The 56499-nt window shown below is 70.1% G+C and carries 46 protein-coding genes and 6 pseudogenes (2 of these 52 cut by a window edge); 28 read left to right on the forward strand and 24 right to left on the reverse strand.

Going from position 1 to position 56499, the window contains the following annotated elements:
* Nucleotides 1-48, reverse strand: partial view of a roadblock/LC7 domain-containing protein gene (locus tag ACIPRD_RS13655; protein ID WP_356401292.1) — the beginning only. 366 nt of this gene lie to the left of the window's left edge; only the first 48 of its 414 coding nucleotides appear in the window; its start codon is at nucleotides 46-48; its stop codon lies off the left edge, out of view.
* 93 nt (nucleotides 49-141) lie between these two features.
* On the opposite strand from ACIPRD_RS13655, the gene ACIPRD_RS13660 reads away from it, so the two are divergent.
* Nucleotides 142-570, forward strand: coding sequence for a PPOX class F420-dependent oxidoreductase (locus tag ACIPRD_RS13660; RefSeq protein ID WP_356401290.1), 429 nt, complete (start codon nucleotides 142-144; stop codon nucleotides 568-570).
* A 9-nt stretch (nucleotides 571-579) separates the two neighbouring features.
* Here ACIPRD_RS13660 and ACIPRD_RS13665 read toward each other — a convergent pair whose 3' ends face one another.
* The 5 genes from ACIPRD_RS13665 to ACIPRD_RS13685 all read right to left on the reverse strand — a co-directional run bounded on the left by ACIPRD_RS13665 (nucleotide 580) and on the right by ACIPRD_RS13685 (nucleotide 5585).
* A complete protein-coding gene (locus tag ACIPRD_RS13665) occupies nucleotides 580-1182 on the reverse strand; it encodes an ATP/GTP-binding protein (protein WP_356401288.1) in 603 nt (200 codons plus the stop codon).
* A gap of 190 nt (nucleotides 1183-1372) precedes the next feature.
* On the reverse strand, nucleotides 1373-1786 hold the full coding sequence (locus tag ACIPRD_RS13670; RefSeq protein ID WP_401562822.1) for a DUF742 domain-containing protein: 414 nt from the start codon (nucleotides 1784-1786) through the stop codon (nucleotides 1373-1375).
* A gap of 20 nt (nucleotides 1787-1806) precedes the next feature.
* On the reverse strand, nucleotides 1807-2244 hold the full coding sequence (locus tag ACIPRD_RS13675) for a roadblock/LC7 domain-containing protein (RefSeq protein WP_356401284.1): 438 nt from the start codon (nucleotides 2242-2244) through the stop codon (nucleotides 1807-1809).
* Nucleotides 2241-4763, reverse strand: a complete 2523-nt coding sequence (locus ACIPRD_RS13680) for a nitrate- and nitrite sensing domain-containing protein (protein ID WP_401562824.1) — start codon at nucleotides 4761-4763, stop codon at nucleotides 2241-2243. Before ACIPRD_RS13680 ends, ACIPRD_RS13675 begins: the two co-directional genes overlap by 4 nt.
* Before the next feature lie 48 nt (nucleotides 4764-4811).
* Nucleotides 4812-5585 (reverse strand): MHYT domain-containing protein, encoded by a 774-nt coding sequence (locus ACIPRD_RS13685; RefSeq protein WP_356401279.1) that lies wholly within the window; start codon nucleotides 5583-5585, stop codon nucleotides 4812-4814.
* A gap of 152 nt (nucleotides 5586-5737) precedes the next feature.
* On the opposite strand from ACIPRD_RS13685, the gene ACIPRD_RS13690 reads away from it, so the two are divergent.
* Complete coding sequence (locus ACIPRD_RS13690) at nucleotides 5738-6337, forward strand: class I SAM-dependent methyltransferase (RefSeq protein ID WP_401562826.1); 600 nt, start codon at nucleotides 5738-5740, stop codon at nucleotides 6335-6337.
* A 105-nt stretch (nucleotides 6338-6442) separates the two neighbouring features.
* On the opposite strand, the gene ACIPRD_RS13695 is transcribed toward ACIPRD_RS13690, so the two are convergent.
* Nucleotides 6443-7198 (reverse strand): alpha/beta fold hydrolase, encoded by a 756-nt coding sequence (locus ACIPRD_RS13695; protein WP_401562828.1) that lies wholly within the window; start codon nucleotides 7196-7198, stop codon nucleotides 6443-6445.
* A gap of 130 nt (nucleotides 7199-7328) precedes the next feature.
* On the opposite strand from ACIPRD_RS13695, the gene ACIPRD_RS13700 reads away from it, so the two are divergent.
* A complete protein-coding gene (locus ACIPRD_RS13700) occupies nucleotides 7329-7862 on the forward strand; it encodes a PadR family transcriptional regulator (RefSeq protein ID WP_401562830.1) in 534 nt (177 codons plus the stop codon).
* Here ACIPRD_RS13700 and ACIPRD_RS13705 read toward each other — a convergent pair.
* A complete protein-coding gene (locus tag ACIPRD_RS13705) occupies nucleotides 7839-8744 on the reverse strand; it encodes an oxygenase MpaB family protein (RefSeq protein ID WP_401562832.1) in 906 nt (301 codons plus the stop codon). The genes ACIPRD_RS13700 and ACIPRD_RS13705 overlap by 24 nt on opposite strands.
* A gap of 98 nt (nucleotides 8745-8842) precedes the next feature.
* Here ACIPRD_RS13705 and ACIPRD_RS13710 point away from each other — a divergent pair, with 98 nt between their 5' ends.
* Together ACIPRD_RS13710 and ACIPRD_RS13715 are read left to right on the forward strand one after the other, a co-directional pair.
* Nucleotides 8843-9139 (forward strand): hypothetical protein, encoded by a 297-nt coding sequence (locus ACIPRD_RS13710; protein WP_401563184.1) that lies wholly within the window; start codon nucleotides 8843-8845, stop codon nucleotides 9137-9139.
* Between the two features lie 143 nt (nucleotides 9140-9282).
* On the forward strand, nucleotides 9283-10305 hold the full coding sequence (locus ACIPRD_RS13715; protein ID WP_401562834.1) for a hypothetical protein: 1023 nt from the start codon (nucleotides 9283-9285) through the stop codon (nucleotides 10303-10305).
* A gap of 157 nt (nucleotides 10306-10462) precedes the next feature.
* On the opposite strand, the gene ACIPRD_RS13720 is transcribed toward ACIPRD_RS13715, so the two are convergent.
* The 3 genes from ACIPRD_RS13720 to xylA all read right to left on the reverse strand — a co-directional run bounded on the left by ACIPRD_RS13720 (nucleotide 10463) and on the right by xylA (nucleotide 12632).
* On the reverse strand, nucleotides 10463-10645 hold the full coding sequence (locus ACIPRD_RS13720) for a hypothetical protein (RefSeq protein WP_356401269.1): 183 nt from the start codon (nucleotides 10643-10645) through the stop codon (nucleotides 10463-10465).
* A gap of 190 nt (nucleotides 10646-10835) precedes the next feature.
* Complete coding sequence (locus tag ACIPRD_RS13725) at nucleotides 10836-11216, reverse strand: hypothetical protein (RefSeq protein WP_401562836.1); 381 nt, start codon at nucleotides 11214-11216, stop codon at nucleotides 10836-10838.
* A gap of 249 nt (nucleotides 11217-11465) precedes the next feature.
* On the reverse strand, nucleotides 11466-12632 hold the full coding sequence (gene xylA / locus ACIPRD_RS13730) for a xylose isomerase (protein ID WP_356401265.1): 1167 nt from the start codon (nucleotides 12630-12632) through the stop codon (nucleotides 11466-11468).
* 249 nt (nucleotides 12633-12881) lie between these two features.
* On the opposite strand from xylA, the gene xylB reads away from it, so the two are divergent.
* The 7 genes from xylB (at nucleotide 12882) to adh (ending at nucleotide 22587) form a co-directional block, all read left to right on the forward strand.
* On the forward strand, nucleotides 12882-14327 hold the full coding sequence (gene xylB / locus ACIPRD_RS13735; RefSeq protein WP_401562838.1) for a xylulokinase: 1446 nt from the start codon (nucleotides 12882-12884) through the stop codon (nucleotides 14325-14327).
* Between the two features lie 276 nt (nucleotides 14328-14603).
* Complete coding sequence (locus ACIPRD_RS13740; protein WP_401562840.1) at nucleotides 14604-15815, forward strand: ROK family protein; 1212 nt, start codon at nucleotides 14604-14606, stop codon at nucleotides 15813-15815.
* Between the two features lie 424 nt (nucleotides 15816-16239).
* Nucleotides 16240-17724: an APC family permease gene (locus ACIPRD_RS13745; RefSeq protein ID WP_401562842.1), complete on the forward strand. Its 1485-nt coding sequence runs from the start codon at nucleotides 16240-16242 to the stop codon at nucleotides 17722-17724.
* A 185-nt stretch (nucleotides 17725-17909) separates the two neighbouring features.
* Entirely contained in the window at nucleotides 17910-18923 is a 1014-nt protein-coding gene (locus ACIPRD_RS13750; RefSeq protein ID WP_356401257.1) for an acetamidase/formamidase family protein, read from the forward strand.
* A 67-nt stretch (nucleotides 18924-18990) separates the two neighbouring features.
* Nucleotides 18991-19593: an N-acetylmuramoyl-L-alanine amidase gene (locus ACIPRD_RS13755; protein ID WP_401562844.1), complete on the forward strand. Its 603-nt coding sequence runs from the start codon at nucleotides 18991-18993 to the stop codon at nucleotides 19591-19593.
* 78 nt (nucleotides 19594-19671) lie between these two features.
* Entirely contained in the window at nucleotides 19672-21006 is a 1335-nt protein-coding gene (locus ACIPRD_RS13760; RefSeq protein WP_401562846.1) for a GAF domain-containing protein, read from the forward strand.
* Nucleotides 21007-21063: 57 nt separating this feature from the next.
* The gene (adh, locus tag ACIPRD_RS13765) at nucleotides 21064-22587 is read left to right on the forward strand and encodes an aldehyde dehydrogenase (protein ID WP_401562848.1); all 1524 of its coding nucleotides are present in this window, start codon (nucleotides 21064-21066) and stop codon (nucleotides 22585-22587) included.
* Nucleotides 22588-22748: 161 nt separating this feature from the next.
* On the opposite strand, the gene ACIPRD_RS13770 is transcribed toward adh, so the two are convergent.
* Complete coding sequence (locus ACIPRD_RS13770; protein WP_401562850.1) at nucleotides 22749-23051, reverse strand: hypothetical protein; 303 nt, start codon at nucleotides 23049-23051, stop codon at nucleotides 22749-22751.
* Nucleotides 23052-23513: 462 nt separating this feature from the next.
* On the opposite strand from ACIPRD_RS13770, the gene ACIPRD_RS13775 reads away from it, so the two are divergent.
* The 5 genes and pseudogenes from ACIPRD_RS13775 (at nucleotide 23514) to ACIPRD_RS13795 (ending at nucleotide 27625) form a co-directional block, all read left to right on the forward strand.
* The gene (locus ACIPRD_RS13775; RefSeq protein WP_401562852.1) at nucleotides 23514-23744 is read left to right on the forward strand and encodes a helix-turn-helix domain-containing protein; all 231 of its coding nucleotides are present in this window, start codon (nucleotides 23514-23516) and stop codon (nucleotides 23742-23744) included.
* A gap of 37 nt (nucleotides 23745-23781) precedes the next feature.
* Complete coding sequence (locus ACIPRD_RS13780; RefSeq protein WP_401562853.1) at nucleotides 23782-24534, forward strand: DUF2637 domain-containing protein; 753 nt, start codon at nucleotides 23782-23784, stop codon at nucleotides 24532-24534.
* A 151-nt stretch (nucleotides 24535-24685) separates the two neighbouring features.
* On the forward strand, nucleotides 24686-26116 hold the full coding sequence (locus ACIPRD_RS13785; RefSeq protein ID WP_401562855.1) for a replication initiator: 1431 nt from the start codon (nucleotides 24686-24688) through the stop codon (nucleotides 26114-26116).
* Nucleotides 26116-26326, forward strand: a pseudogene (locus tag ACIPRD_RS13790) (helix-turn-helix domain-containing protein). The gene ACIPRD_RS13785 and the pseudogene ACIPRD_RS13790 overlap by 1 nt, the downstream one beginning before the upstream one ends.
* Nucleotides 26326-27625, forward strand: a pseudogene (locus tag ACIPRD_RS13795) (tyrosine-type recombinase/integrase). Before ACIPRD_RS13790 ends, ACIPRD_RS13795 begins: the two co-directional pseudogenes overlap by 1 nt.
* An 87-nt stretch (nucleotides 27626-27712) precedes the next feature.
* Here the strand turns inward: ACIPRD_RS13795 and ACIPRD_RS13800 are convergent.
* The 3 genes from ACIPRD_RS13800 to ACIPRD_RS13810 all read right to left on the reverse strand — a co-directional run bounded on the left by ACIPRD_RS13800 (nucleotide 27713) and on the right by ACIPRD_RS13810 (nucleotide 39445).
* The gene (locus tag ACIPRD_RS13800; protein WP_401562857.1) at nucleotides 27713-27970 is read right to left on the reverse strand and encodes a hypothetical protein; all 258 of its coding nucleotides are present in this window, start codon (nucleotides 27968-27970) and stop codon (nucleotides 27713-27715) included.
* Nucleotides 27970-34797, reverse strand: a complete 6828-nt coding sequence (locus ACIPRD_RS13805) for an RHS repeat-associated core domain-containing protein (RefSeq protein WP_401562859.1) — start codon at nucleotides 34795-34797, stop codon at nucleotides 27970-27972. The genes ACIPRD_RS13800 and ACIPRD_RS13805 overlap by 1 nt, the downstream gene beginning before the upstream one ends.
* Nucleotides 34798-35143: 346 nt before the next feature.
* Complete coding sequence (locus ACIPRD_RS13810; RefSeq protein WP_401563185.1) at nucleotides 35144-39445, reverse strand: LamG-like jellyroll fold domain-containing protein; 4302 nt, start codon at nucleotides 39443-39445, stop codon at nucleotides 35144-35146.
* Between the two features lie 271 nt (nucleotides 39446-39716).
* Between ACIPRD_RS13810 and ACIPRD_RS13815 the strand changes: the two genes are divergently transcribed.
* On the forward strand, nucleotides 39717-40616 hold the full coding sequence (locus ACIPRD_RS13815) for an IS5 family transposase (RefSeq protein ID WP_401562861.1): 900 nt from the start codon (nucleotides 39717-39719) through the stop codon (nucleotides 40614-40616).
* Here the strand turns inward: ACIPRD_RS13815 and ACIPRD_RS13820 are convergent.
* On the reverse strand, nucleotides 40606-40986 hold the full coding sequence (locus tag ACIPRD_RS13820) for a hypothetical protein (protein WP_356411583.1): 381 nt from the start codon (nucleotides 40984-40986) through the stop codon (nucleotides 40606-40608). The genes ACIPRD_RS13815 and ACIPRD_RS13820 overlap by 11 nt on opposite strands.
* Before the next feature lie 628 nt (nucleotides 40987-41614).
* Nucleotides 41615-42422: pseudogene (locus ACIPRD_RS13825) on the reverse strand (IS5 family transposase).
* Nucleotides 42423-42521: 99 nt separating this feature from the next.
* On the opposite strand from ACIPRD_RS13825, the gene ACIPRD_RS13830 reads away from it, so the two are divergent.
* The 3 genes and pseudogenes from ACIPRD_RS13830 to ACIPRD_RS13840 form a co-directional block, all read left to right on the forward strand.
* Nucleotides 42522-42980, forward strand: a complete 459-nt coding sequence (locus ACIPRD_RS13830) for a hypothetical protein (protein ID WP_401562863.1) — start codon at nucleotides 42522-42524, stop codon at nucleotides 42978-42980.
* A gap of 153 nt (nucleotides 42981-43133) precedes the next feature.
* Nucleotides 43134-43616 (forward strand): DUF4265 domain-containing protein, encoded by a 483-nt coding sequence (locus tag ACIPRD_RS13835; RefSeq protein WP_401562865.1) that lies wholly within the window; start codon nucleotides 43134-43136, stop codon nucleotides 43614-43616.
* Nucleotides 43617-43768: 152 nt separating this feature from the next.
* Nucleotides 43769-44118, forward strand: a pseudogene (locus ACIPRD_RS13840) (transposase); the annotation flags it as partial.
* 3 nt (nucleotides 44119-44121) lie between these two features.
* On the opposite strand, the gene ACIPRD_RS13845 reads toward ACIPRD_RS13840, so the two are convergent.
* Nucleotides 44122-44718, reverse strand: coding sequence for a cadmium resistance transporter (locus tag ACIPRD_RS13845; RefSeq protein WP_401562867.1), 597 nt, complete (start codon nucleotides 44716-44718; stop codon nucleotides 44122-44124).
* 298 nt (nucleotides 44719-45016) lie between these two features.
* Between ACIPRD_RS13845 and ACIPRD_RS13850 the strand changes: the two genes are divergently transcribed.
* Both ACIPRD_RS13850 and ACIPRD_RS13855 read left to right on the forward strand, forming a co-directional pair.
* Nucleotides 45017-45478, forward strand: coding sequence for a hypothetical protein (locus tag ACIPRD_RS13850; RefSeq protein ID WP_401562869.1), 462 nt, complete (start codon nucleotides 45017-45019; stop codon nucleotides 45476-45478).
* A gap of 1108 nt (nucleotides 45479-46586) precedes the next feature.
* On the forward strand, nucleotides 46587-46949 hold the full coding sequence (locus tag ACIPRD_RS13855; RefSeq protein ID WP_401562871.1) for a hypothetical protein: 363 nt from the start codon (nucleotides 46587-46589) through the stop codon (nucleotides 46947-46949).
* Between the two features lie 75 nt (nucleotides 46950-47024).
* On the opposite strand, the gene ACIPRD_RS13860 is transcribed toward ACIPRD_RS13855, so the two are convergent.
* Together ACIPRD_RS13860 and ACIPRD_RS13865 are read right to left on the reverse strand one after the other, a co-directional pair.
* On the reverse strand, nucleotides 47025-47255 hold the full coding sequence (locus ACIPRD_RS13860; protein ID WP_401563205.1) for a hypothetical protein: 231 nt from the start codon (nucleotides 47253-47255) through the stop codon (nucleotides 47025-47027).
* A gap of 145 nt (nucleotides 47256-47400) precedes the next feature.
* A pseudogene (locus ACIPRD_RS13865) lies at nucleotides 47401-47712 on the reverse strand (LysR substrate-binding domain-containing protein); the annotation flags it as partial.
* A gap of 497 nt (nucleotides 47713-48209) precedes the next feature.
* Between ACIPRD_RS13865 and ACIPRD_RS13870 the strand changes: the two are divergent.
* A pseudogene (locus ACIPRD_RS13870) lies at nucleotides 48210-48311 on the forward strand (VOC family protein); the annotation flags it as partial.
* A complete protein-coding gene (locus ACIPRD_RS13875; protein ID WP_401562873.1) occupies nucleotides 48311-48559 on the forward strand; it encodes a hypothetical protein in 249 nt (82 codons plus the stop codon). The pseudogene ACIPRD_RS13870 and the gene ACIPRD_RS13875, both read left to right, overlap by 1 nt.
* Before the next feature lie 114 nt (nucleotides 48560-48673).
* On the opposite strand, the gene ACIPRD_RS13880 is transcribed toward ACIPRD_RS13875, so the two are convergent.
* Nucleotides 48674-49732: a DMT family transporter gene (locus tag ACIPRD_RS13880; protein ID WP_401562875.1), complete on the reverse strand. Its 1059-nt coding sequence runs from the start codon at nucleotides 49730-49732 to the stop codon at nucleotides 48674-48676.
* A 132-nt stretch (nucleotides 49733-49864) separates the two neighbouring features.
* Between ACIPRD_RS13880 and ACIPRD_RS13885 the strand changes: the two genes are divergently transcribed.
* On the forward strand, nucleotides 49865-50767 hold the full coding sequence (locus ACIPRD_RS13885) for a LysR family transcriptional regulator (protein ID WP_401562877.1): 903 nt from the start codon (nucleotides 49865-49867) through the stop codon (nucleotides 50765-50767).
* A gap of 159 nt (nucleotides 50768-50926) precedes the next feature.
* Here the strand turns inward: ACIPRD_RS13885 and ACIPRD_RS13890 are convergent, their stop codons facing one another.
* Both ACIPRD_RS13890 and ACIPRD_RS13895 read right to left on the reverse strand, forming a co-directional pair.
* Nucleotides 50927-51442 (reverse strand): hypothetical protein, encoded by a 516-nt coding sequence (locus ACIPRD_RS13890; protein ID WP_401562879.1) that lies wholly within the window; start codon nucleotides 51440-51442, stop codon nucleotides 50927-50929.
* Between the two features lie 265 nt (nucleotides 51443-51707).
* Nucleotides 51708-52718, reverse strand: a complete 1011-nt coding sequence (locus tag ACIPRD_RS13895) for a questin oxidase family protein (protein WP_401562881.1) — start codon at nucleotides 52716-52718, stop codon at nucleotides 51708-51710.
* Between the two features lie 265 nt (nucleotides 52719-52983).
* Here ACIPRD_RS13895 and ACIPRD_RS13900 point away from each other — a divergent pair, with 265 nt between their 5' ends.
* Together ACIPRD_RS13900 and ACIPRD_RS13905 are read left to right on the forward strand one after the other, a co-directional pair.
* Nucleotides 52984-53709 (forward strand): dienelactone hydrolase family protein, encoded by a 726-nt coding sequence (locus ACIPRD_RS13900; RefSeq protein ID WP_401562883.1) that lies wholly within the window; start codon nucleotides 52984-52986, stop codon nucleotides 53707-53709.
* A gap of 312 nt (nucleotides 53710-54021) precedes the next feature.
* Complete coding sequence (locus ACIPRD_RS13905; protein WP_401562885.1) at nucleotides 54022-54261, forward strand: hypothetical protein; 240 nt, start codon at nucleotides 54022-54024, stop codon at nucleotides 54259-54261.
* 224 nt (nucleotides 54262-54485) lie between these two features.
* Here the strand turns inward: ACIPRD_RS13905 and ligA are convergent, their stop codons facing one another.
* Nucleotides 54486-56499, reverse strand: partial view of an NAD-dependent DNA ligase LigA gene (gene ligA / locus ACIPRD_RS13910; RefSeq protein WP_401563187.1) — the 3' portion only. It continues 35 nt past the right edge of the window; 2014 of the gene's 2049 nt are visible here — the last part of the coding sequence; its start codon lies beyond the right edge, outside the window — the gene reads right to left on this strand; the stop codon is at nucleotides 54486-54488.

Below are 56499 nucleotides of genomic sequence, written 5' to 3' on the forward strand. Positions count from 1 at the left end.
CTCCGTCAGATCGTCCAGGAGCCAGCCGAGTCCTTGGTTCTGCGCCATCTTCGGTCTCCCCGTGTGACGTCTCCCCCCGTGGCGGAGGATCTCTCCGCCAGCCTTCCCCACCTCCGGCGTCCGGGCAAGCAGGATGGACGTATGGCACAGAAGATGACCGACGAGGAATGGCGGGCGTTCGTCTCGTACGGCACCCGAACCGGCAAGCTGGCGACCGTACGGGCCGATGGGAGCCCTCATGTCGCACCGATCTGGTTTCTGCTGGACGGCGACGACCTGGTCTTCAACACCGGCGCGGACACCGTGAAAGGGCGGAATATCGCCCGTGACGGACGGATCGCCCTGTGCGTGGACGACGACCGGCCCCCGTTCTCCTTCGTGACGCTGAACGGCCGCGCCCGATTGTCGGAGGACCTGGACGAGGTCCGCCACTGGGCCACCCGGATCGCCGCGCGGTACGTGGGCGAGGACCGCGCCGAGGAGTTCGGCGCCCGCAACGGCGTTCCGGGTGAACTGCTGGTCAGGGCCACCGTCGACCATGTGGTGGCCCTGAAGGACATGACGGGCTGAGGCCCGGGTTCAGCTGACCGAGTCCAGGAGCCGGGCGGTGTGCATCCGCCCGGCGTACTCGACGAGGCTGATGAGCACTTCCTTGCCGGAGGACCTGTCACGCGCGTCGCACAGGACCACGGGCGTGCCCTGGTCCAGGTCGAGGGCGCGGGAGACGTCGGGGGCGCCGTAGGAGCGCGCTCCGGGGAAGCAGTTGACGGCCACCACGAACGGGATGCGCCGGTGTTCGAAGTAGTCGACCGCCGGAAAGCAGTCCTCGAGCCGCCGGGTGTCCGCGAGGACCACGGCACCGAGGGCGCCCTGCGAGAGCTCGTCCCACAGGAACCAGAAGCGGTCCTGGCCCGGCGTCCCGAAGAGATAGAGCGAGAGGCCGGAGCGGATGGTGATGCGCCCGAAGTCCATGGCCACGGTCGTGGTGACCTTGTGGTCGACGCCGTCGGTGTCGTCCACCAGCTGGCCCGCCTCGCTGAGCAGTTCCTCGGTGCGCAGCGGCCGGATCTCGCTCACGGCCCCGACCAGGGTCGTCTTGCCGACGCCGAATCCGCCGGCGACCAGTATCTTCAGCGCCAGGGCGGACGGGTCGCCGGCGGCGTCGGAGTGCTCAGAGGCCATGATCACTTCTCTCGGGAGGGCCGGCTGCGGTCGATGGACCCGTGGACGAAGTCAGCATGATGACAACTCCGGCGCCACGGCGCGGGCTCGGACTGAAATGCACCTGATGTGACCGGCTCGCGCCCGGATGGTTGCCGAATGCGCGCGGTTCGGCGTGCGGGACGACGCCCGGTTGGGCGTGAATGTTCATCTACAGGGCCCGCAATCCGGCGATGACCTCGCGCAGAATCCGTTCGTCGGGCAGATGCGCCGGAGGCACGGGACGGCTGACGGTGACGCACCCCATTTCGAGGAGGTCGCCGAGGAGCACCCTGACCACGCCGACGGGGAGGTCGGCGTCCGCCGAGAGTTCGGCGACCGACTGGGTGTCCGTGCGGCACAGGTCGATCAGGGTCCGGTGTTCCGGGCCGAGCGCGGTGTCGTCGTCCACCGCGGGAGCCGCGGGGTCGAGGGCGACGAGCGCGATCAGGTCGAAGCGCACTCCGGTGGGGCCCGGCTGGGTACGCCCGCCGGTCATGGCGTAGGGACGGACCAGTGGCCCGGCCTCGCCGTCGTACCACTGGCTGCCCTGATCGGACAGGTCGTCGCCCGGGGTGCCGGTCATCCGCGCGGGCCCTTCCCGGTTCATCCGCCCGCGGGCGGGCGCGCACCGACACGGGGAGCCGTGTAGAGGTGCTCGCCCACCCGCTTGACCAGGCGTGCCATCTCGTAGGCGACCAGACCGATGTCGGCGGTGACCGCGGTGAGAACGGCGAGGCAGGAGCCGTCGCCGGCGGCCGCCACGAAGAGGAACGCGTCGTCCATCTCCACCATCGTCTGACGTACGCCACCCGCCCCGAAGTGCCGTCCGGCGCCCTTGGCGAGGCTGTTGAAACCGGAGGCCACCGCGGCGAGGTGCTCTGCGTCCTCCCGTGCGAGGCCGGTGGAGGCGCCGACGGCCAGGCCGTCGTTGGACAGCACGACGGCGTGCCGTACCTCGCTCACCCGCATCACCAGGTCGTCCAGCAGCCAGTCGAGTTCGCCTGACCGCTGGGCGCCTCTCGTGTTCGGGTCCTGGATCATGCGTGGTCTCCTTCGGTGCTGTCACGGCCCGTTTCGGGTTCCGGGGCGGCGACGCGGCCGGGCTGTCTGCCGCCGCCGCGTACCCAGCCGGCCCGGTAGGCCGCCATGCGGTCCCTCACGAGTTCGGGGGTGCGCCGGTCGTCGCCGGCCGGGGTGCTCTCGGGCTCCGGTTCCTCGGCGCGCTGCCGGCGGAGCTGGGGGGCGAGGTTCGCCTGGCGCACGCGGCGCGGGAGGTCCTCGGAGGACTCGGGGTCGTCCGGTGGCCGGTGCAGCCTCAGCGTGGTGACTCCCGGCGGCGGGGGCTCGTGCGCCGCGGCGGCCGGTGCGGCGGGAGCGGTGGCCGCCAGGGCGGGCCGGCCGGTGTGCGCGGTGACCGCGGCCGGCGGCTGGGGTGCCTCGGGGACGCGCGCGTACCCGCTGCCGGCCTCCGGTTGTTCCTGCGTCTCCTGCGCCGGGCGCTCCACGGCTCCGGTGTGCAGCAGGTCGGTGGGCAGCAGCACGACGGCGGTGGTGCCCCCGTAGGGGGAGGTGCGCAGATGCACCTTGATGCCGTGCCGGGCGGCGAGCCTGCTGACCACGAACAGTCCGAGGCGGTCGCTGTCGAACAGGTCGAGGGCCTCGGACTGTTCGATGCGCCGGTTCGCCTCGGCGAGGGTCTCGGCGCCCATACCGAGGCCTCGGTCCTCGACCTCGAGGACGTAACCGTTGCCCACGGGCTCGCCGGTGACCCGCACGCGCGTGTGGGGCGGGGAGAACTGGGCCGCGTTCTCGACGAGTTCGGCGAGCAGATGGGTGAGGTCGGCGACGGCGGTGCCGACGACGGCGGCCGCGGGGAACTGGCGCACCTCCACGCGCGCGTAGTCCTCGACCTCGGACACGGCGGCACGTACGACGTTGGTGAGGGACACCGGCATGCGCCAGGCGCGGCCGGGTGCCGCTCCGGAGAGGATGATCAGGCTCTCCGCGTGGCGCCGCATGCGGGTGGTGAGGTGGTCGAGCCGGAACAGGTCGCTCAGTTCGTTGGGGTCGTCGGAGCGCCGCTCCATGCTGTCCAGGAGGTTGAGCTGGCGGTGGACCAGGACCTGGCTGCGCCGGGCGAGGTTGACGAAGACCCCGGAGATACCGCTGGCGAGTTCGGCGCGCTCGACCGCGGCGAGCAGGGCCGCGCGGTGCACCGTCGTCAGGGCCTCGGCCACCTGTCCGGTCTCGTCCTCGGCGGGCGGCCCGGCCGGGGCCTCGGCCTGGATGTCGATCTCCTGGCCCGCGCGCAGTTTCCGCATGGCCGCGGGGAGTTTACGGCGGGCGATGCCCAGAGCGTCGTTGCGCAGGCTGATGAGCTCGACCACGAGGCCGCGACCGATCCGGACCGAGATGACGAGCGAGGCCACGACGGCGGCCAGACCGAAGAGCACCGCGGCGCCCGCCGGGCTGAGCAGGCCACGGGTGAAGGGGTCGGCGCGGCCCGCGACGGTGCGGCCCGCGTCCGCCGCGACGGTGTCCATGCCGTCGCGCACGCGCGTGTGGGCCGCGGTCCAGGCCGACGCGGGCGAGGTGTCCACCGCCTTGATGCCAGGTGCGGCGGCGAGAATCCTTTCTTCGGCCGCCGTGAGTGTGGCGTAGGCGTTGGTGTCGGTGAGCCGGTGCCAGGCGGAGCGCTGCGCGTCGGGGAGATCGGCGACGGCCGCGTCGGTGAGCGTGCGCCGCGCGGCCACGGCGGCGGTGAACAGCCGCAGCCGGTCGCCCTGGATCCGATCGGCGGGGCGGGCGCTGCCGAGGACGGCGTCCTCCTGGGCCAGTGACTCGCCGGCACGGGAGAATTCGAGCAGCACGCGCGCGTCGGAGCCGACGTCGTGCTGCTGGATGGCGGTGAGGGCGCCGTCCACCGCGAAGGCGTCCACGATGGTCCTGGTGTATTGCGTGTACGCCGCGTGCCAACCGGTCCTGCGATCGAGCACGGCCGTCCGCAGGACGCGCAGGTGCGCGGTGCCGGCGACGAAGGTCTCGAGGCGGCCGGCGACGGCGCCGGGCAGTTCCTGGCTGTCGGCGACGGTGTGGTCGTCGCCGAGCCTCAGCGCGGCCACGGCCCGGTCGGTGCGGGACGCGAGGCCTTCGAGGTCGTCCCCGCGTGCCGGGTCCGGGTCCGCGGCGTAGCGCACGGCCGCGGCGCGTTCGGCCTGGAGAGCGGTCACGGCCGCGGCGACGGGTGTGCGCAATTCGGCGTCGACACGCTGGGACTGGCGCAGCCGGGCGACGTCCTGGGCGGTGGTGACGGTGGCGTACGCCCACAGGGCGAGCAGCGAGACGACGGGCACCATCAGCAGGCAGACCACCTTGGCCCGTACGGTGCGGGGGCGCATGCTCCAGCGGCCCGCGGCCGGCGGCAAGGTGTCCGGCGCGGGGCCGAGGAGCGGGTCCGCCACCTCGTCGGCCGGGGGTCCGGCGTGCGCGCGGCGGCCGCGCTGCGGGAGCGGTGGCTGTGCCGCTGGGTCGGCCTTCGGGGTGCTTCGGGGTGGGCGCATGGCCTCCTCGCTCGGTACGTGGGTCGGGGCTCTCGGACCGGGCTCCGGCTAGCGGGCGGCGCTCTCGACGGTCCGTTGCGCGGAGGCGGACGCCTCGCGCTCGTCGGCCGTGGGCGAGAGAGCGACGAAGGCCGAGGTGAGGAACAGGTAGGACCCGAGACCGACGGCGAGGGGGAAGATGAACTGCATCGCGGTGGCGCCGGGCAGCGTCTCGCCGGCCGGGGTGACCCGCACGCTCACCGCGAACATGCCGGTGTAGTGCATGCTGCTGACGGCCGCGCCCATGACGAGGGAGGCGAGGGTGACCGCGACGGGCGACTTGATGTTGAGGCCCGCCCACAGGGCGGCGGTCGCGGCGACCACGGCGATCAGTACCGACACCCCGACGAGGACGGGGTCGTAGGTGACGTGGCCGTGGAGGCGGACCGCGGCCATGCCGAGGTAGTGCATGCTGGCGACGCCGAGTCCGGTGGCCAGACCGCCGAGGAGAAGCGCGCGGTTGGGGTCCCGGCTGTAGCCGACGGCGAAGACGCCGCCGCAGACGACGGCCATGGCGACGACGAGGCTGAGGATCGTCAGCGGCACGTCGTAGCGGATGTCGGTGCCGCTGACGCGGAAGCCGAGCATGGCCACGAAGTGCATGGTCCAGATGCCGGTGCCGATCGCGGAGGCGGCGGTGACGAGCCAGTTGCGGCGCGAGCGGCCGGTGGTGGCGAGCGCGCGCATGGTGCAGCGCAGTCCCAGTGCGGCGCCTATGCAGGCCATCACGTACGACAGTGCGGGGGTCAGCCAGCCGAAGGCGGCGTGGTCCAGGTGTCCCATGACTCCGGGACGCTAGCCGGGGCACGGGTGCACAAAGGGGGCGCATTCCGAAAGGCGTCGCAATATGACACGGTGATGTGACAGAACGATCGTCTCTCGTGCGAACGTGCACGTAGACGCATGACTCGCGGCGGTGGGAGATCATGCGAGGTATGAGCGACAACCACACGCATGTGCAGGAATTCTTCGGCAGCCGGGCGGCCGGCTGGGAGAGCCGCTTCCCCGACGACGGTCCGGTCTACGCGGCCGCCATCGCGGAGCTGGGTCTGCGCGCGGGCGACCGTGTGCTCGACGCGGGCTGCGGCACCGGCCGCGCACTGCCTCCGCTGCGTGCCGCCGTGGGGCCCTCGGGGGTGGTGATCGGTGCCGATCTGACGCCGGAGATGCTGCGGACGGCCAGGGAGGCGGGCAGGGACCGCGACGGACTGCTGCTGCTCAGCGACGTCGCCGCGCTGCCGCTGCGCCCGGACTCCCTGGACGCCGTCTTCGCCGCGGGCCTGATCGCGCACCTGGCGCAGCCCGTGGAGAATCTCCGGGAGCTGGCCCGCGTGGTCCGCCCCGGTGGCCTGCTCGCGCTGTTCCACCCCATCGGCCGGGCCGCCCTCGCCGCGCGTCATGGACGTCAGCTCACCGCCGAGGACCTGCGGGCCGAGGCCAACCTCGGCCCGCTCCTCTCCCGTTCGGGCTGGCGTATGACGTCGTACGTCGACGAGGACGACCGCTTTCTCGCGCTGGCCGTGCGCGAGGGCTGAGAGCGGCCGGGCGGGCCGGGCTCAGTACCGTCCGGTGACGGCCGGGCTCAGTACCGTCCTCCAGTGACGGCCGGGTTCAGTACTGTCCTCCAGTGACGGCCGGGCTCAGTACTGTCCGGCTACGGCCGCCGCGAAGGCTTCGGGGTTGTCGAACATGATGTTGTGTCCCGCGCCGGGTACCGTCACCACGCGGACCCCGGCGGCTTCCAGGCGCTCCCGGCCGTCCAGCGCGCCGCTCTCCTCGCCCTGGAGGTAGACGCGCTCGATCGGGAGCCCTTCCAGGATCGTCCGCATCACGGGGTCCGATCCGCGTCGCAGGCCGGCGGCACTGCGGTGCAGCGCGCGGGGATCCGCGAGCCGCATGGTGGCCGCCCACAGTGGGCCCACCGCCTCCAGGACGCGCGCGTACCCCCCTGCGACGAACTCCTCCTCGTCATGGGCGGCGATCCCGCTGCTGCCCGCCGTGGGCGGCGGGCAGGCGTCGAGGTTGGCCTCCGCCAGCACCAGCCGGCCGACCAGGTCGGGCCGCCGGTGCGCGAGGACGATCGCGACGGCGCCTCCCATGCTGTGGCCGATCAGCTCCGCACCGGCGATCGCGGCCCGGTCCAGCGCGGCCGCCACGGCGTCCGCGTGCTCCTCCAGCGTGTAACCGAAGTGCTCGGGCCGGTCGCTGGTCCCATGCCCGGGGAGATCCATCAGCAGGCTGCGCCTGCCGGTCAGTTCAGGCCGGGCCACGATGTGCGCGTGGTAGACGGCCGACATCGAACCGAGGCCGTGCAGGTACACGCGTGCCGGCCCCTCCCCCGGAATCTCCGTCCACCGGATCCGGTTCCCCTTGCCGTCGAACTCGACCTGCCGCATCGTGCCCCCACTTTCGTATCCGCTTCCGCGTCCGCCATGATCCGCACGGGAGCATACATCGACACCGATGTATTACGGCACCGTATTATTGCGGCGAGGATGTACAGCGTCGGTGCGCGAGAATGCGGACATGCTGGAACTCGCCATCCTCGGATTCCTCTACGACACGCCGCTGCACGGGTACGTCCTGCGCAGGCACATCGCCGCGTTGACCGGGCACGTACGGCCAGTCGCCGAAAGCACGCTGTACCCGGCGATCAAGCGACTGGAGAAGGCCGGGCTGCTGGCCCGGGCCACCGAGCCGGGTGCCGTCGCCGCACCGCGCCACGTCCTCACGCTCACGGACGAGGGCAGGCGGGAACTGAGGCGGCGCCTGGCCGAGCCCGGACAGCGCGAGATCACGGACGAGAACCAGTGGTTCACCCTGCTCGCGTTCCTGCGGCACCTGGACGACCCCGAGGCACAGGCGGCCGTGCTGCGGCGCAGGCTGGCCTTCCTGGAGGAGCCGTCGAGCTTCTTCTACGACGGCGACCGGCCGCTGCCCGCGGAGGAGATGACCGATCCCTTCCGGCGCGGCGTCCTCACGATCGCGCGGGCCACCAGCCGGGCCGAACTGGCGTGGCTGCGTGACACGCTGACCTCACTCGGCGGCTTCGGCCGCTGAGGTGCCACGGTGCCGTACGGGGCATCCACCCATACCCGGGACCGGCCGGGTGCCCAGGCCGGCCACCTGGTAGCCGTTCGGGTAGCCCTTGACCTCCCGGTTCTGCCGGGCGAAGTGCGGGGAGCGGCGCGGCGGCAGCAACCGGACGAGCCGGCCCCGTGTCCGCACCGCGCGGCGCACGAGGGACGTGGTGGCCGCGCCCGGAGCCTCGTAGCGGAAGGCCCGCAGCAGGGGTTCGTCGAGCAGCGCGAGCGTCGCCGTGCGCAGCAGGGGTGCCAGTGGCCGCGGATACCAGGAGGCCATCAGGTCGAGTGTGGCGTCGGAGACCTGCCGCGAACGTTCGTCCCAGGCGAAGTGGGCGTGCTCGTAGGCGTCGAGGAGGGACGCGAACTCCTCATAGGTCCCGGGGATGTCCGGGATGCCCATGTGGCGGCCGAGGGTGCGGTAGTACTCGGTGGTGGCGACGACCTCGTGCCGCGACAGGCGCCGCCAGCCGTAGGTGTCGATCCAGCGCCTGGGGACCACGACGAAGGTGGCCAGCACGTAACGCATGTCGTCGTCGCTGATGTCGTAGCTGCGGTGCATCTGGTTGATGCGACGGATCGCCGTACGGCTCTCACCGGCGGCGAATCCGTGTTCCAGGACGGTGTCCAGCAGGAGCACGGTGTCGTCGTACCGCTTCTGCGAACGGTCGGTCAGCTCCGCCGTCTCCGCGAGCAGCCGCCCGATGCCGGGCACCGCGTAGGTGCGGTAGAGGGCCAGCTCCAGGGCTCTCGTGTAGTCCCAGGGGAATTCGAACGCCGCGCTGAGCCGGTAGATCTCCGCGGCGTCCTTCACCGGGTCCATCCGCCGGATCCGCTCGAGCCGGTCGAAGCGCTTCACCGCTGCGTCCCCCTTCTGCTGCCGAAACTCCAACTCTACGTTGAACAGGAACAGATGGGCGATCGATGAAGACCCCGTTCGAGCGGAAGGTGATCCTCGTGTTCGACACGATTCGCAAGTACGCCGTGAGGTTTCGCGTCTCCCCCCGTGCGCAGGCCCCGGGGGTCCGGGAAAAGCGTGCGCACAACTTGTTCGAAGCGGCGGCCGCCTATGTGGCGGCCTGCGCCGAGGACGACCAGGACCGGATCGACGAGGCATCGGCCTGGGTGTCGCCCGAGGCGCTGTCGTTCGGCGTGAGCGAACTGGCCTGCCGGGCCGTCATCGCCCTTGCCCGGGAGCGTGACGTCTCGCCTCACTCGGTGGCGCAGGACCTGCTCGGGCTGCCTGCGGCCTGAGGGAGGCGGTTCTTTCGGAAGGAGGTGTTTCGCCCCCGTCCGGGCGGACAACCGCAGCTCCACGGGGGCGCGCGGAGTCGTGACAAGCGCCGTCCGGGCGCACTAGGGTGCGCGCCGTTGGACGAACCACTGGGGAGGCTGGGATGGCCGTGACGGACGACGAAGCCGTCGCCGCGGACGAGGCGTTGTACGTGCTCACCGCGGTGCTGCTGACGCCCGCGCAGTTCCCGAGCGTGCTCGGGGACGACTATCCGGAGGCCTGCGCGGCGCTGGAACTGGCGCCGCGCGCCGACGGGTACGGGCTCGTCCTCGGGCAGGACGGCGAGGGCGCCCGTTGGACGGTCGTCATCGACGACGTCTCGCTGGTCGCCGTGGCCATCGCCTCCTGGGACTGCGGCATGGAGTACGAGCTGTCGCCGGACGAGCGCACGGTCGTGGCCGCCCTGCCCGGGTGGCCGCTGGCCGTCGCCGTCGCCGCCCCCGGTGTGCCCGCGCCCCATGATCCCGGGCCGGACACCGCGGACCAGCCTCCGCTGGCGCCGCCGGACACCAGTTGCTGGGGCCCCGCCCAACGGCGCCTGGGTGCCGACGAGATCGCCCTGCAGTGGGCTGCCTGGCGAGGCCAGATAGCCGATGAGAACTTCGCCGCCGCCGGAGGGACACCGGAGGCGGCAACGGCTGGGAAGGCCACGGCGACGGAGGAGGGCGGGGGCGCGCGGAACCCGGTCTCGGAAGCGACGGATGCCACGGAGGCGAAGGTGGCTGCCGAGCTCCCTCAGGCACCCGAGGGAGCCACGGCATCAGAGGCACAGGCGTCTTCGGGTACCGATGATCCCGAGGGCGCGGCCGCACCGGTCTCCGCCGCGGGCGGAGGCAAGGAGGCCGTCCCGAAGGGCAGCCACCGAGGAGTGCGCCGGGTGCTCGCGGAAGCCCGCGCGTACCTCGACTCGCCGCCGCCGCTGGGGCGGGTGCGCTCGTCCTTCGCTCCCGGCGACGCCCGCACCCTGCGCGCCGACGGTCCCGGCTGGTCGATGGTGGCGCGCACCGACGACATCGCGTTCATCCTGCTCGACGACGAACCCGGCGAGGTGCTGCCCGTGGGCCGGGGCCCCGAGCTGCCGGGCCTGCTGGAAGCGCTCGACAGGATGGCGGTGCGGCCCAGCTGACCCGCGAGGACCGCACGCCCTGACGCGGGCGGGCGGGCGCGACGCGCCAGAGTCCGCGTCGTGCCCTTGTCCGCGTCGTGCCCTTGCCCGAGGCCCGCCCCTGGGCTCGCAGCACGCCCGGGGCCGCCACTACCCGCCGTATCGGGCGCGACGGGGCTCAGCGACCGAGCTCCTTGCGCGTGACCCGGCGCAGCCTGCGTCGCTGTGCGGGGTCCAGCGCCAGGTAGGCGGCTATGGGCACTCCCACCACGATCAGGAATGCCACCCACCAGGGCAGCCAGATGAGCAGGATCAGTCCGACCGCGACGCCCCCGACAGCGATCTTCGCGTTCTTGGACATGTGCGTCGCCTCCTCCGCGGCCGTGTGCCGCTCTCTGCATGAAGAACGGCCTCGTGCGCCCGACGGTTCCGGTCGCCGACCCTGAGACATCCCTGAGACTCGCCCCTGAGTCCTGCCGTGGAGCAGGCATGGCTGCGGTGCTCTGCCGTACGCCGGCCGCCGCTTGGCCGCCCTCGCAGCACGGGGCCGGTCAGAGCATGTCGTCCGGGAGGGGCGACACGGGCGCCCGGCCCTCGCTCGGCACGGCACTCGGGGGATCGGCCGACGACTTCCCTCCGGTCGGCGGCGTCAGGCGGCCGGGTTCTTCGGCGGGCAGGCTGGCCGACGGCCGGGGAGAGCCGTCCGCGCTCGTACCGCTCCCCTCCGGGGCCCTGCTGTGGGAGGAGCCGGGCTGCCCGGCGGCGGTGAGCACCACCACGGCGACGGTCACCGTGGCCACGAGCCAGGCCAGAACCGCGAGCAGCAGGCCACGGGTCCGCCACGGCGGCTCGGGTCTGCTCGGCGGGACCGGCTCGCCCCACGCGCCACCCGGCTGTCCGGACGGCGGAGGCTGTACGGGCACCAGGGACATGCCGAACAGCCTCCCGGCCTCCCGGTCGCGTGGCGACCCGCGCGCGGAAGCTGTCGCGGGCTCGCGCCGCCTGCCGCGCGCTCGCCTCGCGCCCCCATGAGCCTCGTCCCGTACATGGTTCTTCTTGTGTGCGTGCCCTCTCGCCGAGGCGCTGTCGGCACCGGTACAGATCCGGCAGCGCCTCCGGAAAGAGGCTCTAGGCGCGCGTGCTCCGGCCGGCGAGCCGGCCCTCCACGCACATGTGCGGGTTCAGGCCCGGGCGCCGAGGAGATGGTCCATCGCCAGCTGGTCGAGCTGCTCGAAGGCCATGCCGCGGGCCGCGGCGGCCTCCACGTCGAACTCCTCGAAGGCCGTGCTGTCCGCGAGGAGTGCCTGGAGACCGTCCGCCGCGGTCGGCTGGACCAGCTCGTCCAGCCGCGAGGCGCGCAGGGCCTCCTGGACCGCCGGGTCGGCGCGGAAGGCGGCCGCGCGCTCCTTGAGGATCAGGTAGTTGCGCATGCAGCCGGCGGCGGACGCCCAAACGCCGTCGAGGTCCTCGGTCCGCGGCGGCTTGAAGTCGAAGTGGCGCGGCCCGTCGTACCCGGCGCTCTCCAGGAGGTCGACGAGCCAGAAGGCGGCCCGCAGATCGCCGGCGCCGAAGCGGAGGTCCTGGTCGTACTTGATGCCGGACTGGCCGTTGAGGTCGATGTGGAAGAGCTTGCCCGCCCAGAGGGCCTGGGCGATGCCGTGCGGGAAGTTGAGTCCGGCCATCTGCTCGTGCCCGACCTCGGGGTTGACGCCGTACATCTCGGGGCGTTCGAGGCGCTCGATGAAGGCCAGGGCGTGGCCGACGGTGGGCAGCAGGATGTCGCCGCGCGGCTCGTTCGGCTTGGGCTCGATGGCGAACCGCATGTCGTAGCCCTGGGAGACGACGTACTCGCCGAGGAGGTCGAAGGCCTCCTTCATGCGGTCGAGGGCGGCGCGCACGTCCTTGGCCGCGCCCGACTCGGCGCCTTCGCGTCCGCCCCAGGCGACATACGTCTTCGCGCCGAGTTCGGCGGCGAGGTCGATGTTGCGGATGGTCTTGCGCAGTGCGTAACGGCGGACGTCGCGGTCGTTGGCGGTGAACGCGCCGTCCTTGAAGACGGGGTGCGTGAAGAGGTTCGTGGTGGCCATCGGGACCTTCATGCCGGTCGCGTCGAGGGCCTGCCGGAAGCGCTTGACGTGCGACTCGCGCTCGGCGTCCGAGGCGCCGAAGGGGATCAGGTCGTCGTCGTGGAAGGTGACGCCGTGGGCACCCAGTCCGGCCAGTCGCTGCACCGTCTCGACAGGGTCGAGGGCCCGGCGCGTGGCGTCGCCGAACGGGTCCCTCCCCTGCCAGCCGACGGTCCACAGGCCGAAGGTGAACTTGTCCTCAGGGGTGGGCTGGTAGCTCATTGCCGTGGCTCCTCGGTGCGTACGACTATTTCGTCATGGCCGTTTACAAATTAGTATGCGGACGCGCCTCTGGGAAGAGACAAGGTGTGCCGAAGACGTCGGGGCACCCTGGCCGGTGCCTTCGGTCCGGTGTACCCGGCGGCCCATCGCACGTCCCGCGCGGAAGCCGGCCGTACTCCTCGGCCGGCGGCCGCGAGCTCAGTCGTCAGCCGTGAAGCCGGTCGTCAGCCGTGAAAGAGGGAGAGCCCGATGTCAGCAGCCGAGGGTCCACTCGTCGTCGGAGTGGACTCGTCCACACAGTCCACGAAGGCGCTGGTCGTCGACGCGGCCACCGGGCGTGTCGTGGCGAGTGGCCAGGCGCCGCACACGGTGTCCTCCGGCGCGGGCCGTGAGAGCGATCCGCGTCAGTGGTGGGACGCCCTGTGCGAGGCGCTGCGTCAGTGCGGCGACGCGGCGCACGAGGCGGCCGCCGTGTCGGTCGGCGGCCAGCAGCACGGACTGGTGACCCTGGACCGCCGGGGCGAGCCGGTCCGCCCCGCGCTGTTGTGGAACGACGTCCGCTCCGCTCCGCAGGCCCGCCGGCTCGTCGAGGAGCTGGGCGGCCCGAAGGCCTGGGCCGAGCGCACCGGCAGCGTGCCCGGCGCGTCGTTCACGGTGACGAAGTGGGCGTGGCTGGCCGAGCACGAACCGGAGGCCGCCCGCGCGACGAGGGCGGTACGGCTCCCCCACGACTACCTCACCGAACGCCTCACCGGTGAGGGCACCACGGACCGCGGCGACGTATCCGGCACGGGCTGGTGGGCGTCGGGCACGGAGTCGTACGACGAGGACACCCTGGCGCACGTGGGGCTCGACCCGGCACTGCTCCCCCGCGTGGCACGCCCAGGCGAGGTGGCCGGCACCGTGCGCGACAGCCATGACCTGCCCTTCTCCAAGGGCACCCTGGTGGCGCCGGGCACGGGCGACAACGCGGCCGCCGCGCTGGGCCTCGGTCTGCGGCCGGGCACCCCGGTGCTGAGCCTCGGCACCTCCGGCACCGTGTACGCCGTGTCCCGGCACCGCCCCGCCGATCCGACCGGCACGGTGGCGGGCTTCGCCGACGCGCACGGGGACTGGCTGCCACTCGCCTGCACGCTGAACTGCACGCTCGCCGTGGACCGGATCGCGGCCCTGCTCGGTCTGGACCGCGAGGCCGTCGAGCCCGGGACGTCCGTCACGCTCCTGCCGTATCTGGACGGGGAGCGCACCCCGAACCTGCCGAACGCTGCCGGCCTGCTGCACGGGCTGCGCCACGACACGACGGCCGGCCAGGTGCTCCAGGCGGCCTACGACGGCGCGGTCCACTCGCTGCTCGGCGCACTCGACCTGGTCCTCGACCAGGACGCGGACCGCAGCGCTCCGCTGCTGCTCATCGGCGGCGGCGCCCGGGGTACCGCCTGGCAACGGACGGTTCGACGGCTCTCGGGGCGCCCCGTTCAGGTACCGGAGGCGAAGGAGTTGGTCGCCCTCGGCGCCGCGGCGCAGGCTGCGGGCCTGCTGACCGGCGAGGATCCGGGGGCCGTGGCCCGCCGCTGGAACACGGCCGCGGGTCCGGTGCTGGAGGCCGTGGAGCGGGACGAGGCGGCACTGGCGCGGATCTCCGGGGTACTCTCCGATGCGGGATCGCTGCTGGAGCGGGCACCGGAAGCGCGCTGAGCAGGCGGGGCGGCTGCTCCGGGCGGACGGCGGATCGGTTCCGCCCGGAGGAACCGAGGCCGGGCCGAGGGCCGGGACCGGCCGTCCGTGCGCGCCGAGGGTGAACGGGGCACTCCGGCCGCTCTCACAGCCCGGCCGTGAGCGGGCGTCCGTACCCTGTCGGGTTGCTCGCGGCGGCCGCCGCCGAAGACGGAGGCGTTGCGCCCGCCGCGGGGCGCGTGAGGACGATCCGCCCCCTGTGTTCACGCACAGACGACACCGAGGATTGACGGAGGCATGACCGTACCGCCGCACGAGGGGGGCCCGACCGGCACAGGAAGCGCCCTGCCGGACACTCAGCAGGGCATGCGCCGCCGGAATCTGGCCCGAGTCATGCATGCCGTGAACCAGGAAGGTCCGTTGTCGAGAGCGGCGGTCGCCTCGCACATCGGCCTGACCAGGGCGGCGGTCTCGACTCTCGTGGAGGACCTGGTCCGCTGGGGCCTGGTGGAGGAACTGGGCCCCGAGCGGCCGGGCCGGGTGGGGCGCCCCGGGTCGGCGCTCGCCGTGAGCGGGCGGGGTCCCTCCGGCATCGGCGCGGAGATCGGGGTCGACCATCTCGCGGTGTGCGCCGTCGACCTGCGCGGCACCGTCCGCGCACGGGCCGTACGGCACGGCTCCAACCGGGGGCGCGCCCCTGGCGCGGTGACCGGGGAACTGGCGACGCTGGTGCGGCAGGTCGTGGCAGAGGCGGAGCGGGAAGGGCTCTGGGCCGCCGGGCTCGCGGTGGCCGTGCCCGGTCTGGTGGCCCGGGACGGCCGCACGGTCGTCCGTGCGCCGAATCTCGACTGGCACGACACGGACCTGGGCGCCCTGCTCCCCGGCGACCTGCCGCCCACCGTGGGCAACGAGGCCAATTTCGGTGCCCTCGCCGAACTGTGGCTCGGTGCCGGCACCCCGCGCGACTTCCTGCACGTGTCGGCGGAGATCGGCATCGGCGCCGCGGTCGTGGTGGACGGTCGGGTGCTGTCCGGAACACGTGGATTCGCGGGCGAGCTGGGCCATGTGCCCGTCCGGCCCGACGGGCCCGCGTGCCCGTGCGGCGGACGCGGCTGCCTGGAGCAGTACGCCGGTGAGGAGGCCGTGCTCCGGGCGGCCGGCATCGGACGGGACGCGGACGCGGTCGGGCTGCTATCGGAGCGCGCCGAGAAGGGCGACGAGTCCGTGCGCGCGGCCCTGCACGACGCCGGTACGGCGCTGGGCATCGCCCTGACCGGAGCGGTCAACCTGCTCGACCCCGAGGCGGTCGTCCTCGGCGGAGCGCTGGCGGGCCTTGCTCCGTGGCTGCTGCCGTCTCTCGAAGCAGAACTGCGCGGGCGTACGGCGGGACCGGCCTGCCCGGTGAGGGTGTCCGGGCTGGGCCCGCAGGGACCGCTGCTGGGCGCGGCCCACGCCGTGGTCCGGGCCGTGCTCGACGATCCGGCATCGGTGGCGGCGCGGCGCTCCTGAGAGTCGGGGGCTCTCCCCCACGGCGCGGGGGCGGCGGCCGACGGCGGGGCACGTTCACCGGCTGCGGCGAATCGGGGGTGCCTGTGCAATCGATGTCGCCATCGTCCAGGACTCAGCCCGGCCCCAGGCCCCGGCCCCGGCGCCGCCCCGCCCCGCCCCGCCCCGCCCCGCCCCGGGCGACAGTCCGGCAACCGAACGGACACGGCCTGCGTGGGCCGTCCCTGTCTCACCCGATCAGGTGGCCGAGTTGTCCACAGTCAGCCGGCTGTCCACGGATCCATCGCGCACCCTTCTGCCCAACTCCCCCGCGCCGTACCGTGAATCACGCGAGGCGCAGCCGCCGACCGGACGGGGCGGAGCGCTCGCGGGGCGAACGAGTGCGCACACACAGGGGACAGCGGGCTGACACGTATCGGGGGGACGCATGCAAGTGGAGACGACCGGGACACTGCGGCGTGACGCCATCGGGCTGCGCGAGGTCCTGTTCCAGAGCGTCACGGCGATGGCTCCGGCCGCCGCGGTGGCGGCGTCGATCCCGGCGGGCGCCGCGTTCGCGGGCGGCAGCCTGCCCCTCGCGGTGCTGATCGCCCTGGTGGCGTGCCTGTTCACCGCGTTCTGTGTCGCCGAGCTGGCGCGTGAGTTACCCGCGGCGGGCTCGGTGGCCGTCTACGCCGCACGGGGACTGCACCCGGCGATCGGCTTCCTGGTGGGCTGGGGCTACGTCTTCGTCGAGATGCTCGTCCCGCCGCTCCTGCTGCTGCAGCTCGGGTTCACGGCCGCGGGCACGCTGCACGAGGAATGGTCCTCCTGCCCGGCGGACCTGTGGTGGCCGTGGTCGCTGGCAGGCGCGGCCGTGATCGCCGTCGCCGGCTATCTGGGGGTGCGGGCCTCGGCCCGCTTCGGCACCGTCCTCGGGATCTTCGAGATCCTCGTCTTCCTGGTGTTCGCCCTCTGGCTCATCGGCAAGGCCGGCGACGCCAACACGCTGTCGGTGTTCGGCACGTCCCACACAGCGGACGGATACGCCGGGGTCAGCGGGGTGTTCGCCGGGTCCGTGTACACGGTGCTGGCGTTCGCCGGCTTCGAGGCGGCGGCGCCCCTGGCGGAGGAGACGCGCGATCCCCGGCGGACCATGCACCGAGCGGTCCTCGGAGCCGCTCTCGGCATCGGCGTGTTCTACGTCCTCACGACGTACGCCATGACGGTGTACGTCGGCCCGGACCGGTTCGCGAAGTTCGGTGCGTCGGGTCCGGCGTCCTGGGAGGGCGTGGCCCGTGCCTCCTTCGGTCTCTTCTGGGTACTGGTGTTCCTCGCGGTGATCAACTCCACGGTCGCCAACGCCAACGCATGTGCCAACGTCTCCACCCGCACCGCCTTCGCGCTCGCCCGCATCCGGGTGCTGCCCGGCCTGCTCGCCGCCCTTCATCCCCGGCACCGCTCCCCCGTGGCGGGCATCGCGCTGCAGACCGTGGTCGCCGTCGGCGCCGTTCTGGGACTCGGCTTCGCCTACGACCCGGTGACCGCCTTCCTCCTGCTCGCCACGGTCATCGTGACGGTGGTCGTGGGTGTCTACATCGTGGTCGACCTCGCCTGCGTGGGTTACTTCCTGCGAGGCGGTCGCGAGCGGCTGAAGCCCGTCCGCCATCTGCTGCTTCCCCTGCTGGGCATCGCCGCCTTCGTACCGGCGCTCCTGACAGCCGCGGGGCTGCCGGTGTTCGACTTCGTGTCCGAGCTGACCGCGCCCGTGTCGTACGCCGGTCCGATCGTCGGCCTCTGGATGGCGGCCGGTGTGGTGGTCCTGCTCGTACTGCTACGGCGTCACCCGGAGCGAATAGCCGCCACCGCGCGGGTTCATGTCGCCGAGGCCGGTGCGGCCGAGGAGCAGCCGACCGGAACCGCGCCGCGCTGAGTCACGCACGTCTGTCCGTCCTGCGCGTCCCGCCCGCCGGCCCGTCCGGAAGCCCCGGGCGTCCACTCCGGAAGCCTCAGGCTCCACGTCTCGTAAGGGACCGAAGGCACGCGGGTCATCGGCCGGCCGCGGGCCTCCGCCGCCCCCGGCCGATGACCCGCCCGAGCAGAAAGGCAGGTACCGCCATGACCGACCCCCGGATCCTGACCGTCCGTCCGGAGCAGCACGCCTACGCGTGGACGTTCGGCGGCGCGCCCGCGGTGGCGCGGATCCAGCCGGGCACGGTCCTCGATCTGTACACCGAGGACTGCTTCAACGGGCGGGTGCGTTCCGAGAAGGACCTCGTGTCAGAGGTCTGCGAGTTCCCCTTCCTCAATCCGCAGACGGGTCCCTTCCACATCGAGGGCGCCGAGCCCGGTGACACGGTGGCCGTGCACTTCGTGTCCGTCGAACCGGCCAGGGACTGGGCGGCGTCGACCACCGTGCCGCTCTTCGGGGCCCTCACGTCGACGCACACCACGGCGACGCTTCAGCCTCCCCTCCCCGAACGGGTGTGGATCTGGCAGTTGGACCGCGACAGGCGCACGGCTCTGTTCCGGGCGCGGGACAGCGACATCGAGGTGGAACTGCCGCTCGATCCCATGCACGGCACGGTGGGTGTGGCCCCGGCCAACCTGGAGGTGCGCTCGGCGCTGGTCCCGGACGCGCACGGCGGGAACATGGACACGCCCGAGATGCGGGCCGGTGTGACCTGCTATCTGGGGGTCAACGTCGAGGGCGCGCTGCTCAGCCTCGGCGACGGGCACGCCCGGCAGGGGGAGGGCGAGACCTGCGGGGTGGCCGTGGAGTGTGCGATGAACACCGTGGTGATCGTCGAACTCCTCAAGGACGTCGCGACTCCCTGGCCCCGTCTGGAGTCGGACACGCATCTGATCTCGACCGGCTCGGCGCGCCCGCTGGAGGACGCGTTCCGGATCTCGCAGCTCGACCTGGTGCAGTGGCTGGTGCGCGACTACGGATTCAGTGCGCTGGACGCGTACCAGTTCGCAACCCAGGCGGTGGAATCACCGTTGGCCAACGTGTGCGACACCAACTACACCTGCGTGGCGAAGCTCCGCAAGGAATGGCTGCCCGCACGAAGCACCTACCGCGGCGTGCACGCACGGCTGCGGGAGACGGCCCGGACACTCGGCCTCTGATCCCGCTTCAGCAGACCCCGGGTCAGATCACGCCCCTGCTCCCCCACTCCTCGAAAGGCACCCGCCGATGGACGACAACCGGGATCGACAGCGCCTCAGCAGGCGAAGGCTCCTGAAGGGCGCGGCCCTCTCCGCCGTCCCCTACGCACTGCTCCCCGAAGCCCGGGCCGGCGCGCAGGCCGCCGTCGACTTCCCCACCGCCGAGTGGCGTCCGGCGAGCACCGGCAACTACACCGCGTCGAGCCGGCCCTCCACGTACGCCGTCGATCGTGTGATCATCCACATCACGCAGGAGACGTACGCCAACACCCTGGCCATCTTCCAGAACCCGCAGAAGCAGGTGTCCGCGCACTACCTGGTCCGTTCGGCGGACGGCCACATCGCCCAGTGCGTCAGAGAGGCCGACGTCGCCTGGCACGCGGGCAACTGGGGTTACAACACACGCAGTGTCGGCATCGAGCACGAGGGCTGGGTGGACCAGCCCGCCTATCTCACGAACGCGCTGTACGAGCAGTCCGCGAAACTGACGGCCTCGGTCTGCAACCGGTACGGCATCCCCAAGGACCGGGCGCACATCCTCGGCCACTCCCAGGTACCGGGCACCGACCACACCGACCCGGGTCCGGGCTGGGACTGGGTCCGCTACATCAGAATGGTCAATTTCGCCTAGGCGGACGTCGAAGCGGTTGTCCCGGCGAACACGGCGCGTGACGATGGGGAACGTCGTTTCACTTCCGGGGAGGCCGAGTTGACCGATCCGTGGGTTGCCCTGGAGCCGGGGGCCGACCCCGCCGAGCGGACCCGGGTGCTGCGCCGGGCGCACGAGTTGTTCACCACCGCCGGTACGGTGCCGCGGCCGGTACGGTCGGTGGTGGCGGAGTCGTGGCGGCGCAGCGCGCGTGCCGGAGTGGGGCCCGAAGGCAGCGCGTGCGTGGAGCTGTCCGAGGACACCCTCGGCACGTACCGTGCCGAGCATCCGCTGGCCCGGGTGATGCCTTTGTTCCGGGAGCTGATGGGCACGTTCGCCGCCGACGGGGAGCATCTGCTGGCGGTGTGCGACGCGCACGGCAGGCTGCTGTGGGTCGAGGGGCATCCGACGACCCGGCGCCGGGCGGACCGGATGAACTTCGTTCCGGGGGCGTGCTGGTCGGAGGCCGCAATGGGCACCAACGCGCCCGGCACGGCGGTGGCGGTGGACCGGCCGGTGCAGGTGTTCGCCGCGGAGCACTTCATCCGTCGGGTCCAGCCGTGGACCTGCGCGGCCGCGCCGGTCCACGATCCGCGCACCGGCCGGGTCCTCGGCGCGGTGGACATCACCGGCGGGGACGGCCTGGCGCACCCGCACAGCCTGGGGTTCGTGCAGGCCGTGGCCCGGGCGGCCGAGTCGCAGCTGGCTCTGCTCGCCCCGCCGGCCGAGGCCGGGGCGGCGCACCTGCTGTACGCGCTGGGCCGTGACGAGGCGGAGCTGCGTGCGGACGACGGCCGGCGGATCCGGCTGAGCCGGCGGCACAGCGAGATCGTCGTCCTTCTGGCCCGTCATCCCGAAGGCATGACCGGGGACGAGCTGCTGTGCGCCCTGTACGAGGACGAGACGGTGACCCCGGTGACGCTGCGGGCCGAACTGTCCCGGCTGCGGCGCCTCCTGGGGCCGGGGGTGCTGGAGTCACGGCCGTACCGTCTGACGGTGGCGGTCGAGTCCGACGCCGCCGTGGTGGAGCGGCGGCTCGGGGCGGGGGCGCTCACGGCGGCGGCGGAGGCGTACGAGGGGCCGCTGCTGCCGGGATCACAGGCCCCCGCGATCGTACGGCTCAGGCGGCGGCTCGCGGACGGGCTGCGCGGTGCGCTGATCGCTCACGGCGATCCGGACCTGCTGGCGGACTGGGCGCACGCACCATGGGGCGAGGCCGACCTGGAGGTGTGGCGGGCGCTCGCGGCCGTACGGGCGACGGCACCCGTGCGGGCGCGGCTCGCGGCGCTGGAGGCCGAACTGGCCGCACCCGCGGAGCCGGGACACCGGAGCGTGGCGGGCCGCCGGCCTGTTCCGGCCGGCGGTGCAACGTACCCGCAACGTTTCCCCCTCTAGCCTCGCGCCGAACGCAGCCCGACGGCGGGCGGCGGCTTCACCGGGAGGCAGATCAGCATGACCCGTTACACGGCGCCCGGCAGCGACGGCGCGATCGTCTCCTACCAGGCGCGTTACGACCACTTCATCGGCGGTGAGTACGTGCCGCCGGTCCGGGGGCAGTACTTCGAGAATCCGTCACCGGTCAACGGACAGCCGTTCACGGAGATCGCGCGCGGAACCGCGGAGGACGTCGAGCGGGCCCTGGACGCGGCGCACGCGGCCGCACCCGGGTGGGGCCGTACGTCGGTGACCGAGCGCTCGGACATCCTGCTGAAGATCGCCGACCGCATGGAGGCGAACCTCGAACGGCTCGCGGTGGCGGAGAGCTGGGAGAACGGCAAGCCGGTACGCGAGACCCTGGCGGCCGACATCCCGCTGGCCATCGACCACTTCCGTTACTTCGCGGGCGCGATCCGCGCGCAGGAGGGATCGCTGGGCGAGATCGACGACGACACCGTGGCGTACCACTTCCACGAGCCGCTCGGGGTCGTCGCGCAAATCATCCCCTGGAACTTCCCGATCCTGATGGCGACGTGGAAGCTCGCTCCGGCGCTCGCCGCGGGCAACGCGGTCGTCATCAAGCCCGCCGAGCAGACTCCGGCGTCCATCCACTACTGGATGAGCCTGATCTCCGACCTGCTGCCGGCGGGTGTGGTGAACATCGTGAACGGCTTCGGCGTGGAAGCGGGCAAGCCGCTGGCCTCCAGCCCTCGGGTGGCGAAGGTGGCGTTCACCGGGGAGACCACGACCGGGCGGCTGATCATGCAGTACGCCTCGGAGAACATCAAGCCGGTCACGCTGGAACTGGGCGGCAAGTCGCCGAACATCTTCTTCGACGACGTGTGGGCGCACGACGACGACTTCCGCGACAAGGCCCTCGAGGGCTTCACGATGTTCGCGCTCAACCAGGGCGAGGTGTGCACCTGTCCGTCCCGGGCGCTCGTCCAGCGCGGCCACTACGCCGACTTCATGGAGGCGGCCGTGGCCCGCACCCGGCAGATCAAGCCGGGACACCCGCTCGACACCGACACGATGATCGGCGCCCAGGCCTCCAACGACCAGCTGGAGAAGATCCTCTCCTATCTGGACATCGGCCGGCAGGAGGGCGCGAAGGTCCTCACCGGTGGGGAGCGCGTCGAGTACGACGGTGAACTGAAGGGCGGCTACTACGTCCAGCCGACCATCTTCGAGGGCGACAACCGCATGCGGATCTTCCAGGAGGAGATCTTCGGCCCGGTCGTCTCGGTGACGTCGTTCGGCGATTTCGACGACGCCATCAAGATGGCCAACGACACGCTGTACGGTCTCGGTGCCGGCGTGTGGACCCGTGACATCAACACCGCCTACCGGGCCGGGCGTTCCATCCAGGCGGGCCGCGTCTGGACCAACTGCTACCACGCCTACCCGGCCCACGCGGCGTTCGGCGGCTACAAGCAGTCGGGCATCGGCCGGGAGACACACAAGATGATGCTGGAGCACTACCAGCAGACGAAGAACCTGCTGGTGTCGTACTCGCCGAAGAAGCTCGGGTTCTTCTAGACACACGAGAAAAGGCGTCTGACCTGGGCCTTTACCCGTCAGGCGCCTTTCGCTCGCCCCACTCAGGGCAAGGACTGGATTGTGCTGTAACTCCCAGTTCATCCCACGGCCATCCCGCTCCTGACCAGCTCTTCCGGTCTATTTCCGGTCCAGATCCCGGCTCACCCCGTGGGGGCCGCGCCCTGGCTGACGCGATCCCACTCCTGCATGGACTCCTCGATGAGACGGTTGGCCTGCTCCCGGACGCCGTCCAGAAACTTGGCGTAGTGGCGGAAGAGGACTTCGATGCTCTGGCCCGCGCGGCGAGCACATTCGGCCGGGTCCACACCGGAGTACAGCCAGAACGAGATCCCGGCATGCCGGAGGTCGTAGGGCCGCTTGGCCAGACCGGAGGCGCGCTCCGTCCGGGTCAGGACGCGCTCCCGCGCCCGAGCCCACGTGGTGCCGTATGCGGCAGGGTCCACATAGTTGCCAGCCTGGTTTCGGAACAGTCGGCCGTCCGGTGCCACGCCGAACCGTTCGATGTGACCACGGAGGATACGCACGAACTGCGGCGGGATGGGCACAGGCCGAGTCGCGGTAGCCGCACGCGCCGCTTGAGCGAGTGCACCTCGTGCACAGCGCCGTCGTCGGTCCACTCCTTTCCCGCGGTGACGACGCCGCCCGACAGGTTGAGCATCCCCCACCCGCCTCGGGCAGGTGGCACTGTTCGAGGCGAAGGTGAATGACCTCCGCTGGTCGCATGACCGCGTAGTACATACAGCCGAAGAACGCCTCAAGGTGAGGCCGCGCCCGCGCTGCTCTGCAACCGCCGCCGACAGTCGGGACCGAGCAGCCGAGCCGCCCCGGCATGCGCGAGGCTCCGGTGACCGGGCCGGTCACTCCATCGGCCCGCTGACCACTACCGTCCAGACGAGGGCAATCGCGTGACCGCCGACGCCGAACTGCTCACCGTCCCCGAGGTCATGGCCCTCCTGAAGATCAGCCGCCCCACCGTCTACGGCCTCGTCCACACCCGGCGGCTCGCCTCGATCACCTTCGGCCGCGCCCGCCGCATCCCCGCCCACGCCCTGACCGCCCTCCTCGACACCACCGGCCGTACGAACCCTGGCGACGACGGGCTGGACGGTCCGGCCGTCTCCCTGTCTAAGCCCTGAACGCCCTGACTCCACGCCTTGCGAGGAAGTTCCGCGCATGGCGGAGGAACGGTACACCCGGCGCATCGTGACCGTGGTCATGGCGGTTATCGCGGCCCTGGCCTTCGTCTTCTCCTTCGGCAACGTCTGGGCGCTCGCCCTGCGGCTCGGTGTTCCGCACCCGATCGCGCCGCTGATCGCCCCCATGGTGGACCTGTCCGTCGTCGGGCTCCTGGTCGCCCTGCGGTTCCTGGCCCTGAGCGGCGTAACCGAGGTCGAGTTGCGGGCCGGTACCCGGCTGCTGCACCTGTGCGGGCTGCTCACCCTCGCCCTGAACACCGCCGAACCCCTGCTGACCGGACGCTACGGCCGCGCCTGTCTGGACACCGTCGCGCCGCTCCTGCTGCTCGGCTGGGGCCACGTCGGCCCCGTCTTCCTCGCCCAGTTCCACACTCTCACCCGCCCCACCCCGCACCTGGAGGCCACCGCCGCCGCCCTTGCCACCGAGGCGGATCCCGACACCGCACCGTCACTCGAATCGGCACTCCCTACGCCCGCCCCGGACATCGCCGCCTCCCTAATCGAGGTGCTGGAGCCCGCTCCGACTCCGGCCGTCACTCAGCCAGTCATCGTCGCCAAGGCGGCCCGGCCCGCCTCCGGCCCGGCCCTGCCCGCTGCGCTGCTGGACGCGGCCCGGCGCATCGCGGACACCCACCGCGCCGAGCACGGAACCCCGATCACCGCCGCCCATCTGGGCACGCGCATGGGCGTCGCCCTGTCGGTGGCCACCGCCGCTCTCGCTCAGCTCTGAGCGCCGGCCCGCACTGGCCGCATCCCCCTCACTGAACCCCACACCCGCCCCTGGGCCTGGTTCGTCATGCCCCGAGCAGCACCAACACGCCTCCACGTCTGGCCGGTTGCTGCTCGGGGCCGCCCACCCGAACAGAAGGGACACGCCCCGAATGGTCACCCTGGACCTGCACCACGTGGCAAGCCCCGCCGTACGGGACCTGCTCCACCTCGTCAACCACCCCGACTTCGACCGCGCACAACAGCAGATCGAACACCTCGGCGGCTGCACCGAACCCGTCCGCCTCACCGGCCGCACCACCACCCTCGACACCACGACCGGTGAAGTCCTGCGCTCCTACACCACCGACACCGAGCCCACGGGCAGCCTGCTGACCGCGTGCGGCAACCGCCGCGCCTCCCGCTGCCCGGCCTGCTCCCGCCTCTACGCCGCCGACACCTACCACCTCATCCGCGCCGGCCTCTCCGGCGGCAAGACCGTCCCTAACACCGTCCGCACCCACCCCCGCGTCTTCGCCACCCTCACCGCCCCCTCCTTCGGCCCCGTCCACAACCGTCCCGACACCCGGCCCTGCCGCTGCGGCACCCGTCACGAACCCACAGACGCGCTGCTGAGCACGCCGCTGGACCCGGCAACGTATGACTACGCGGGCGCGGTCCTCTTCAACGCTCACGCCGGGGCCTTGTGGGCCCGCTTCACCACCTACCTGCGCCGCGAGATCGCCGTCCGGCTCGGCCTGACCCAGAAGGCCGCCCGCGCCGTGCTGCGGGTGTCCTTCGCCAAGGTCGCCGAGTACCAGAAGCGCGGCCTGGTCCACTTCCACGCCGTGATCCGCCTCGACGGACCGGACGGCAGCACCCAGCCCCCGCCCCCGGCCGCCACTGTCACCATGCTCGCCGACGCCATCCGGGCCGCCGCCGCCCGCGTCTCGATCAGCGTCGTCTCGGACGCGGTCGGGGAACACGAACTCGTCTGGGGCGAACAGCTCGACGTGCGCGAGATCGCCGCCTTCGGCACCGACGCCGAACTGACCGATCACGCGGTCGCCGCCTACGTGGCCAAGTACGCCACCAAGTCCGCCGACTCCTCCGGCGCTCTCGACCGCGCCCTGTTCTGCCGCCCCTGCCAGGGACGCGGCATGACCCTGGCCGCACACGGAACCCCGGTCACCTGCACCACGTGTTCCGGCACCGGACAGGCCCGGCCGCTGCCCCGCCTCGCCGTCGAACGCCACGTGCGGCAGATGATCCGCACCTGCTGGGAACTGGGCAAACGACCGGAGTTCGAAGCGCTCAAGCTCTGGAAATGGGCACACATGCTCGGCTTCCGGGGCCACTTCTCCACCAAGTCCCGCTGCTACTCCGTCACCCTCGGCGCGCTCCGCGACGACCGCCGCGCCTGGCGCACCGAACAGGCCCACACACACGCCGGCCTGCCCAAGCTCGACCCGAGCACAACCCTCGTCATCGGCCACTGGGCCTACCACGGCTCGGGCTACAGCCCCGGCGCGCAACTCCTCGCCGCCGCCGTCTGGCACCGCAGAGAACTGGAACGGCAGTTCACCGCAGAGGGCGGCTGCTGATGGCCCCGTTGCTCACGGTTCCGAGCAGGGGCGAAGACCTGCTGACGGTCCCCCAAGGTCATGGCCCGCCTCCAGCTCGGCCGCTCCGCCGTCTACGACCTGCTCCGCACCCGGCAGCTCGCCTCCATCACCCTCGGCCGCGCCCGCCGCATCCCCACCCACGCCCTCACCGACTTCATTCGCACCCGACTCGAACAGGACGCCGCCTGATGACCACACCCCGCGACACCCCTGCATCCCGCCGAGTCCGCGCCAACGGCGACGGCACCGTCTACCAGCGCAAGGACGGCCGATGGGAAGCTGCCGGCTACGTCCTGGCCCCCGGCGACACCCGCAAGCGCGTCCGCGTCTACGGAATCACCCGCAAGGAAGCCCTCGCCAAGCTCACCGAGAAGATCGCCGTCAGCAACCGCGGCGTCCCCGTCCCCACCGCACAGGGCAGCGTCGCCGCCTATCTGACGTACTGGCTGGAGAACGTTGCCATCCACCAGCTCCGCGAGAACACCCACACCCGCTACACCGCCTGCATGAACCGCTACCTCATCCCCGGCCTCGGCAAGAAGAAGCTCGCCAAGCTCACCGCCAAGGACGTGCGCACCTGGCTCAACCAGCTCCGCACCACCTGCCAGTGCTGCGCCCGCGGCCTCGACACCGCCCGGAACCAGCCCCGCTGCTGCGCGACCGCCATGTGCTGCGGCAAGCGGCTCTCCCCGCTGACCCTCGCCTACATCCACTCCGTCCTCAAGTCCGCCCTGGAGCACGCCGTCCGGGAAGAAGAGATCCCGCGCAACGTCGCCCGCAACGTCCGCACCGGCACACCTCGGCCCCGCCGGTTCGAACCCCTCACCGCCGCCGAGGGCCGCGCCCTCCTCATCGCCGCCCAGGGCCACCGCCTCCACGCGCTGTTCGAACTCGCCCTCCGCACCGCACTCCGCAATGGCGAACTCCTCGGCCTGCGCTGGGAAGACCTCGACCACGGCAGCGGCACCGCCAGCATCCGCCGCACCCTCCAGCGCACCCGCAGCGGCGGCTTGACCACTCTCCCCATCAAGACAGTCAGCTCCGAACGCCGCATCGCCCTCCCGGCCCCCCTGTCTGCTCTCACTCCGCGCCCACCGCAAGCAGCAGGCCCGGGAGAAGGAAGAGGCCGGCGCGGGCTGGGTGGACAGCGGCCACGTCTTCGCTCGGCCCGACGGCCACCCGATCGAACCCGCCACCCTCACCCGACACTTCAACGCACTCCTCCGCCGCGCAGACCTCCGACAGATCCGCTTCCACGACCTGAGGCACTCGACCGCGACCCTCCTCCTGGAACAGGGCGTCGAACTCGTCGTCATCAAGGAACTCCTCGGCCATGCCTACATCGGCGTAACCGCCACCGTCTACGCTCACGTCCGCCTTCGCCTCCAGCGCGACGCGGTCGACCTCCTCGGCCGTACCCTCGGCAAGCCCTCCACCGGCCCCGGCGACGGCGACGAGCCACCGCTTTGTGCAGCACCCGTCCGCTAACGTTGCCGTCAACTACTGCCGTCAAGACGGCCAGAAGGCCCGCCGGATCCGATTCCGGCGGGCCTTCTTCATGTTTTCTCTCAGCGCTCAGGAAAGCTCGTCGAGCCACTCCCAGCCGCCTGGCCGCGAGCGCAGCTCGCTAATTCCATATTCCAGGCAATCCTCGAGACTGTGGGAGTCGGTGTGAATGCTCCCCTTCTCTCCCATCCCCGGGCCGGACATAACTATCGTCCAAGGCTTTCCACCGCCCGCCATCCTCTCGTGGTCCACCTTGAGGATCATGGTTACGCCAACGCTTCCCAGCTGCTCCATGAACCGCTCGATGTTGATCCCATAGTCACTCATTAGTACCCTCGCAACATCTTCGCGATCTCGCCAACGTCCTTGGTATGGCCAGCTTCCCGCGAGTCCGCAACTCTGCCGACTACGCTCCACAGCTGATCGTTTGATGGCCCACTCATGATGTTATTGCGGTCCATCAACTCCTGCACAACTGCCACAGCAGTGCGCTTATTTCCGTTATCAAACATGTGGCTGCCGGCAATGTCCCTAATCATCACGGCCGACTTCTCCCAGAAACTACCGTACCGATCCGCGTTGATTAGAGCGTTCTCGGGGGAACCGTTAAGCAGTCGCTCCCCACCATAGCCCTGGTTTATTGCCGAGATTTCATCTGACGTCATGCCGACCTTGAAACCACCCAGGCCACCACACGCGTTGTGTACAAGAACCGGCGTATTTCCGGCCAGTACATAGTACGTGTGCAGTTGCTCGACGGTGAGGTTGTACATGTCGGCCGCGCCGGGCACGGCCGACACTCCGGCAACGATGACCCGGTCGCCGTTGCCAGAGGCCAGGGAGTGACCCCATACCAAAGCATCGGCCCTGATCCACGCGCGGGCGGTATCATCCCAGAACGGATGGTTAGCCGTGGCGTGAATGATCCCGCTTCGCCCCTCGGCGTCTCGGACGCTCAGGTTGACTAGATCGCCGTCGCGGTGAGCGAGTCGCGCCGTGACCTTGCGGGGACCCTTGTGCCGGCCGGTCCCGGGGTCTGCAGCTTCGACCTCGTCACCCGGCTCAATTTTTCCGATCGCCTTGGCGTGCCCGTTCTTCATGAGCACCTTGGTCGTCGGCGTGAAGCTGCACAATGCCTTTTGGAGCCGGAGCATCATGCGGGAAATGCGCGATGTCCCGCGGATAACGACCGGAACCTCGCCCAAAGCGTAGGGCTGGGACATGACTTCGCCGATGACGTCGCACTTGTCGCGATTATCGTTGACCATGCACTGGTATGCGGGCTCGACGATGGTCATGTCACCGAGCGCGGAGAGGAACTGCTTGTCGAGTTCCCTACTGGCATCCATCTCCGCTTGGGTGAAGCAACTCAGGGCTAGCGGAGTGTAGGAACCCACGTAGGGGTTGTAGGTGCACTGGTCTGCAGTGAAGAAGTAGTCGTAGACCTTCTTGGCCTCTTTCTTCCGCTGCTTCGCGAAATACTGCTGGGTTTCCCGGTTTACCCTGTCGCCCTTTTCCTTGTTCTTCTTGATGCAGGATGCCTTGCAGGGGTTGGTGTTGTCCTTCCTTCCGCAGAGTTCCGGGTTGACGTCGCACTTGGTGCGGCCGGTGGGGTCGCTGAAAGTGACCGGGTTATTCTCGGTGTAGCTGTAGCCGTTCATCTGCTGCGGATCGGCCGTGTTCATGACCGGGTCGACGCTGAGGAAGCGGCCGGTATCCGGGTCGTACTCGCGGGCGCCGAGGTGAGTGAGGCCCGTCGCGGCGTCCTGAGTTCCGCCGACGAAGCCCTGCTGGCCGGGCCACGAGGTCGGAGCCTTGCCGCGCGGCGCTCCGAACGGAGTGGAGCGACGCTGCTGCATCGACAGGTCGGCCGCGTTCACGGCCAGTTCGGAAGTGCCGTGGTGGTCGCCGAGAAGGAAGGAGAGCTTGCCGTCGTCGGTGCGGATGGCCTGGTTGCCGCCACCGAGGTCGTAGTAGCGGGTGGCCTTGGGAGTGCTGCCGGAGCTCTTGGCGAGGGTGATCTCCGTGGAGCCGAGGTAGAGGGTGGTCTCGCTGTCGGTGCGCCGGATCAGACGGTTTCCGTCGGCGTCGTACACGTACGACGTGCTCTTGGAGCCCTGGGTAACCTTCGCCAGGTAATTCTCGGCGTCCCAGTCGAGGACCTGCTTGTCGCCGCCGATGGTGCGGGTCTGGGTGTTGCCGACCCCGTCGTAGGTGTAGGAGTCGACGGCGGTGGCGTTAGGGGTGGTGGTGGTGACGGTGAGAAGCCCGTGCGGTCGTGTGGCCTTGGCGTCGGGGTAAGCGTACTCGCGCGTGACGTCTTTGGCCGCGTTGCCCGTCGAGTCGTGCAAGGTCTCGGTGTGCCGGTTACCGGTGGCGTCGTAGGTGTAGGACGTCCAGTACGGCGCCGGGCCTCCGAGCAGCGGGCCGCTGGGGGGCGCGGAGCAGCCCGTGGCGCCCTGCGCCCAGGCTTCGGTGAGGCGGGTGAGATAGTCGTACTGGAAGCACTGGTTGTCGGTACCGTCGCGTGAGACGTCGCTGATGGAGGTGACGTTGCCGGCGTCGTCGTACCCGTAGGTGGACGACTTGTCGATGCCAGGCACGCCCTCGCGGTCCACACGTGAGTTGTCCAGGCGCTGGGTGCCCCACTGGTAGGTGTTGGTGACCTGAGCCTTCTTGGCGCCGTTCTGGTAGGTGAACTGCAGCGGCTTGCCCGTGTAGCTGTAGGAGGTGTTGGTGGTGTAGTTGACACCGCCGGTGCCGGTCAGCGTGACCGGTCGCATCACGTCGTCATAGGTCGGCGTGAGCACCTCCGCAGCAAGGCTGCCGGCGGCCGGGTAGCTGCTCGACTGCACAGTGCCGTCAGTGTTGTATTTGACGTTCGACTGGTAGGAGCCAGCCAGCGCGCCGTTCTCTGTCGTCGCCGGGATGCTGGTGGTGCTCCGGTTGACCCGGTAGAGGGTGTCGTAGATGTTGAAGGTCGTGGTGTAGGCGCTGCCGCTCGCGCCGCCGATGTAACGCGTCACCGAAGCCGGCTGCCCCTCGGCGCCGGACGGGTCCCAGACGCGCTTGGTGAGCAGCGGACCAGTAGCGTCGCCGTCATGGACCTCCAGCTCACGGCCGAGGTCGTCGTAGACGTGGGTGATCGTCTGCTTCGGGGTCCGGTCGTCGGTAGTGGAGATCAGCTGGTTGCGGTCGTCGTAGACGTAGGTGGTGTCGCCCTTGTCAGGATCGTGGACCTTCTTCGAGTTGCCGCGTTGGTCGTAGGTGTAGGTCCACTGGTTGCCGACTGGGTCCGTCACCGCGGTGATCCGGTCCACCGGGTCGTAATCGTAGTGTGTGGTGTCCGCCGCGCCGGTGGGCTTGGCTCCCTTGTACTGCAGCAGGTCGGTGATGCGGCCCCTGGCATCGGTGATCGTGGTGGTGGCCGTGCCGCCCGCCGGCGGGGTGACAGACGTGCGATCGCCGTCGTAGCTGGTGCTGGTGGTGGCCAGTACCTTTCCGCCGTCGCCGTTGCCGGCGACCTGCTGGGACTTCACGACGCGGCCCATGCCGTCGTAGGTGTTCCAGGTCTGGGTCTCCACCGCCAGAGCGTCGTCGAGCTTGAGCAGTTCGGTGGAGGGGGCCGCGACGTTGTAGTACGGAGCGAACTCCTTCGCCTTGAGGCCGCGCTCGTCGTAGAAGGTGTCGCTTACCAGCCGTCCGCCGTCGGGGCCGGGTTCTTGGGTCTGCCGGGCTCGCAAGAATCCGTCGTACAGCACGTACGAGGCGCGCTGGGAACCGTCGTTCTTCAGTGTCTTCGAGGTGACCGCGACAGGTTTGCCGTCGGTGATGGTGTAGGCGAACTCGTAGTTCGGGGTGTCGCTGGCCTTGGAACGGTCGGGCAGCCAGATCTTGAGCTTGCGGCCCAACGCGTCATAGGTGGTGTCGGTCTGCTTGTTGTTGGTGTCGAGCACCTTTGTCGGCAGCCCGCGGGTGGTGTCGTAAGTGGTGGTCGCGTTCTGCGCGGTGGTGCTGCTGCCCGCCGTAGCAGGTGGGCTGGCGACCTTCATCGTGGTCGGAAAGCCGGTCGTGGGCGTGTAGACCGTGGTGGTGGTCCGGCCGTCGTTCCGATCCGTGCGCGCTGGCGCGGTGCTCTCGGTGGCGGTTACGGTGCCCGTGATGTCGGTGCTGGTCAGCTGGCGCCCGTAAGCGGTGTCGTAGGTGGCGCCGGACTCCAGGTACGTCGCCGTGGTGCCGTTGTGGGATTTCAGCGCGGCCAGTCTGGTGGGGTCTCCCTTGGTGGGGGCCGCGTTGTACCCCTGGCCGTCGTACGCCGTACGGATGTCGGTGATGATGTCGACCTTGCGGTCCGGTGTGGTGTCGCACTTGACCGCGACGGTCTCTACCCGGGACGGCTTGGTCAGGATCCACGCGGTGGTGTTGTCGATGTAGGTGGTGCGGGTGCACTGGTCGTCGATGGCCGTGGAGGTATCACCGAGATCATCGCTCTGCACAACTCGGCCCGCGGTGTTCTCGAAGGTGCTGGACTCGGACGTCGTCTGCCACTTCTCACCGGCGCCATCGTCCAGTGAGGTCCAGGTGCGCGTCGAGCCGGTCCCGGTCAGGTTGGCGGTGGTGGTGCCCCAGGAGCGCACCCGCTTGGCCGTCTCGTAGTGCCAGGGGGTGCTGACGGACTTCTCCAGCACCCGGCCTCCCGGGCCGCTGTACTGCTCGGTCTTGTACTCGAAACCGGCCGCGGAATCGTGGTCGGTGATCGTGCCGCCGCTGTCGTCGGACACCGTCACGGACTTGGTTCCGTCGTCGGTGGACGTGCCCTTGCGGTCTCCGTCCATGCCCCGCAGGAACCAGTGGTCGGTCTGCGACTTCATCCCGACCGGGTCCTGGCCTCCGGTGCGCACGCGAACGTGGGCGTAGCCTCGCCACTGCGACCAGGTCTTGTACTTCTCCTTGGTCAGGCCGTCGTCGTCAGTGTAGTGCCAGGCCGCCCCGTCCAGGTAGTCGTAGCGTGTGACCTGGTCAGGGGACGCCTTGGTGCGGTCGGTCTGGGTGACCGCCTCGACCACGTACTTGTTGAACCACTGCAGCGTCGGGGCGGCATCCCCGGACTTGGTGAAGTAGACCGGGTAGCAACGGGTGGTGTTGGTCTGCGGGGTCGGCAGGTTGCCGGCGTCGCAGGCCGAGGAGGAGTAGGCGACGTCCATCCGGCCGCCGGCCTCGTCGGCAATGGTGGACAGCCGCTCCTTGATGAAGGGGGCGGTGTCGTCACCGGGGATGTCGAGGCGGTTGGCCCGCTGGTCGTAGCCGAAGGTGACCTTCGGCAGCGTGATCGCGGGGGTGGCCGACTTACCGGTGTGCTGGATCGAGTCCAGCAGCAGTTGGTAGTCGATGTCCGCCATCCCCCAGCGGTAACCCAGGGCCCAGGTGTCGATCGGCATGTAGGTGCCGTCCGACTTCAGCACGTTGGTCGTGACCGAGGAGAGCTTCTTCCGGGTCCAGAAACTGGGCGACGCTGACTTGGTGCAGTCCTCGCCGGACTTGCAGTTCAGGTCCCACGGGGTGTCGTACCAGTAGAACTTCTTGTCGTCGATCGTCGACGGGTCGCACGTCACACCGGCCTCAGGAAGGCAGCGCTCGGCGTTCACGAAGTCGACCCTTCCCAGGGCTTTCTGCGAGTAGACGGTGTCATTGCGCAGCCCGTAGTCGATGTGGTCGACGTAGCCGCCGCGGTCGTAGACCGTCTCGTCGGCAGGCTTGAAGTTGCGGGCGTAGTAGTTGGATTCCTTCTTGTAGTAGTACGCCATCGCGTTGCCGTGCACGTCGACGACGTAGTCGAGGTTCCAGCGCCAGGCTTGACGGCACCAGGAATCCTCGAACGACGCCTGGTGGCAAGGCTCACCGTCGTCGTCGCCATAGACCGGGACCGTCCAGGTGGAGTCGGTGGTGTCCTTGCCCGACGCCCAACCGGGGAGACGGTTGTATCCGAAGAAGTACCGGGTGCCGTCGGTGGTCGTCACCCTCCAGTACTCGTCGTCGCGGGCGCCGTTGGAGCGGACGTCGGTGGTGGAACCGTAGACCCGCTCGACCTTGGTGCCATCGTCGCCCTTGATCTTGAAGTTGTCCGTGCCGTCCGGGATCAGCTCACCCGCGTGACCGTTGAACGAGATCGTGGCGTTGTCGTACGCCCAGCACATGTCGCCGGGCTTCTTGCCGTCGGCGTTCTTCACGTCGTCCTCGGCGCACGGCTTGTAGCTGCGTTCCACCGAACCGGGCCACAGCGCGAAACCGTCACCGGCCCACGACGACTGGTTGTTGGTCGCCGATGTGCGCCCGTCGATGCCCCCGGAAGAGTACGACAGACCCACTGAGGGCGCGAGCTTGCCGGGCACACCCGGTACCGGCATGTCGTACGACCACGAGAAGCTGCCCGAGTTGAGACTGGTCGACCAGGTCGCAGAGGCCGGCAGATCGCTCGCGGAGTAGTCTCCGTGGTCACTGGAGGTACCGCCGTCGGCGGCAGTGGTCGCCGCAAGGAGGGTCGGCGTGGTGCCGAGAGTGGTGGCGGCGGTGAGCGTATTTCCCCTGGTGCGCGCGTCGAGAGTCTCGCCGGTGCGGCACTTCGCCAGTCGGGGGGTCGTGGCGGCGCAGGCAGGCAACCGCACCAGCTTCAGGCGGGACGCGTAAGCGCCGCCGTAGCTCTGCGAAAACGCAGAGGTGTCGACGCCGATGCCGACCTTGATTCCTTCGGCATCGGGCGCGCGGCGAACGGAGAACAGCAGTCCGTCGATGCCCGCCTTCCTGGCGGCGGTCTCGCCGAGCACCTTGACGGTCGCCGTGCCCGAGAGCGCGGTCGACGACGCATTGGCCGTCTTCTGCTTCTTGTTCGCGGCAGGAGCCGTCAGGAACACCGGCAGCTCGCCGGCACGCCGGGTCACTGCCTTGGCCCCCGGTGTCAGCGTGACCTTCGCCGTTCCGCTCCGCGGCCAGACGTGCCGGGGCGACTTCGCCGGCAATTTCGGCTCGTCCTCCGTCCCACGAGGCAACGGCTTCACGCCATGCCCGGTGAGCGCCTTCTCCGATGCCGGGACGCCCGGCATGTCATCGGCCCGGGCAAGAGGCGTACCCGCCCCTTGCAAAAGGGCACCGACCAGCACCGCCGATAGGACCCCGGCGATTCTGCGCCGGGGCCATCTGACCGTTCTCAAAATGGTTCCCCTCATCTTTGTGGTGATCTGTAGCCCGTGACGGGCCGAGGGCGGTAGGTAGCCGGAACAGCGACGCACGGAATCCCTGACGCCGGGCCGCTGGTGTCCGCCCCGGCTCCGGCCGTCCGTCTATTGGCCGACGCCAAGACGTGTTCGGTACGGAATAAGCCGTTCGCGGCCACGGGGCGGCCCGGTCGGCCAGCGGCGCAGCTGTGCGCTGTTCAGGCGGATCCGCAGCCCGGTCGTCGTCGGCCGGACCACGGATCCGAAGAGGTCAACTTGCCTGGAACTACAACTACGGTCCGGGGTTGGTGGCCAGTTCGACGCCATTGGCCAGAGCGGCGATCTGCCTGTCCGTGGCCACGCCCTCCATCGCCCAGACGTCGTCGATCGCCCCGGGCCAGTACTCGCCCCAGGTGCTTGTGCCCGTCTTGACGCGTCCGAGCTGCAGCCCCTTGGTGGCGTCGAAGGCGGTCACGTTGGAGTTCCAGGAGACTTTTTCGGTGCAGGTGGCATCGTCGGGGTTGCCGTCATTGTCGTCGTCCGCGCACAGGGTCTGCCTGCGCTCGCCGTCCACATACAGGCTCATCTGGTCGGTGAAGGCGTCGTAGACGACGGCCACATGGTTCCAGGACGTGTTGTTCTGGAAGTTGGTGTGCTCGGCGGACACCGTCGCGGCGCTGGTCGAGTCGGCGCCGGCCATGACCAGCTGCCAGCGGCCGCTGATCGACTCGGTCTCACCGGCAGGCGGCGGATCGGGCAGGTAGCGGACGATGAAGCCGCTGTTGTTGACGCCCGCCTGGCTCAGCACCGTAACCGGCTGCTGAGGTCGTGCTGCGGTGGTCACCCAGGCCCCGACTGTGAAGCCGGTGTTGGTGTGCACAGGTGAGCCGGCCGTCGCCGCATAGTCTCCGTTGCCGTCGAGCAGCAGGCCGCCGGTGCCGACATAGTTGCTGCTTCCGGAGGTGTCGACCTTGGCATTTCCGCCGAGGGTGAGCGCGTGCTGGTCGGCCACCGTGGGCATGTCATCCGAAGAGACGGACGGAGTGCCGATCGCCGTGTCCAGCTTCCAGCGTCCCTTCACCAATGGCCGAGCCTTGTACAGCTCAGCGATCTCCGGGGCGGACAGCGCCCGGTCGTATAGCTGCACGTCGTCGATCTGGCCGGGGAAGAAACTGACCTGCGCCCCGCTGTCGATGCTGGCGCCGATCTGTACAGCGCCTCCCGCGTAGAAGGGCGTGGACCACTTGGTGGTGGCCACCCATCTGCCCTGCACGTACAGTCGCAGGTCGTCGGTCACGGCATCGTAGGAGCCCACTACCTGCGTCCATGTGCCGCCCGGCGCCATGGCGGGATCACCCTGCGCGGCACGCACGGGGGTCCCGTCAGCGGTGTCGGCGGAGTAGTTGTTGAACGTCCAGCCGTAGGTGGGCGAGTAGTACAACTCGAAACCTGGCCTCACCGCGCCCATCTGGGTGGCAATGACTGCCGGCTTGGTGGGCTTGACTGTCGGAAGTTTCGCCCAGGCGGCGACGGAGAAGCTGCGCTGATTGTTCAGCATCGGGCCGCCGGTGGTGGCGTAGTCATTGACACCGTCGAGGGTCAGGGCCTTGCCGTCGACACCGCTGTCGCCGGACTTCACGCCTCCCTGGAACACCGCGGGCTTCACATCGCCCCGGCCATGCACCTGAGTGGTCGCGGTGCCATCGTCCTGGAGCGGCTGTTCGTCCAGCGGGAAGGCCGCCAGGGCCGGGCGGCCTGCGCCGAGCGGCTGCTTGTTGTACAGCCTGCCGACCTCCGTAACACTCAGTGGCTTGTCGAAGAGACGCACGTCGTCGATGACGCCAGGGAAGAAGGAACCCGGAGCGCCGTCGTACGATCCCGCGCCGATCTGGAGACCACGGCGGGCGTCCCACGGGGTGGAGTAGGCAGTGGTGCCTACGGCGACGCCGTTGACGTAGAGGGTGAGTGCGTCGCCCGCGGTGGTGTAGGTGCCCACGAGGTGCACCCACTCGTTGGCCTTGACTCCCCCGGCTGCAGCCTGCATGACCCGGATAGGGGTCGCCGTCGCCGTGTCGGCGGAGTACTGGTTGAAGGCCCATCGGTCATAGGTCTTGGAGTAGTACAGCTCGAAGCCCGGCGCGTGGTTACCCGGCTGGGCGGCGATGACCGCGGCACCGGACGGCATGCGCGACAGCTTCGCCCAGGCCGACACGGAGAATCCGGCCGAGGCGTCCACCGTCGGGATGTCCGACTGCATGTAGTCGTCCGTCCCGTCGAAAGACGCGGCGGTGCCGACGGTGCCCTCCGCGCCCAGGGTCGGTCCGCCCTTGAGATCGAGGGTACGAGTGCCCGAGATTCCCTCCGCCTGCGCGGCTCCGGCAGGCTCGTCCAGCTTCCACTGGGCACGGGCGGGTTGCCCGGCGGAGACCCGGAACTGGTAGGTGCGGATCTCGCTGCCGTTGCCCGCGTTGTCGAAGGCCTGGGCGGTGACCCAGTTCAGCCCCGAACGGGTGGGCCGGAACTTCATGGTCTGCACGCCGCCACTGGTGGTGACCAGCTCGTTGTCGGAGGAGGGGTCGGCGTTGATGCCGAACCAGTACTTGGTGACGTCGGTGTCGGGCACCTCGAAGGTGAAGCTGCCGTACTTGCCCACTCCGTCGTACCAGGGGTCATCGGGATCGGACGGATCCGAGGCCGGGTAATCGCCCGAGACGATCGTCGGGCCGGCCGGCACGGAGGTGTCGTAGACGAAGTAGCACGAAGTCGCGTCGCCCGACCAGGACCACGGCGAGTAGCTGTAGTACTTGCCGTCTTCATAGTCCACGGCGCGTACGGACCACGCCACGGTCTTGCCCTTGGGGACGGAGGAGGGAAGGGTGATCGAGAAGTTGTTGGAGCCGGACTTCTTGGGCGTGCTCTTCGCCGAGGTCCAACGCGCGATCAGGCCCTTGCCGTCACCGGTGTCCCAGGCGGCTTGGAACTGGACGCTCACCTGGTCGCCGTCGGGGTCGGTCACATTGCTCGCGACGACCTTCGGCTGCGAGCGGACGTACGCTTTCTTCTCCGACTTCTTGCACGATCCGCCCGGGTCCATGGCCAGCTGCGACATCGAGATCTGCGAAGGCGGGCGGTTGTACTTCACCCGCAGGTACGCGTCGTCGCTGAAGCGCTTCCAGCCATAGGGGTCGCTCTCGCTTCCGGCGCGCAGGCCGAATGAGGTGTACGCGTCGTCGTGCGCGGCGGCGTACTTGACTCCGGCCGTTGCGTCGAACTCCACGGTTCCGCCGGGGCAAGAGGAGCTGAAGCCCTTGGCGACGTCCCGACTGTCCAGCTTGTCGAGCCAGTTGTCCTTCGAGCTGTTCCATGTGGTTGAGGAACCGAAGTTTTTGGTCCGCCACAACTCGACGGACCGGCCATCGCACGAGGCCGACCAGGTCTCGTCGGCCACGAACTCCGCGCTGATGATCGTCTTACCCGCGAACTTCGAGGTGGGGACTTTGTAGAACAACCGCTTGGTGTCATACGGCGCGCAGTAGTACCACTCGCAGTAGCCGACACCCGCATCCGAACTGCCGTTGAAGCGCCACTGCGGCGAGTCCGCCCAGTACTTGGAGACCATCGTCCACTCCCCCGCCTTGGGAGCGAAGGTCTGTGGGTCGATGTAGATCGGGAATTGCGCCTTCGGGTCGGACAGCAGATTGATGTCTGGGGTAAGGCGCAGCTCACCGGCTTCCGCGTCCACGTCCACGCCGATCGGGGCCACCTTCGCGGCGTCTCCAGGACCCTCGTCCGCCGCCCTGGCGGGAGCGGGGGCCGGGGAGTCCGTGTCGGCTGCTGAGTTCCGCTTCATCGCGGCAGTCGTCGGGGCACCGACGCTCGCGGAGTCCCACATGATCGGCTTGGCGGCCTGGAAAACCACGCCGCCAGCGCTCGCGTCACGCGCCTCCAGCCCTCCGCCCCCGGATTCTTTCAGGGTCAGCCCCGAGGTGTCGAAGCCCAGCTTCAGCTCCGCCAGCGCCGGGTTCTTCGCGGCCTCCGCGGTGCGCACCACCAGCAGCTCCGAGAAGCCGTCAGTGTCGGAGCGCACCTGCAGGTCGACATCGGGCAGCACGTCGCGGTAGGTCGCGGTGTCTCCGTCCAGCACCGGCACAGGCAGCGTCTGAGGCCACTCGAACGCCAGTGTGCGCCCGGCCCGCTCAAGCTCCACCAGCGAACCGTTGCCGCCACCTGAGAAGGTCAGGTCCACAGCCGCAGCCTTCGGCGCAAGCCTGTCATCGTCCCCCCGGACCAGGGTGTTGTCGATATTCGCCCACGCGCCGTCGACCCGCGCGCGCACTGGCCGCAGGTGCTGCACCGACTCCAGCTTTCCGTCCGGAGTGGCGTACACCTCCTCCGATTCGTTGCGCAGTGTGGTGATCTCGACGTTCTCGCCGGTCGACCGCGCTCTTGCTAGTGCCGCACTCTGCGACCGCACGGCCTTGCCTGTCGACTGCGCGCCGGATTTCATCGATGCCGCGCTCGCCGATTGCGACAGCGCCAGCGCCGGGCTGCCGCCAGCCAGGGGTTGCACCGCCCCCATCACCACCGCCGCCACTACGGTCAACAGCAGCGTTCTACTCCGGATGCGTCTGCCCAACAGACACGCCCCCTCGTGTTCGAGCCCCCGGATCGGAGCTTACGAGATCTTCACGAATGCAAGATCAAATCCGGCTCCGGTCACCGCCGTCAACGAACTTCCCGGCCAACCGAGGCCCTTCCGACCCAGTTGGCTTGTTTTGCACATTCGATACGACTCCTTGACCGAGCCCTTAGACCGTGTTTGAGATCTACCGTCTCCCTTTGCCAAGGCGGTCGTTGAACCCTCTGTGAGCGGTGCTGGGGGTGGATATCCGTCGGACCTGACGGATGGGCAGTGGGCGCTGGTGGAGCCGTTGCTGCCGCCAGCGCGGGTGGGTCCGAAGGGTGGTCGGCGGGAGAAGCACCCGCGGCGGCGGATCGTGGATGCGATCTTCTACGTGGTGCGGACGGGGTGTGCCTGGCGGCAGTTGCCGAAGGACTTCGCTCCGTGGCCAACGGTGTACTGGTACTTCACGTGGTGGCACGACGACGGCACCGTGGAGCGTATCCATGACGCCCTGTGCGGCCAGGTCCGCGAGGCCGACGGCCGCGACGCGGAGCCGAGCGCGGGCCTGATCGACTCGCAGTCCATCCGCACCGCTGACACCGTCCCCGCTGCGACCAGGGGATTCGATGCGGGCAAGAAGGTGAAGGGCCGCAAGCGGTTCATCGTCACCGACACTCTCGGACTGCTGCTGGCCGTCCATGTCGTCGCGGCGAGCGTCCAGGACCGCGACGGCGCGAAGAGGTCGTTGCTGTGGACCAGGCTTGACCATCCCGGTGTCCGGAAGGTCTGGGCCGACCAGGGCTTCGCCGGCCGCTTGGTCGAGTGGGTCGCACAGATCCTCGGCCGCGATCTGGAGATCGTCCGCAAGACCCCTGGCCAGCGCGGTTTCCAGGTCCAGCCCAAGCGGTGGGCGGTAGAGCGCACCTTCGCGTGGCTTACCGCCCACCGGCGGCTCGCCCGGGACTACGAGACCAGCCCGGCCCACTCCGAGACGATGATTCGATGGGCCATGATCGGCGTCATGGTCCGCCGCCTTACCCGAGGCCGACCGGCAACCCGACCAGGCCCAAGATCGCTCTCCCGCACTGAGGCCCACAGGCTCGACCGCGTTGCGGCCGAGGGCTCGTGGCTCACTGCATGAACGCGATCACCAGCGGGTCCGACTCTGGCGCGATGTAGTCGTATGTCGGGGAGTCGACGTGGCTATGATCGCCTGCACCCGCCTCGGATGCGAAGCCCTCAATGTTGTCGGCGAGGAGGTCGAGAGCTTCCCGCCCTCCCTTGATACTCAGGACCTGGGCTTCCGTGACGATCGAAACGGTGGCCCGCTCCGGATCCTCCCGAAACGCGATCTCCGACAGCGCCCTCTCGTAGGGAGAGGGGCACGGGTTCTCCGAGAGATCAAAGCTTCCGGCCTTCCCCCGCAGCAACTGTCCGAACGCCAGCAGTCCTTGACGCGTTCCGGAAAGCGCGAGCTCTTTCGTTTCCCCGCTGTACAGAACCTGCAACATCACATCCCCTCCAACCCACCGATCGTACCGATCACCAAGGGAGATCGCCCCGCTGGCACTTCCGCCGCGGTCGGGTCCGCGGCTCTGTGGCAGATCTCAAACGCGGTCTTAGATCACGCAATCGTGGCCTCTCGCCAAACAGGCAGCCGACACTCCGTTCCCAGAGCGCAACGGCCACCCGAGCGGGCGGTTGCGAGGCGTCAGCAAGAAAAGAAGGGGGTGAGGGCCGTCGGGGCCGGACTCCGGCGGCAACCAGGTAGCCGCGGCCGAGGTGCACAAACTTCGGGGGACAACTCCACCGGAATGAAGACCACCGCCAGCACAACGCCCAATAGTTGGGCAACTCGGCGAACTGTAGTTCTTCGATGTACGCGGCCCGGGCCGCCGTCGGAAAGGAAATCTCCCAGAGGCGGCCCTCAACCGGTTCGCCGGCATGGAGGGCTACGACACCTCCACCCAGCCCACGCTGCTGGAGCTCAAAGACGCTGCGAGATCCGACTGCAGGACATCGACTACGTCGACGCGCGCACTCGGGTCGTCACGACCTCTCACGAGAACCGGAGGGGGTTCCGTCCGGCCGCGCGATGCCCTGGATTTCATGCCGTGCTGCCTGTGTTTAGACGCCATTTCATTTGGTGAGCCTGCGGTGACATATGAGGGTCGCCGCGATGGCGGTGAAGGCGAGGAAGCGTTCCGGCTTGCGCTCGTAGCGGCGGTGGAGGTGTCGGCAGCCGGACAGCCAGGACACGGTCCGCTCCACGACCCATCGGTGCCGGCCCAGGCGCTGGGACGACTCGACGCCCTTGCGAGCGAGACGGTGTCGGATGCCGCGGGAAGCGAGCCATCGCCGCAGGAAGCGGTAGTCGTAGCCCTTGTCGCCATGCAGCTTGCCCGGCCTGCGGCGTCGCGGGCCGCGACGGGAACGGATGGGTGGAATTACGCCGACGAGCGGGATGAGGGCCTGGCTGTCGTGCAGGTTGGCGGCGGAGATGCCGACCGACAGGGGTAAGCCCTGGCGGTCCACGAGGAGGTGGATTTTCGATCCCTTCTTGCCGCGGTCGGTCGGATTCGGTCCTGTCAGCTGCCCCCTTTCAGGGCCCGGACGCTGACGGAGTCGATCGCGCACCGGGACCAGTCGAGCTCGCCCCGGGCGCCGAGTTCGTCCAGGACCAGGCGGTGGAGCTTGGTTTATATTTTGGCCTCGGTCCACTCGGTGAACCGCCGGAAGGCAGTGACGCCCGACAGCCCGAACCCTGGCGGGAGTTGGTCCACGTGCAGCCCGAGGGGGCCACGAACACGATCGCGGCCAGCACCTCGCGGTCCCCTCGCCGACGGTGCCCTCCGCCCTGCGGGCGCACCGAGGACGGCGGCACCACTCGTTGGAACAGCGTCCACAGCTCTTCCGGCGCCATCCGCTCGACAAGCGCAGCAGTCATCACCCCAGACTGCCGCACGATCACGCCAACTGAAATGGCGTCTACGACGACGTAGCGATCGGCGTGAGAGCCCACGACCGGGTGTCTAGGATCCACTCTGTGGACGAGTACCGACAACGGCTGGATCAGCTTGAGACGGCATGGGCCGAGCTAGATCGCGCTGACTCACGTCAGCAAGAGTTCTGGGCCGACGACTTGGGCGATCTCTTGGAGTCGGGCTACTTGATTCAGGCCGACGCTGAGCGGGTCGTCGGTTGGCTCGTGCAGAGGGCTGTGTCGGACGTGGACTATGCGGTCCGCGAGTCGGCCCTGCATGCCGTCTCGGAGGCCGGAATTCCGTACGAACTGCCATACGCGGCTCTCGAACCGCTGGCTGTCAATATCGACACCTTCGAGCCTCTGCTGTTGGAGTACGTGCTGTTCAGCCTGTCGGCAACGCACGACAAGCGGGCACGACGGTCGGTCGAGCCGTTCCTTGACCATCCCGATGTCGCCGTGCGCGCAGAGGCACGACTTGCGATGACCGAGCTCCGCGACGATGGCGACAAACCGGCTTGATCCCTTCGCTGGCCGACGCTTTCGAGACTGCAGCAGACCGCTTCATCCGATGGCATGCCGGGCCACGGGACCCTGGGTTCTGGAGAGCCCAGGCGAGCCTTCCCTCTCGGGGGCAGAAGCGGGCGCCTGCGGTGCAACAAGGAAGATGGTTCGGTGACGAACATCAGTGACGACCACGTGAAGGTCCACTTCCGAATGGACATGGACGAGGACGGCTGGCCGCCGGCGAGCGTCGAGAGCCTGTGGGCGATGGATCTAGGCGGCGGAACGGTGCGGTTGGACAACACGCCGTGGTTCGTACGTGGAGTTGCCAGCGGGGACATCATCAAGGTGGAGCTCGACAGCGACGGTCTCCTCTGGGCAGGAGAGACGGTCCGAGCCTCGGATCACTGCACGATCCGGCTGATCGTGTTGAAGGACAGCGGATCAGCTGCTGCCAGGCAATGCGTCCTGGAGAGCTTCCACAGGCTGGGCACGACGGGCGAAGGAATCGAGCGGTACGGGATGGTGGCGTTCGATGTCCCGCCGCAGGCGGACCTGCAGCGGATCCGCGAGCTCCTGGAGCACGGTGAGGCGAAGGATTGGTGGCACTGGGAAGAAGGGTGCGTCACCGCTGCTTGGAGGGCTACGGGGTAAGGACTGCCGCAGCGGACGTCTGCACTCCGATGCTCCGGTACCTTGCCTCCGTGGCGGTTTGCGTCGAGCCAGTCGTCGCCGTTCCACATGACGGGCATGGCACCGACGGGTTCGAACCGGATCTGCGGATCGTTGCTCCGGACCAGGCAGATCTGCGGCAGCTCGCCCCGTTCTTCGGGGTCTTTCCGGCCGCTGTCTGCCGGGTCGTCAAGCGGCTTAGCCCGCTGCTGGGCCGGAACCGGCGCCGCGGCCGAGCGCGGACGCCGAATGCCTGTGGATCGTGGACGGCACGCTGATCCCGGTCCGTGACCGGAAGATCGCAGCCTCGAGCCGCAACTACCGATTCTCCGCGAACGTGCAGGTCGTCATCGATGCCGACACCCGCCTCGTGGTGGCTTCGGCCCGGCCGGCACCCAGCGACAAGGCCGACGCCCATGTCTGGCGCGAGTCGGATCTGCCTGCCGCGGCAGCCGGGACGACGGTGATCGCGGACAGCACCTGGTGCTCACAGGCCGAAGGCACCACCTTCGATGAGGATGAGCAGGCCGATGGCGGTCAGGACGACGGGGAGCAGGATGTGCCCCCATCGGCTGAGGGCCTTGGCGATGACGGGGCGGGTGGCGAAGAAGCGGCCCGCGAGGCACCAGACGGCCACCAGGGCCAGGAAGACGATCACGTAGACGCTCATACCGGCGACGCCGGCGGTGGCGAAGACGGGAACGTAGACGCCGATGTTGTCGCCGCCGTTGGCGAAGGTGACGGCAGCGACTTCCAGGGCCTTCGGTCCGCCCTCCGTCGTCTCCTGCGGGTCGTCCTCGTCGTCGCGGTGCTTCCATGCCCGCCAGGCCGCCTTGAGCCCGAGGGCGAGAGGCAGCAGGCCGAGGTAAGGGACAGCCGACTCGGGCAGGAAGGTCGCGCCGAACGCAGCGGCGACGGCGGCGGCCAGGATGGCGGCGAACCCGACGTACTGGCCGATGACAATCCGGCGGGCGGAGCCGGAGCGTCCGGTGCCCTGAGCGAAGAACAGGGACAGGATCAGGATGTCGTCGATGTTGGTGACGGCGAACAGTCCGACGGCCTGGCCGATGATGCCCACGTTCACGGGTTGTGTCCATCTTCCTTCAGCGCGAGTGTCCCGGTGACGCTACCGGGAGCCCGACTACCGCCTCTCGCCGGGAGCGAGACCTCAGTGCTGCTGCGTCTCATGAACGTCGAGCACGACAGCGTCGGGCTGCCTCCCGAAGTAGTGAACAACTTTCGCCCAAAGTCGGGTTCTGGCTCAGGTTCCGTGCGGCAGTGACTGAGCGTTGCCGTCGGGAGGTAGCAGCCTCGCTGGTCAGGGCTGGATTTGATCCAGACCTGCGAGGTTAGGGTGCTGATTCACGAACCGAGGAGCTGGCGTGGACGACCTGCCGCGGATAGAGGAAGCCCTTGCTGTCCTGCGTGCCGAGCTGGAGGTCGAGCCATCGACGAAGGCCGAGTTGACCACTCGGGCTGCATTGCCGGCCTTCATGCGCTTTGCGCGGCAGCGCTTTGCCACCGCGCCCACACCCGACTCAGACGGCTTGCTCTTCCAGTACGGCACGTACTCTTTCAGCGGACGACCGATGTTCACTGTGGACCTCACGCGGCAGTTCGACATCAGTGACGACGAGGGTGAGCACGAGCACTACGTACAGGTTCACTGCGAACTTCGCTACGAGTGCGCACCCGTCCTGCATGCCCTGGGGAGCTTCGGTTCCTGGTTCTTCCACGACGCCGATGCGGACCTCGATGAGTGGTTCGCCGCCACGGAGAGGCACCTCGAACCGGTACTTGCTCGTGCGCCCGCCGAGATCGACGTGTACGAGGAGCCGGTATAGGCCGTCACGCCAGCAGGACTCGCTTGCGTAGGAGATCGAAGCCGGCGGGGCCTAACATCTGGCGTCTGAGCATCTTGATCCGGTTGACATGGCCGTCGACCACTCCGGAGGTCCAGGGCAGAGTGAGGCCGGCGATGACGGCGTCACGGTCTCGGCGATGCCGGCAGCCAGGGTATGGAGGCGGGGCAGGTCGTCCTGCCGGAAGAACGGTGTCCGGTCCCGGCAGACGACCTCGACACTGGGCCGCTTGGCGAGCCAGACGGCCAGGCTCGATGCTTCTCGATCAGGCAGGACATCGCGATCGGGCGGCGTGTTTCGACGTCCACCAGGGCAGAGCCGTAGTGGCGGCCCTTGCGGGTGGCGTACTCGTCGACGCCGACCACTCGCGGCGTCGGTACCCCCGGCTCGGGTAGCGCTTCGACCAGGCGCAAGACCGTACGCCGGCTGATGGACATGCCGAGCACGGCAGTGCCAGCCAGGCGGGCCCTGCCCTGGCCGGCCAGGGCAGGGCCGACCGAGGTCAGGGTGGAACGCGGCCGCTCGGTGCGTCGGCCATGCCTGGCGGCTGCTGAAGCGCCACGGCTGAAGCGGGCAGCAGCCCACCAGGCGCGCGATCGAGCGCGATGACAAAGCGGTCGAGGTGTGGAAGAAGGAGACCTGGCCGCGGGTGAGGAGCGCCGCGGCGGAGCGCGGACGAGACCGGGCAGTCGATGACTCGCGCCGCGCGCCAAGACCTGGGGCCGGATCGGCCAGACCCCGGTCGTGAGAGTGAGGGGCCGGGGGCTCAGGGCGCGTGCAGATGGTGGGTATGGCCTGCTACAAGCCGGGCCGGCGGCCTCGGCTGAGCTACGCACGCACCGGACCTCAACCCGGCCGAGGGCGTCTGGTCGCTGGTCGCTGGTCGAGCGTGGCATCGGCAACCTCGCTGCGGCCGACCTCGGCCAGATCACCCGCGCCGCGAAGCGCGAACCGAAGATGCTGCAGTACCGACCGGAGGCCATCGCCGGCTGCCTCGCCGGAACCCGACCTGGCCCTGGACCTATGAGCGTCGGTTCGACGGACCGAAATCGGACGAAGCCCCAAGCTGCTGGTCAGTTACGGTGGCGGCATGACCGACAGCCTGCCCGAGGACGTAGCCGACGTGCTTGACCTCGTCCTGAACCCGGACGAGCCCGTTCACGTGGTCCTCCGACGGCAGGTGCCCCAACTCAGGGTGCAATCCCGCTGCGACTGCGGTTGCGGTACTGCCTACTTCGACCTTGACGCCGAAGCGGTGGAGCCCGCGCCAACGGGCCCTGGCACCGTCGTGGCTGCCGACGTACAGCTGTTCACCGAAACTGGCGAGTGCCCTGGCGAGGTCCTGGTCTTCGCGCAAGGCGGCTACCTCTCCTGGCTGGAGGTCTGCTCATGGAGCGACGACATCGAGGTGAGTCTCGCCGCGGCGCGGCGCTGGCTACAGCCATCGTCCTGAACCCGAGCCGGCAACAGCCTGCGGTCTCGGGCTCTGACACCGTCACCACGCGCCGACCGACACACGGGTTCAAGTTCATTGCCGTCGGACCGGCGAGGTTGTGTTGTTCTCGGCGGCGATGTCCGCAGCAGCACGCACGAACTCCCGTACGTGCTCGGTGGTGTTGTCGGGACGCCGGATCAGGCCCCGACGGATGGGCTCCGTGTCGCGCAACGGCACGTAGGAGATGTCCGGGCGCGGGTGGTAGCAGCGGGCGTGTTCTCCGACCGGGAGGACGCCCCTGCCCATCGCGATCAGTGTGAGCATCTCGGAGAGTGACGCCCGGCCGGGCCTGCCGGAACCGGTCTGCCCGACGGGGTCGGTCCGGGGTGCGGTCGCGCTTGAACGCCGCCGAGGTCACCGCCGGGTACTGCACCACAGGGTGATCCGCGAGGACTTCCACGGACACCGATTCTTCCCCGGTGAGCGGATGCCCGGCGGCTACGGCCAGCATCCGCTCCTCCGTCAGGAGGACCGGCCCGCAGGCCATGCCGCCGAACGGGAACGAGGCGATGAGGACGTCCACCGAGCCGTCGACCAGGCCCGCGCGCGCGTTGGCCAGTTCGGCCTGCCGCACGTCGACCCGGCAGTCGGGGTGCCGGTCGCTGAACAGAGCGACCACTTCCAGTAGCGCAGGCGCCGTCCATTCGCCGAGGAGGGCGACCCGCAGCTCTCCCGTGACACCGCGGCCGGCGTCGGCGGCTCTGCGCAGCGCGTCCTCCATGGCGGCGACCAGGGGCACCAGGTCGTCGGCCAGCTGCCGCCCGATCGGCGTGAGCCGGACGGTTCTGCTGGTCCGCTCGAACAGCGCTCCACCGATCCGCCGCTCGAGTTTTTGATCACTTGGCTGACCCGGCCGGTGGTGAGGCGCAGGCGCTCGGCGGTACGGTCGAAGTGCAGTTCCTCGGCAAGCGTCAGGAAGGCTTCCCCCTCCACGCGTTCCAGCACGACGCCCCCCGGCGTTGAATCCGGCTCAACGATCGTACGGCGATGCTGCCTTGATGACGGTTCCCGCACGGCGGATCGTAACGGGCATCCACTGATCCGCCGTATTCCGCCGGCCGAGGAGCCACCGTGAACGCTTCCCACCCCACCGCCCACCCTGCCGTACCGGAGCCTCTGCCGAAGCCGAGCCTCCTGACACCCGACCCGCGCGGCCGCCCCAGGGGGCCCTCGCTACGCGTGAAGGCGTTCGACCACCTGGTTCTCAACGTCGGCGACGTGGAACGGTCCCTCGACTTCTACGCCGGACTCCTCGGTCTGCCACCGGTACGCGTCCTGGAGTGGCGGGCCGGCCAGGTCCCCTTATCCCCTTCCCGTCGGTGCGTATCACCTCCGAGACCATCATCGACCTGGTCAGCGGCCCTCGGGGCGAGTCCAACGTCGACCACGTCTGTCTCACCGTGGAACCACTGGACTGGGCCGAGTTCATCGCGTCGGGCGCCTTCACCGTCCTGGAAGGCCCCGTGGAGCGCTTCGGCGCGCGAGGCGTTGCCACCTCGGTCTACGTCCGGGACCCGGACGGCAATACCGTGGAACTGCGCTGGTACCCGCAGGACACAACAGTCTGAAGCCTTGGCGGGCCGCCCCCCGCTCCGGAGTGACAGAGCAGCGTTGCCCGACGCCGCGACCGTGGCGTGGGGGCCCCTAGGCACTGTGCAGGCGTCGTCGGACCGTCTTCGTCGTCAGTTCTCGTGGGGGCGGCCGGAGACCGGGCCCGCATGGGGCGTCGGGGAGTCGACCGGGGATTCACGGCCGTCGGCGGTCGCCGCTGCGACGGCCGTCTCGGAGACCGCCGTGCCGCCGGCCGTGGGCACGCGGGGGTCCACCGGAGCCGGTTCGCCGTCTCCGGGGGTCGTGGTCGTTCCGGTGCGGCGGGTCAGGCCGACGCCGATCAGTACGACGGCCATGCCCAGTACCACCCGGATGCTCAGCCGTTCACCGAGGACGAGCGCGCCGAGCAGGACGGAGACCACGGGCAGGAGGTAGCCGACGACGGCGGCGTTGGTGGCGCCTTCGTCGTTGATGATGCGGTAGGTCAGATGGAAGGTGGCGGCGGTGCAGAAGACGCCGAGGACGAGGGCGGCGACGACGGCCGTCGGGCTCGGGTGGATCCGGCCGAGGCCGCCGATCGGCATGGCGAAGGCGGTGAGTCCGCTCGCGGCGAGGAGTTGGGCGGCGGAGAGGGAGATGGTGGGGGTGCCGCGACGGACGAGCGTGCGTCCCATGTAGGTGAAGGCGACGGCGTAGCTGGCGGCGGCACCGAGGATGGCGAGGGCGCCCCAGCCGATGGCGCTGGTGGTGTTCCAGGGGGCGAGGATGACGATGACGCCTGCGAACCCCAGCAGAAGACCTCCGAGCCGGGCCGGGCGCAGTCCGCGCTCGGAGCCGAGGGCGACACCGAGAGTGACGGACCACAGGGGGGTGGTGGCGTTCAATACGCCGGCGAGGCCGGAGTCGACGGTCTGCTGGCCGAGGCTGAAGAGCGCGAACGGGAGGGCGTTGCAGAAGAGGGCCGCGACGACGATGTGCCGCCAGAGGGCGCTTCCCTTCGGCAGACGGTGGCCCGAGGTGTAGCAGACTGCGGTGAGTACGGCCGCGCCGAGAACACAGCGGGCCAAGGTGACCTGGAGCGGGGAGAGTCCACGCAGGGCGAGTTCGATCCAGAGGAAGGTGGAGCCCCACAGCAGGGCGAGCACGACTACCCGTGAGGCTCCGTACAGGCTTCGCGAACTGCCGTTCATGTGTCCTCCCTTGTGCCGCGAGCGGCGGCACGCGACCTGGTGGTGCGGGCAGAGCCCCGGTCCGACGACCATGCCGCAGTCGACATTTGAGAACAAGCAAATGGTTCTACCTGTTCTGTTAACCTCTGCTACATGCTCGATGTGAGGCGACTGCAGGTGCTTCGCGCGGTGGTCACCAGCGGTACGGTCACCGCCGCCGCGGCCCACCTCGGCTACACGCCGTCCGCCGTCAGCCAGCAGGTCGCGGCGCTGGAGAAGCAGGCCGGCACGCCACTCCTCGAACGCGTCGGGCGCGGCGTGCGGCCGACCGCCGCGGGCCTGCTGCTCACGGAACACGCCGCGCTGATCGGCTCGGCGGTCGCCCAGGCGGAGTCCGCGCTGGCGGATCTGCGGGCCGGCCGGACCGGCACGCTGTCGTTGCGCTACTTCGCCACGGCGGGCTCCACGCTGGTGGCGCCCGCGCTGGCCCGGCTGCGCGTCGAGCACCCGGGGATCCGTATCGACCTGGAGCTGGCCGACCCGGACGATCCGGTCCAGGACGTCCTGCGCGGGCGGGCCGACCTGGCCGTGGTGGTCCAGCCGCGAGGCCGGGCGGGCGACGGGCACAGGGTCGTCCACCTCCTGGACGATCCCTACGCCGCGGTGCTGCCCGAGGATCACCGGTTCGCGGACCGGGATGTCCTCGACCTCCACGAACTCGCCGGTGAGCAGTGGGTCGGCAGTGAGCCGCCCGGACCCTGCCTGGAGCCGGTGACCGACGCGTGCTCGGCGGCGGGCTTCACCCCCGACTTCATCGTCAAGAGCGAGGACTACGCCACCGCGCAGGGCTTCGTCGCGGCCGGGCTCGGCGTCGGGCTGATGCCCCGGCTGGGGCTGCGCGCACCCCACCCCGGCGTGGTCGTCATCCCTGTGCGCAACCCCGAGCCGATCCGGGTGATCTCGGCTGTCGCCCGCGAGACCTCCCTCGGACAGCCGGCGTTGCGCGGACTGCTGGAGGCGTTGCGGGAGGCGGCGACCGCGCGCCCCGCCGGGTGAGACCGTGCGGAACGACGGGGACGGGGGTACTGGCGGACTCGTCGGTGGTGCGCGTCGGCCGACGCGCACCAGCGTTTCGCGGTCCCGCGCCACTCCCCCGGGACCGGACCTACCGGGGCCATGCGGTCGGTGACCCCGGGCTTGCCGGATCTCTCAGAGTCAGGCGGCGAGGGCGGTCAGCGCCACTCCGGCGGCGCCGAAGACGATGACGTGGCGCGCGTTCTGCAGGATCCAGACCCAGCGGGGAAAGCCGGACTCGGCGGCCTTGAGGAGCGCCGCGACATCCACGCGGGCGAGCTCGGCGTCTCCCTTGCGGGCGAAGGCGGCCTGGACGGACGTGGTGGCCGTCAGGTTGCTCCAGAGGATCACGCAGTTGACGGCCAGGACCGCGCCGAGGACGAGCCGGTTCAGCACGCCGGCCCAGGCGGCATCTGCGAGGTTGAGCGCGGCGGTGCCGGCAAGAATCGCGGCGATGGAGACCGGCGCCCAGGTCTCGTGTCCGCCCGCGTCGAACCGCATCCCGTTCTCCTCCAGCACGGTGGTCCGCACGCCCTGGCGGCGCAGCTCCGCATGTGCCGCGGCGGTGGCCGTGGCGCCGAACCTGCCCCGGACCACGGGAATGCTGACGAATGCGCCGGCGACAGACAGCTGCATGGCGGCGATGAACGCGTTCATGGTCGTTTCCCCTTCGCGGAGCGCGCCCGTGGAGCTTCCGAGCACTTGAACTAAGTACAAGAGCACGCTAGCGAGATGCTCACGGGGAGCGCAAGGCGCTCGTTGAACTTAGTGCAAGTCCTGCCGTGGCCGGTGGCTCGCCGACCCCGAGCGTCGCACCGGGACCGCTCCTCTCCCCTGCCGGGCACCGCGGGACGAACGTCAGCTACAGGAGCGGTGGCGCCCCTCGCGTCGCACCCTGCACATGGCGCGGCCGCGATGCGTCTCATCCCAGCGGGGCGCTCAGCTCGATGGAGCGCAGGGCCGCCGCGAGGGCCGGTTCGTCGGCGATGTCGAGGGCTGTGTCCGTCAGCTTGATGACGTGTTCGTCGCCGTGTTCCAGAGCCCGTTCGAAGACCTCGTCGGCGGTGAAGCGGCCGGGTGGGGTGTAGACGACCGCCGCGGCCGGCGCGTACATCGCGGTCACGGCGGCGGAGGCTGTCCAGGCTGCCCGCAGGCTCGGCAGCCACAGGGTCCGCGGGAGCGCGGGCAGGGTGCGCAGGACGGCGTTGGGAGCGGTCGCCGCGTGGACCAGCATCGTTTCCTCGCCGTGGCCGTGAGTGGCGTACCGGTGTGTTGCCGCCTTCACCAGTTCGGCGAGGTGACGGTACGCGTCGTCGGGTTCCGTCACCGCTTCCGCCCACACCGGCAGGGCTGTGACGCGGTCGAGCCGGGCGGGGAAGCTGCCGTCCCGTACGGCGATGGGCGTTACCGCGTCGAGAGCGCCGGCCGCGCTGCCGGCGCCGGGCACCGGGGCAAGCCCCGACACGGGCCGGTGACGCGCGGCCCAGTAGCCGAGACCGTGAGCGAGTTCGGTCAGGCGAGGTTCGGTGATGTCGCCGGCCAGGAGTGTGCGCACGGCGTGGCCGACCCGGATCACCGGGTGCGTCGAGCCGCCGTACATGCCGGGCAGAAGGCGCGGCCACCACTGGGTGAGCACCTCGCGCCACGGACGCCCGGCGATCTCACGCTCGAAGTGGTCGATCCAGTCGGCGGCGCGGCGCGGATCGCCGAGCGCGGAAACCCAGTTGTCGTCCGTGACCGGCTCGACGCGGGACGGGAACTCCTCGAGCTTTCCCGCGTACAGGTCGAGCCAGCGGTGCACCGAGCGTTCCTGTCCGCGAGCAGCGAGGGCCTCGACAGCCATCGGCGCGTGATTGGTGAGCCGGCCGAGCCGCTCAGGACCCGAGTGGTGCAGTCGCTCAAGCGCCTCGTCCAGCGTTCCTGTCGTATCCATGGCAGGAACGGTAGGCAGGGCGCTGCGGCACCGTAACGGGCTGGAGACGTAAGCCCGGCTTAGGTCCTTCGGCGGACCGGGTGCCTCCGGCCGATGACGGAGGGGCGTCCGCGGCGGACAGCGGTGCCGGACGTCGCGGCCTGATCCACGAAGACCGGGGGGACGCCCCCGAGGGGTGCCCCGGTCGTGCAGCGGGGACGGACCACCGTCCGCCGACCGTGAACAGCCGTCCGGGCGGACTCGACGGTCACTACAGTCCCGTCGCATGACGACGGTCACCACGCGTGCGGTGGAGTATCCGGCCGACCGGCTGACGATGATCGGGCACCTCGCGCTCCCGGCCGGTGCCGATCGCAGGCCCGCAGTCCTGATCGGGCCCGAGGGGATGGGGCTCAGCGACGTCGAGCGCCGCCGGGCGGAGGCCCTGGCGGAGCTGGGGTACGTGGCACTGGCCTTCGACCTGCACGGCGGGCGCTACTTGAGCGATCCGGAGGAGATGCTGGCCCGCTGCATGCCGCTGCTCGCCGATCCGGACCGGATGCGGCGCATCGGCCATGCGGCGCTCGACGTGTTGCGCGCCGAACCGCGGGCCGACCTCGACCGCATCGCGGCGATCGGTTACGGAACCGGGGGCGCCGTCGCGCTGGAACTCGGGCGCGACGGCGTCGACCTGCGGGCGATCGGGACAGTCAACGCGCTCACCACGGGCCGACCGGGCGAGGCGGCACGCATACGCTGCCCGGTGTGGGCCGGGGTCGGCTCGAAGGACCCGATCATGCCGCCCGCGGCGCGGGAGGCGTTCACGGCCGAGATGCAGGCCGCAGGCGTCGACTGGCGCCTCACCGTCTACGGCGGAGCCTTGCACGCCTTCCACCACCCACCGGTCGACCACGCCACGCCCCCGGGTGTCGGCTACCACCCCCGGCACGCGGAGCGAGCCTGGCACGACATCGTCGGCCTGCTCGCCGAGTGCCTGCCCGTGACGCACTGATGTGGTGCACCGACCGACGCTCATTCGATCGACGGCCTGTCCCCGCCGTTCCCCGCCCGTCATGGCGCGGGGCCGGCACGCGCGGCCTCGGGCCGGCGGGTCTCTCACCTGCCGCCACGGTCCGCGGGTGTGCCGCGCGTATCGGTCAGAAGGGAGGTTCGAGATCGCCGCGGCCGTCGCTGCGCCCCGAAAGCCGTCTGGAGCGAACCCCAGTCGGTCTCCGCGAGGACCGCCCGGTACGGCGGCAGGTCAGGCTCGCGGGACGCCCCGGCACGGCTACGACTGTGGGTCACGGGCCCAACCTGGACCAGTGTGGCGGGCACCTCGCCGATCAGCGTCGACGGGCGGGTGATCGAGGCCCAGGGCGGAATGAAGTGCGGCTGGAACGACGCTGCCCGGGAGCGCGTGCTGGAAGCCGCCACCGCATGGGTTCGCGCGGAGGACGGCAACGGCATGGATCCGGCGCTCATTGCCGATTTCCTGCAACGCCTCGGCGAACTCGCCCGCGACGCCGGGCAGCGACGACGCCTGTACTGCGGCATGTCCCTGTAGGGGGCCCGCGCATGGCGGAACCACTCGGGCGGCACACCCCGTCGCGTCACAGGTGCCATCGGCAGCTCCGCAAGCCGGTCCAGCCTCAGAACTCCCCTCGGAGGTCGATGCTCGGGTGGACCCAGCTCGCGGAGGCGGTTCGAGCGCGGGCCGGCGGGACGGCGTTGCCGGGCCGGGCCGTTCCGCCGCCCCTGTGCCGTGCGGGGCGGTGGCGGAACGGGTCCTCAGGTGGTGGGGAGGAGGTCCGCGACGAGGGCGGCGAACTCCTCGGGGGCGAGGATGCGGATGCCCAGTTCCTCGGCCTTGGTGCGCTTGGAGCCGGCCTTATCGCCCGCCACCAGGAGGGTCGTGCGCTTGGACACCGACGACGACGCCTTTCCGCCGGCGCGCTCGATCAGCTCGTTCATCTCGTTGCGGGAGAGCACCGCGAGGGGGCCGGTCATGGAGCCGGTCACCACGACGGCCTGCCCTGCCAGCGGACCACCCTCCGGGTCCTCGCCGTCGTTCGCCTCGGTCGCGGGCTTCTGCGGCTCCGTGACCTGCGTGCCGACCCGCTGGGCCTGGAGCCTGTCGAGGAGCGGGGCGAGTTCGACGAGTTCGGCCGCGATGACGCGGGCCTTCTCGGTGCCGATGCCGTCGACCCCGGCCAGCGTGTCGGCGTCGGCGGCGCGGATCGCCGCCATGGAACCGAAGTGCGCGGCGATCCGGCGGGACATCGTGCGGCCGGTCCCTCGGACGCCGAGGGCGCAGAACACGCGGTTCAACGAGGCTCCGCGGGCGGTTTCGATCGCGGCCAGGAGGTTGGCGGCACTGGTCTCGCCCATGCGGTCGAGGCCGAGGAGCTGCTCGCGGGTCAGCGTGAACAGGTCGGCGATGTCCTTGACCAGACCGGCCTCCACCAGCTGGATCGCGCGCGTGCCGCCGAGTCCTTCGATGTCGAGCTGGTCCCGGCCCGCTGCGTAGATCACCGAGGCCACGGCCTGGCAGTTCCGTCCGCGTACGCACCGCCAGCGCTGCTCGGAGGTGTCGATCGCGTCGCCGCAGCGGGGGCATTCTCCGGGGAAGACGACCGGGCTCTCGGTACCGGTGCGCCGGTCGGCCAGCGGTGCCTCCACCCGGGGGATGACGTCGCCGGCCCGGTACACGAACACCTGGTCGCCGACCATGAGGCCGCGACGGGTGATGTCGGACGGGTTGTGCAGGGTCGCGTAGGTGACCTTCACGCCGTCGATGACGACGGGCTCCAGGACGGCGCGGGGGGCGATGATCCCCGTCCGGCCGACGTTCCACTCCACGGCCAGCAGGCGGGTCACCTTGTGTTCGGCCGCCAGTTTCCGGGCGACCGCCCATCTCGGGGCGCGCGAGCCGTTGCCGGCCCGCCGCTGGTCCTCGGCCGTGTCGGCCTTGACGACGACACCGTCGATCCCGAACGGCAGCTCCCCGCGCAGGCCCGCGATCACGTCGATGCGTTCCTGCACCTGCTCGACGGTCTCGCAGCGCGTCGGGGCGGCGGCCGTACTGGCGGCGGTGTTCGCGCCGAGCGCGGCCAGGTTCTCCAGCAGAGCGAGGTGGCCGAGGTCGTCCAGGCCGATCGCCCCATAGGCGAAGAAGGTCAGCTCGATCCGGTAGGAGCGGTCCTTGGCCCGCAGCGTGCCGGCCGCTCCGCTGCGCGGGTGCGCGAAGGGCGTGGCCTCGTGGGCGAGCCGGATCCGGTTGGCCTCCTCGAACTGTGCGGTCGTCAGCAGCACCTCGCCGCGCAACTCGACGTCTATCGGCTCGGTGAGTATCGGCGGCAGCCCGAGGACGGCGTCGGCGGCGTGGGTGATGTCCTCACCGGCCAGGCCGTCGCCGCGGGTGAGGACCTGGACGAGCCGGCCGCCCCGGTACCGGGCGGCCACCGCGAGGCCGTCGAGCTTCGGCTCCACACACCACCCGGCCACGGGGCGCCCGAGACGCCGTTCCAGTCCCGCGGCCCACTCGGCGAGCTCGTCGGCGTCGAAGACGTTGTCGAGGGAGAGCATCGGCACCGAGTGCGGAACGTCGCCCTGCACGGCCCCGCCCGCCACCTTCCCTGTCGGCGACCCGGCGAGCGCCTCGTCCGGGTGGGCGTCCTCGTAGGCCGCGATGGCGCGCAGCAGTCGGTCGTACTCGTCGTCACCCAGCGGGGTGGTCCCGTCGCCGTAGTACGCGGCCGACGCCGCCACGGCCGTGGTCACGGCTTCCGCGTAGGCGGCAGGA

Source organism: Streptomyces sp. NPDC090108, from assembly GCF_044747185.1.
GTDB lineage: Bacteria > Actinomycetota > Actinomycetes > Streptomycetales > Streptomycetaceae > Streptomyces.

Coding starts and splice junctions, on each gene's coding strand:
- ACIPRD_RS13660 (WP_356401290.1), top strand. CDS start 142: ATGGCACAGAAGATGACCGACGAGGAATGGCGGGCGTTCGTCTCGTAC.
- ACIPRD_RS13665 (WP_356401288.1), bottom strand. CDS start 1,182: ATGGCCTCTGAGCACTCCGACGCCGCCGGCGACCCGTCCGCCCTGGCG.
- ACIPRD_RS13670 (WP_401562822.1), bottom strand. CDS start 1,786: ATGACCGGCACCCCGGGCGACGACCTGTCCGATCAGGGCAGCCAGTGG.
- ACIPRD_RS13675 (WP_356401284.1), bottom strand. CDS start 2,244: ATGATCCAGGACCCGAACACGAGAGGCGCCCAGCGGTCAGGCGAACTC.
- ACIPRD_RS13680 (WP_401562824.1), bottom strand. CDS start 4,763: ATGCGCCCACCCCGAAGCACCCCGAAGGCCGACCCAGCGGCACAGCCA.
- ACIPRD_RS13685 (WP_356401279.1), bottom strand. CDS start 5,585: ATGGGACACCTGGACCACGCCGCCTTCGGCTGGCTGACCCCCGCACTG.
- ACIPRD_RS13690 (WP_401562826.1), top strand. CDS start 5,738: ATGAGCGACAACCACACGCATGTGCAGGAATTCTTCGGCAGCCGGGCG.
- ACIPRD_RS13695 (WP_401562828.1), bottom strand. CDS start 7,198: ATGCGGCAGGTCGAGTTCGACGGCAAGGGGAACCGGATCCGGTGGACG.
- ACIPRD_RS13700 (WP_401562830.1), top strand. CDS start 7,329: ATGCTGGAACTCGCCATCCTCGGATTCCTCTACGACACGCCGCTGCAC.
- ACIPRD_RS13715 (WP_401562834.1), top strand. CDS start 9,283: ATGGCCGTGACGGACGACGAAGCCGTCGCCGCGGACGAGGCGTTGTAC.
- ACIPRD_RS13720 (WP_356401269.1), bottom strand. CDS start 10,645: ATGTCCAAGAACGCGAAGATCGCTGTCGGGGGCGTCGCGGTCGGACTG.
- ACIPRD_RS13725 (WP_401562836.1), bottom strand. CDS start 11,216: ATGTCCCTGGTGCCCGTACAGCCTCCGCCGTCCGGACAGCCGGGTGGC.
- xylA (WP_356401265.1), bottom strand. CDS start 12,632: ATGAGCTACCAGCCCACCCCTGAGGACAAGTTCACCTTCGGCCTGTGG.
- xylB (WP_401562838.1), top strand. CDS start 12,882: ATGTCAGCAGCCGAGGGTCCACTCGTCGTCGGAGTGGACTCGTCCACA.
- ACIPRD_RS13740 (WP_401562840.1), top strand. CDS start 14,604: ATGACCGTACCGCCGCACGAGGGGGGCCCGACCGGCACAGGAAGCGCC.
- ACIPRD_RS13745 (WP_401562842.1), top strand. CDS start 16,240: ATGCAAGTGGAGACGACCGGGACACTGCGGCGTGACGCCATCGGGCTG.
- ACIPRD_RS13750 (WP_356401257.1), top strand. CDS start 17,910: ATGACCGACCCCCGGATCCTGACCGTCCGTCCGGAGCAGCACGCCTAC.
- ACIPRD_RS13755 (WP_401562844.1), top strand. CDS start 18,991: ATGGACGACAACCGGGATCGACAGCGCCTCAGCAGGCGAAGGCTCCTG.
- adh (WP_401562848.1), top strand. CDS start 21,064: ATGACCCGTTACACGGCGCCCGGCAGCGACGGCGCGATCGTCTCCTAC.
- ACIPRD_RS13780 (WP_401562853.1), top strand. CDS start 23,782: ATGGCGGAGGAACGGTACACCCGGCGCATCGTGACCGTGGTCATGGCG.
- ACIPRD_RS13785 (WP_401562855.1), top strand. CDS start 24,686: ATGGTCACCCTGGACCTGCACCACGTGGCAAGCCCCGCCGTACGGGAC.
- ACIPRD_RS13800 (WP_401562857.1), bottom strand. CDS start 27,970: ATGAGTGACTATGGGATCAACATCGAGCGGTTCATGGAGCAGCTGGGA.
- ACIPRD_RS13820 (WP_356411583.1), bottom strand. CDS start 40,986: ATGTTGCAGGTTCTGTACAGCGGGGAAACGAAAGAGCTCGCGCTTTCC.
- ACIPRD_RS13855 (WP_401562871.1), top strand. CDS start 46,587: ATGACCGACAGCCTGCCCGAGGACGTAGCCGACGTGCTTGACCTCGTC.
- ACIPRD_RS13860 (WP_401563205.1), bottom strand. CDS start 47,255: ATGCTCACACTGATCGCGATGGGCAGGGGCGTCCTCCCGGTCGGAGAA.
- ACIPRD_RS13880 (WP_401562875.1), bottom strand. CDS start 49,732: ATGAACGGCAGTTCGCGAAGCCTGTACGGAGCCTCACGGGTAGTCGTG.
- ACIPRD_RS13885 (WP_401562877.1), top strand. CDS start 49,865: ATGCTCGATGTGAGGCGACTGCAGGTGCTTCGCGCGGTGGTCACCAGC.
- ACIPRD_RS13890 (WP_401562879.1), bottom strand. CDS start 51,442: ATGAACGCGTTCATCGCCGCCATGCAGCTGTCTGTCGCCGGCGCATTC.
- ACIPRD_RS13895 (WP_401562881.1), bottom strand. CDS start 52,718: ATGGATACGACAGGAACGCTGGACGAGGCGCTTGAGCGACTGCACCAC.
- ACIPRD_RS13900 (WP_401562883.1), top strand. CDS start 52,984: ATGACGACGGTCACCACGCGTGCGGTGGAGTATCCGGCCGACCGGCTG.